The sequence below is a fragment of the Micromonospora sp. LOL_023 genome, assembly GCF_048060115.1.
Lineage (GTDB): Bacteria > Actinomycetota > Actinomycetes > Mycobacteriales > Micromonosporaceae > Micromonospora_E.
Genome location: NZ_JBHMIM010000052.1, coordinates 1 through 46,464, shown reverse-complemented (window position 1 = coordinate 46,464; position 46,464 = coordinate 1). Strand labels below are relative to the sequence as shown.

The following is a 46,464-nucleotide window of genomic DNA, read 5'->3' as shown; positions in this document are numbered from 1 at the left end:
CTCCAATCAGGCCAGTTATACCGTAAACGCTCAGGCCACAAACGCCATCAGACGACTACGCAAAGCCCCTGGGCGGTGAACCAGTCGGTGAGCCGGGTGCGGATCGAGGCCAGCAGGTGGTCACGCTGCGCGGTGCGACCGAGCTGGTCGGCGATCTCGGCCAGCCGGGCGGCCCGGCCCAGCGCCTTGCCGGTCCAGTAGGTGTCGTTGTCGAACCCGGCGAACGGGTCACCGGCCGCCGCCTGGTCCAGCTGGGCGGTGAGGGTGGCGAGGTCGGCGCCGGTGCTGGTGGCGACAGCCGGGACCTCCGGCAGTACGCCGTGGAAACGCATCGCGGTGCGGAACGACGTCGCGCCGACCAGGTTGCGCATCGGGCCCCGGGCCGACACGTAGGTCTCGGCGATCGGGCTGCCGCCGTTCAGGTGTTTCCACTGGTGGGGGTAGAGGGAGATCACCGTGCCGGTGGCGGAGCCCTCCCGGGCCGTCGTGGTGAAGCTGTAGGTGGCGTCGACCGTGCTGCTGGACTGCTGGTAGCCCCAGCTCACCCGGGTGCCGGTGACGTGCGAGTGGGCGTACTGGCCATAGCTGTCCATCAGCGCGGTCCGCCGGGCCGCGCTGGTACCGGCGCCGGTGGGCAGCAGCCCGACAGAGAGGTAGCCGCGGCCGGCGAGGTTGGAGGTGATCGTGGTCCCGGCGATGGTCCAGATCGCGCCACTCGGCGCGTACGCGACGTAGTCGTGGCCGCGCATCGAGAAGCCGATCCGGTTGCCGCTGTGGTGCCAGACGGTCGGCGTGCCGGGGAAGCTCAGCACCGCGTTGCCGCCGGTGACCTGGGCGTAGACGAACGGCAGGCCGTGGCCGATGGTGGTCCGCAGCGTGCGGGCGCCGTCGGACCAGTAGGGCGTGACCGTCCAGTCGCTCCAGCCGTCGACCTTGACGTCCGGTGAGTTCAGCCCGGCGACGCCGAGGGTGAACTCCCGGGTGTACGGGTAGTGGTACTCGCCGACGCCGGTCGGCGTGCCGGAGATGGCCGCCTGGGTGGTGTACGAGACCCCGAGTCCGCCGGAGGTCGGTTGGAAGGACATCGGGTGGGCGTGCAGCGGGTCGGAGTACGCGCAGTTGTAGCGCTTGAACAGCAGCGACGACCACCAGTCGTTGGTCGGCACCGCGCCGGTCGGGGCGTTGCCGGTGACGTACTGCCGCGGGTTGGCGGAGATGTTGCCGCAGGCGGTGGGGGCGGCGGCACCAGCCGGTCGGCTGGTGGTGTAGCTGCCGGCGCCGACGGTGGCGGCGTCGGCCGTACGCAGCATGCCGAAGATCAGTCCGCTGGCGAGGAGCGCCGTCGCGGTGGTGGCTGCCACGATCCGGCGCGGCGTCCGGCCTGGACGCCCGCCACGGATCGACAGGTTCATGGTGCCTCCGGTTCGGTCGGGCGTGCTACATGGTCGCGAAAGGTTTCACGTCCATTAATGAGCTATTGCCAGGACGTCACCAGAGATGCAGGCGTCTGTCAATATCCTGACCCGAACTTCCGTGGATTCGGAAGGTGTTGGTGGTCTTCGGTTGACAGCTGCGTTGAGCTTGCTATATATCTCTGTGAGAGCGCTCTCCTGAGCCTTGGGGCGACCACCACCCGTGGTAAGGCGGGTATCACCGACAGTCAAAAGAGCGCTTTCAGTCATCCCGTCGCGCCCTGTCATTGAGTGGCATCTGTCGGTCGCCGGTCAATCGGCGACCAGTGAAACCGTCATGTCCAAATGAGCCAGCCGAATACTTCGCCGGCTATTCGCCGGGCGGACGGTTCGACGATGGAACGAGTCGGCCCGTCTCCCGGACCCGGATGTGCGACGGCGGCGGCCACCAGAGGTGGCCGCCGCCGTCACCGGGGAGGGATCGGTTGGTCGGGTGGATCAGTAGACCGACAGGTGCACGTGGTTGGTGTGGTCGCTGGACGGGTCGCCACCGGCCCCGCTGTACGACTTCCAGCCACTGCTCGGCAACCAGATCCGCTTGTACCAGATCACGTAGAGCACGCCGAGCCGGTCGGCGTTGTTGATGTAGTAGTTCGCCAGGTTGTCGCCGTAGGTCTTGTCCCCGCCGGTGGCAACTCCGCCGAAGGTGTTGGGCTGAGCGGCGAAGTCGCAGGCCCGGCCCTTGGGATGCTCCCCGGAGCCGCCGTTGCGGAAGCAGGACACGTACCGGGTGAAACCGGCCGCCTTGGCCTGGTTGAGTGCGTGCAGCGTGCGTGGCGTGATGCAGCCCGACGTGGTCGGGTCACTGATGCTGCAGGACTCTGCCGGCCAGGAACCGTTCGCGTTGCGCGGTGCCGGGGTCGCCGACGCGCTGCCGGACCCGGATGACCCGGATGAGCCGGATGAGCCGGATGAGCCGGATGAGCCGGATGAGCCGGACGAGCCGGACGACGATCCGCTGGAGCTGGCCGCGGCTGCCCGTTCGGCCTCCTCGCGTTCCTGCTCCTCCGCGGCGACCGCCACGGCGAGCGCCCGTTCCGCCTGCTTCTTGCGCTGGTCCATGATGGTGACCTGTTTGCTCTGCTCGCGGATCTCATGCTCGATCGCGGCTTTCGACCGGGTCACCTGGTCGCGGGTCTCGTACAGCCCGCGGAGCTGCTTGTCCTCGTTGGCGGTCACCGCGCTCAGCGCCGCCGCCCGGTCCACGAAGCCCTCCGAGGTGCTGTTCAGCAGCGCGGAGACCGGACCGAGCCGGCCGTTGCGGTACGCGCGGTCGATGATGTGGCCGACGTTGCTGTTGCGGACCTCCAGCTCGGCCTCCACCTCGGTGAGCTGGTCGGTGAGCTGCCTTTGGCGCTTGCCGGAGTGCTGGAGCGCGGCCTTGGCATCGATCCAGCCCTTGGAGGCCGCGTCGAGCTCCTTGCGCAGACTGGGGGTGCCACCCTCGTCGTCGGCGCTGCCGGGTGCGCGGGCCGGTACGGCGCTGGCGGGTGCCGCGGAGCCGATCGGGGCGCCGGTGACGGCGATCAAGATTGCGGCTAATGGTGCTAACAGAGCGAATCGGGTTTTTCGCGCCGACCGAGGTCGGGCGTTCTTGTGGAGCGTCAACTTCACGGTGCAGGTTCCTTCCGTCAGCCGCCGACCGGGTTAGCTGACGGGTTCGGGACGGAAGATCCCTACCGCTGACGCGGATGCACCCCAGGTACGTGGTTCCCCGGCTCGCCGTACGGGCGATTAGGCGACGGTCCCCGCAGGCGCCGGAGGGGCGCCGCCCGAACGGAGACCGGGGCCGAGACTACCGGCTGTAGGGACTTCCGGCGCGGGATCGAGCGCTATCTTCTGTCAATAAAAATCGGAAATATGGCTACATGTTTGCTGTTTGTATCGCGGGAAGGTCACGAAACTTAAGCATCTGCTAATCACCAGTCCGCTGGTCCACAGGGGTCGGCTGGCGACAGTGGCTCGACTTGTAGCGTGGCGTGTTCTATCCCAAACTCTCCGTGCAGGAGCTGGCGGGCGTCGCGCAACGCGACGCCGACCTCTACCGACGGGTCGACGGTGAGGTGCGCCGACGCGACCTCCATGCCGGGCGTCAGTGTCCACACATGCAGATCGTGCACGTCGCAGACCCCCGCAACGGTCGCCAGCCGGCTCCTGACCCGAGGCACGTCCACGTGCTCTGGCGCCACCTGAATCAGAATCCGCAGTGCCGTGCGGGCGAGTCGCCAGGTGCGCGGCAGGATGAACACGCCGACGCCGACGGCGACCAGCGGGTCGGCGTACCACCACCCGGTCGTGGCGATGACGACGCCAGCCACGATCACGCCGACCGACCCCAGCAGGTCGGCGAGCACCTCCAGGTAGGCGCCACGGACATTGATGCTTTCCCGGGCGCCGGCACGTAGCAGCCCGAAGGCCACGATGTTGGCGACCAGTCCGGCCGCCGCCACCACCAACATCGGTTCGGCCGCTACCGGCTGCGGCGCGCCGACCCGGCGTACCGCCTCGATCAGTACGTAGAGCGCGACGCCGGCGAGCAGGACCGCGTTCGCCAGCGCGGCGAGCACCTCCAGCCGGTAGAGACCGAAGGTGCGCTGAGGATCGCCGCTACGCCGTCGGGTCGCGGCGATCGCGGCGAGAGCCATCCCGATCCCGAGTACGTCGGTGAACATGTGTCCGGCATCGGAGAGCAACGCCAGCGATCCGGTGAGCAGGGCGGCCACCGCTTCGACGACCATGAACGTCGCCAGCAGGACGAACGCGGCCCACAACCGTCCGTAGTGTCGCTGCCCGGCGGCGCTCGCGCCGTGATCATGTCCCGCACCCACACCGTCACCATCCGTCGCCTGGCATCGCCAGACCAGACTAATGCTCACATGGCAATATGTGCAATCGACTGGCGATGCGCGACCGGCCGGCGGCGCGTGATGAATCGGCGGTGCGATCAGTCGGTCACGTCGATCGTCACCAGCCGCTGGGTCGCCCGGGACAGCGCGACGTAGAGCGTCCGGACACCGGCTTCGGACTCGGTGCGGATCTCGTCCCCGGCCACAAGCACCACCCCGTCGTACTCCATGCCCTTGGCCTGCAGGCTCGACACCACCTGTAGCCGAGGATCCGCCAGGTCGGTGAGCCAGCCGGCGACATCGCCGCGACGGGCCACCGCCGCGATCACCCCGACGGTCCCCTCCACCTCGGCGAGGAGCCCGCCGACCGCGTCCCGGACCGCCACCGGCAGCGCCGAGGCGGCTACCCGTTCCCGTCGCGGCGCCACGCCGGTGGAGCGCACTGCGGTGGGCAGCAGGGCGTCCGGGGCGATCTCCCGGATCACCCCGGCCGCCAACTCGAAGATCTCGGCCGGATTGCGGTAGTTCGTGGTGAGCTGGAACTCCCGCCGGGGTCGCCGTCCCAACGCCCGGTCCCGGGCCTGGGCGAGCTCGGCCGGATCGCCTGTCCACGCGGTCTGCGCGGGGTCGCCGACCACCGTCCACGAGGCGAGCCGACCGCGTCGGCCGATCATCCGCCACTGCATCGGCGACACGTCCTGCGCCTCGTCGACCACCACGTGGGCGTACTCGCGGTAGTCGGCGGGCCGATCCCGGGCCGCCGCCCGGGCGGCACGCTCGCGGTCGGCGAACGTCGTCACCTCGCGTACCCCACCGGCGAGCTGGTACGGGTCGCTCGGGCGCCGCCGCGGCTGCGGCGGCCGGCCGAGCAGTTCGTCCAACTCGTCCAGCAGCGCCACGTCGGCGATCGTCGGCCCCTGCTCGGCCAGGTCATGGAAGGACTCGACCAACGTGGCGACCTCCGCCGGGTCGAGGATGCCCCGGGCGTAGCGACGCAGCCGTGCGGGCTGGGCCAGCCAGGCCAGCACGTGCCGGGGCAGCAACCGCGGCCACCAGGCGCGCAGGAAGTCGCGGAAATCGTCCCGATCCGACAACTCGTCTTCGAACTCGGCCTGGCCCGACAGCCGCGATGCCGCGACCAGCTGCCGGGCCTGGGCCCACAACGCGTCGAAGAGTCCGTCGATGCCGGCCCGCCGGACCTCGTTGCGGCGGGCACCCTTCGGCAACGCCCGCGCCCGGATGCCGTCCAGCTCCGCACCCTGTAGCCGTAGCAACTGCCCCCGGTAGAGCAGCCGAAGCTCGGTCGGTCCGTCCGGTACCGCGTCGCGGACCGCCCGGTCGAGCACCCGCCGCATCCGCAGGGAGCCCTTCACGACCGCTGCCGCCGCCGGATCGGTCCGGGTCGCCGACGCGGACGGGATCAGCGAACCCAACGACCGCAGCGTCGCGCTCTCCTCGCCGAGTGCGGGCAGCACCGCAGCGATGTACTCGACGAAGACCGCGGTTGGTCCGACCACCAGGATGCCGCCGCCAGCGAAGCGGCTGCGGTCGGCATAGAGCAGGTACGCCGCCCGGTGCAGGGCCACGGCGGTCTTGCCGGTACCCGGCCCGCCGGAGACGACCGTGACCCCCGACGCCGGAGACCTGATCGCCTGGTCCTGCTCCTGCTGAATCGTGGCCACGATGTCGCGCATGCCACGCCCCTTGGCCCGAGCCAGGGTGGCCAGCAGCGCGCCGTCGCCGACCACCCGCATGCCGGCCGGCGCCCGGCCGGGATCGAGCAGATCGTCGGAGACCCCGGTCACCCGTTCGCCCCGCGACTGGATGGTGCGCCGCCGTACCACGCCCCGGGGCTGGGTGGGCGTCGCCTGATAGAACGCCGCGGCGGCCGGCGCCCGCCAGTCGATCAGCAACGGCTCGGCCTGCTCGCCGCGGACCCCGAGCCGGCCCACGTGCAGCACCGAACCGTCCCGCAGATCCAGTCGGCCGAAGACCAGGCCCTCGTACTCGGCGTCCAGTCGGTGCCGTCGGCGCGCCGCATGGAACACCATCGCGTCGCGCTCCACCAAGGCACCCATGTTGCCTACTCGGGCGAGCCGGTATCCGTCACGCTCGTTGCGTACCGCATCCTGACGCAACTGTGCCAGCCGGGTGTACACCCGGTCGACGTGCCGTTGCTCGACGGCGATCTCCTGTTCCAGCGTGGTGGCGTCGGTCAACGCAGCAGCTCCTGGGCGAGGGCGGGTCGGCCGGGAGCCGGCCGAACCCGCCAGGTGGCACGGTCACGACGCCGGGTCCTGGCGTCAGCGGAGCGTGTCCCGTCCCTGACGCCCGGTTGGCCCGGCAGCCTTACGACGTTACCGTCCGGGTGCCAACCCGGTGCCGGCTCCCGGCTTCCACATTCGGGGTGGACCGCAATACGGTGCAGAGGTGACCCGGCAGTGGATGATCTACGGTGCTACTGGCTACACCGGTTCGCTGGTCGCTCGGCGAGCCGTCGCCCGCGGGCAGCGGCCGGTGCTGGCCGGCCGCGACGCGACGGCGGTCGCCGCCCTGGCCGGCGAACTCAATCTAACCTGGACGGTGCTGGATCTGGCCGAGCGCAGCGCGTTGCGGGCCGCCCTGCACGACGTCACGGTGGTGGCGCACTGCGCCGGGCCGTTTCGCCGCACCGCCGCGCCGATGCTGGACGCCTGCCTGGAGACCGGCACCCACTATCTGGACATCACCGGTGAGATTCCGGTCCTGACCGACGTCCTCGACCGGGACCGGTCCGCCGTCGAGGCCAATGTGGCGTTGGTCACCGGCGTCGGTTTCGACGTGGTCCCGACCGACTGCCTCGCCGGTATGCTCGCCGCCGCGCTGCCCGCCGCGACCACCCTCGAACTGGCGATCCTGGCCGGGGGCGGAGTGAGCGCGGGAACCGCGACGACGGCGTTGACCTCGGCCGGCGGTGGCGTGCGGCGGGTCGGCGGCAAACTGCGGCCCGCGCCGGTCGGGCGACCACGCCGGCTGGTGCCCTTCCCGTCCGGCCAACGCCAGACGGTGGCGGTGCCCTGGGGCGACCTGGTCACCGCCCACCGGTCGACCGGCATCGGCGACATCACCGTCTATCTCGCCGTGCCGGGACGTCCGGCGGTGGTCGGCGCCGCCGCCACACTGCTCCGGGTCGCAGCGCTGCGCAGGCTCGCCACCTGGGCGGTGCGCCGGGGCGCGCCCGGCCCGTCAGCGCAGACCCGGGCGGCGACCGGGTGCGAGGTCTGGGCAGAGGTACGCGACGACGCCGGTGAACGGCGTACCGCCGCACTGCGTGGACCGAACGTCTATGACCTCACCGCAGACGCCGTCGTCCGCGCCGTCGACCGGGTGCTCGACGGGGTCGGTGACGACCCCGGCCAGATCACACCCGGTGCGCACACCCCGGCCACGGCGTTCGGCCACGGGTTCGTGCGGATGCTCGACGGAGTAACTGTCACCGAGCCCTCGTAGCGGTGACGGTGCCGGGCTCGGCGCCGGCGACCCGGTCGAGGACCATACCGACGGCGCAGGTCACCTCCTCGGGACGCTCCATCATCAGCATGTGTCCCGCCCCGGGGCAGACGGTCAGTTCGGTGCCTGGCAGTGCCTGCGCGATGGAATCGGCGCAGGCCGGCGGGGTCAGCCGGTCGCGGTCTCCGACCAGGACAGCCGCCGGGAGACCGCCGAGACCGGTCAGGGTGGCGATCCGGCGTTGCGCGCCGATTGAGGACCGGTAGCCACCGATCGCGCGTAGCGTGGCCCGACCGACCGCCCGGGTGGCCAGGTCCAGGTCCACCGGGTCGTGCCGGTCGCCGAACAGCAGCCATCGCAGCGTCGGCCGTAGCGGATGCAGAAGGTTCTGGTGTGGCCGCCAGGTGCCGCACCGGGCGAGCACCCCCGCCCCCGCCACCTCACAGAGCCGGACCAGCCGGGCGACCGGCTGGGCGAGCCCGTACGCGGTGTGGGTGTGCCCTTCGGCGGTGGTGGCGACGAAGACCAGCCCGGCCACCTGGTCGGCGAAGCGGTCGGGGTGCCGGTGCGCGTACTCCATGATCGTCATGCCGCCCATCGAGTGCCCGGCCAGCACCACCGGTCCCCGCGGCGCGACCTGTCGCAGCACCTCGCCCAGATCGTCGCCAAGCTGACCCAGGGTCATCGTGGCAAGCCCGGTGGAGGTGGACCGGCCGTGACCGCGGGTGTCGTAGCTCACCACCCGGACCGGCGAGGTGGTTCGTCGCGCCAGTTCCTGGACCTGCCGGTACCAGGTGTGGTGGTCGAGAGTCCATCCGTGCAGCAGGACGAGCGTCAGGGGCGCGTCCAGCGGACCGACCGACTCCCCGTGCAGTACCGCGCCGTCCGCCAGCGCGACCGAGAACTCCTGCCGCATGTGCACCTCTGGTCACCTCCGTGGGGCCGACTGGTCGTCGCGCACCGCGTCGACCGGACCTACCCAGCTGGGCCTGCCGCCGAACCGTGACGGTGAGAAGATTCGCAACATCCTTCCCGACCGGCCGGTAGCAGACCAGGCTGCAATTATGTCGTCACCGTCGTTCCCGATGTCGGATTCCCGTGCCCCGCGACCGACCGGGCCGCCGCCGGCCGATCACCCCGGTCCGGCCGAGGCACTGGCCGAACTGCTGGCCGGCAACCATCGATTCGTCACCGGGCAGCCCCGGCACGGGCACGACGTGTCCGCCGCCGCGGCCAGTGCCGCCCTCGGTGAGCAGCATCCGATCGCCTTCGTGCTCGGCTGCATCGACTCGAGGGTCCCGCTGGAGGCCATCTTCGACCAGACCTTCGGGTCGATCTGCGTCGGCCGTTCCGGCGCACAGGTGTTGGATCAGGCGATTCTCGGGTCGATCGAGTTCGCGGTCGCCGCGCTGGGGGTGCCGCTGGTCGTCGTGCTCGGACACGAGCGGTGTGGCGCGGTGGCGTCGACGATCGCCGCCGAGCGCTCCGGCACCCGTCCGACGGGCAGTGTGGGGTACCTGGTGGAGCAGATCGCCCCCGCCGTGGCGGAGGTCGGCGTCGACCATCCGCAGGCGCAGCCCCTCGTGGTCCGCGCCCACGTACGCCGGACCGTGCACCGGCTGCGGCAGGTCGACGCGTTGGCGGCGGCGCTGGGGAAGGGCCGGATCGACGTCACCGGCGGGGTCTACGACCTCGGGAACGGTCAGGTGGAGCTGCTCGCCTGAGACCGTCGGCGGGCCAGCCGCCGACGGCAACGGCCCCACCGGTGGACCACCGGTGGGGCCGTTGCAGGTGTCGCGGTGACTCTGTGCTGGCTGCGGGCTCGGATCAGGCCTCGAAGATGCCGGCCTCGACGAGCCGCTTCTCGGTCAGCTCCCAGCCGTGCTCCGGGTACGCGCCGGCCAGCGCGTTGATCTCGGCGCGGATCTTGGTGGCGTGCCCGGCGCCGGCCAGCACGCGGATCTCCTCCACGAAGGCGTCCGAGTCGGTCCGCAGGTGAGCCGTCTTGCCGTTGGTGAGGTTCCGGACGTACGCGTGCTTGCCGCCGTTGAGCGGAATCAGGTACTTGAACTCGCCGAGGACGCTCAGGGCACCACCCTGACCGGCCTGGCCGGCGCGGACTGACGCGCGCGCGGTCTTGGAGGTGTTGCTCGCCACGGGGTGACTCCCTTGCAGAACGTACGGAAACGGACAGGTGTGAACGGGTGCGGAAGGGCTCGACAGAGGCCAGGAGCATTCTACCGGACAGCCAACCGGTCACCTGTGAGTGACCCGGTCGGTCAGCAGGCACAACGACCTGCCGGTGCCGGGCATTCCGGTGGGTGACGACCCGATCGGCGTGCTGCCCCGGAGAAACGCCGCGACGAAATTCCCGATTCGCTGGCGCACCACCCGTCACAACAGTCATCATTAGTCACACCACCCGGGTGATCGAGGTCGTAGGGGAAGACGCACCTCGCTCTCCGGGAGGTCACCGTGCCAACGCGTGGCGTCGTATACGTCCACTCGACCCCGCTCGCCGTGTGCCCACACGTCGAGTGGGCCATATCGCGTGTGCTCGTCGCGCCGGTCAACCTGCACTGGACAGCTCAGCCGCTCGATCCGAACGGCCGCCGAGCCGAGTGTGGTTGGACCGGTCGACCAGGCACCGGCGCCGAGCTGGCTGCTGCCCTACGGCAGTGGCCCATGATTCGTTTCGAGGTCACCGAGGAAGCCAGCGCCGGAGCCGACGGGGAGCGGTTCATGCACGTACCCGGGCGTGGGCTGTTCCGCGCCACGATCGGTGCGGCCGGCGACATCCAACTCGGTGAGGACCGGATCCGGGCGATCATCGCGGCGGCCCCGGCCCCGGAGGCGCTCGCACACGCCCTTGACAAGGCCATGGGTACGGCCTGGGACACCGAACTCGAGCCGTACCGGCACGCGGGTGAGGGCGCGCCGGTGACGCTGCTCACCCGGGTCGGGTAGTCCGTCGGGTGACCCTGGGTGCGGCACGGCCCGCAAGGTTGCCGCCACCGCCGTAGCCTGATGTGATGGCCGGTGTGCTCCCCTCACCCCGCGTAACGATTGCCGCCTTCCTGCTTGCTGTCCTCGGTGTCACGAGCGGCTGTGCCGGAGCTGGGTCGGCGTCCCCGAACACCACACCCAGCAGCTCAAGCGGGCCGTCGACCGACCCGACGGCAACCACGGGCCCGGCGACACCCGCCGCCCGGCTAGCCGCCACCCTCAGTGATGAAGACCTGGTGGGGCAGGTGTTGATGCCGTACGCCTACGGTGGGTCGGCGACCGAGGTCTCGGCCGGATCGGCCGCCGGCAACCAGCAGCTCGCCGGGGTGGACAGCCCTGCCGAGATGATCGAGCGGTACCGGCTCGGTGGACTGATCCTGGTCGGCTTCTCCGCCGACGACCCCACCGGCAGCAACCAGCCCACCACGAACGTCGACGACACCGCCCAGGTCCGCGCGCTGACCACCGGGCTGCAGCAGGCCGCCAGCGGCCTGCCTGCGGCGACGCTGCCCGCTGGCGCCGGTGACCTGCCGTTGTTGATCGGCACCGACCAGGAGTTCGGCATCGTCACCCGGATCGACCAGGGCGTCACGATCCTGCCCAGCGCGATGGCCGCCGGAGCGGCTGGTCGGCCGGACCTGACCGAGGCGGCCTGGCGGGCGGCGGGAACCGAACTCGCCGCACTCGGCGTCAACGTCGACTTCGCCCCCGTCGCCGACGTACTCGGGGTGAGCAGCACCGTCATCGGTTCCCGCTCCTACGGCGCGGATCCCGCACTCACGGCCCAGCAGGTCGGCGCCGCCGTACGTGGACTGCAGGGCGCCGGTGTGGCCGCCACCGTCAAACACTTCCCCGGCCACGGGCACACCGCCGTCGACTCGCACGGCGATCTGCCGGTGCTGGAGCAGGACCGCGCCGCGCTGGACACCGCCGACCTGCCGCCGTTCGCGGCCGGCATCGACGCCGGCGCCGGACTGGTGATGTCCGGCCACCTGGACGTGACCTCGGTCGACCCCGGCGTGGCGGCGACCTTCTCCCGCAAGGTGCTCACCGATCTGCTCCGCGGCGAACTCGGCTTCGAGGGTGTCGTGGTCACCGACGGGATGAACATGGCACCGGCACAGGTGATGCCACCAGGCGCGGCGGCCGTCGCGGCGGTCAACGCCGGCAACGACCTGATCCTGATGCCGCCGAACGTGACCGCCACGTACGACGGACTGCTCGGCGCGCTGCGCGACGGATCGCTGCCGCGTGAGCGGCTGGTCCAGGCAGTCACCCGGGTGTTGACCCTCAAGCAACGCCTCGCCGGGGCGGCCACGCCGCCGATGTCGGTGCTCGGGGCCGCCGGCCACTACGCCGCCGCGCGGGAGTTGGCGGCCGCCGCCATCACCCAGGTACGCGGAGCGTGCACCGTGGTCGGGCAACCCGTCACCGTCACCGCCTCGGCCGGCCGTGACCGCACCCGGACTCTGCTGATCGAGTCGCTGCGGGCCGGCGGGGTCGAGGTCGTCGACCGTGGCGGGACCACCGTGCATCTGGTCGGTTACGGCGACGGCGCGTCCGACCTGAGCGCGGCGGCGGCGGTCACCGTCGCGATGGACACCCCGTATCTGCTGGCACAGTCCCGATCACCGGTGCTGCTGGCGACGTACTCGTCGAGTGCGGCGTCGATGTCCGCGCTGGCGGACGTGCTGCGGGGTAAGACGAAGGCACCGGGCCGGTTGCCGGTGTCGGTGGGCGACCTGCCACCGACATCCTGCGGGCAGTGAGCGCGACCGGCAGACGCCCCGGCCCATGAGCTGGGCCGGGGCGTCTGCCGGTCGGTTCGGGTCGAGGGACCGGTCGGGTCTCAGACCCGGGTGAAGACGAGCGCCACGTTGTGCCCGCCGAACCCGAACGAGTTGTTCAGCGCGGCCGGGACGTCCATCGGTCGGGCCTTGTGCGCGGCCACCTCGAGGTCGAGCCGGTCGTCGGGGTCGTCCAGGTTGATCGTCGGCGGCACGACGCTTTCACAGATCGTCATGATCGTGATGATCGACTCCAACGCGCCGGCCGCGCCGAGCAGATGGCCGGACATCGACTTGGTGGCGGTGAGTACCGGGTGGTCGCCGACCGCGCGCCGCAGCGCGATCAGTTCGGCGAGGTCACCGGCCGGCGTCGAGGTGGCGTGTGCGTTGACGTGCACGATGTCGCGACCGGTGACACCGGCGTCGGCCAGCGCCAGCCGGATCGCCCGGGAGGCACCGAGCCCTTCGGGGTGCGGCTGCACCATGTCGTACCCGTCGGAGGTGAGGCCGGCTCCGGCGAGCCGGGCGTAGACCCGCGCACCGCGCGCCGCCGCGTGTTCGGCCCGCTCCAGCACGACGATGCCGGCACCCTCACCGAGCACGAATCCGTCACGGCCGTTGTCCCAGGGTCGTGACGCCCGCGCCGGGTCGTCGTTGCGGGTCGACATCGCCCGCATCGCGGCGAAGCCTGCGATCGGCAGGCCGTGTACGACGGCCTCGGTGCCACCGGCCACCACCACGTCGGCGCGACCGGCGCGGATCATGTCGAGTCCGTGCGCGATCGCCTCGGCACCGGTGGCACACGCGCTGGCCACCGAGTGCACCCCGGCCTGCGCGCCGAGTTCCAGCCCGACCCAGGCGGCTGGGCCGTTGGGCATCAGCATCGGTACGGTGTGCGGCGAGACGCGCCGGGGCCCGTCGGCTTCCAGGATGTCGTCCTGGGCCAGCAGGGTGAGCGCACCGCCGATACCGGAACCGACGCTGACGCCGAGACGTTCCCGGTCGACGCCGGCGTCGCCCAGCCCAGCGTCAGCCCATGCCTCACCGGCGGCGATCAGCGCGATCGCCTCGGATCGGTCGAGCCGGCGCAGTTTGACCCGGTCGAGCCGCTCGGCGGGGTCGACCGCCAGTTCGGCGGCGATCCGGACCGGCAGTTGCGCGGCCCAGTCGTGGGTGAGCGGCCGAGCCCCGGACTCGCCGTTGAGCATGGCATCCCAGGTGGACGCGACATCTCCGCCGAGCGGAGTCGTCGCGCCTAGCCCGGTGACGACGACGTCGACCATCGTCATGCCTGCGCTTCGATGTAGGCGACGGCGTCACCCACAGTCTTGAGGTTCTGTACCTCGTTGTCCGGGATCTTCACGCCGAACTTCTCCTCGGCGGCCACCACGACCTCGACCATGGAGAGCGAGTCGACGTCCAGGTCGTCGGTGAACGACTTCTCGCCGGCAACGTCGTCCGGGCTGACCCCGGCGACCTCTTCGAGGATTTCGGCGAGGCCGGCGGTGATCTCGTCACGGGTCATGGTTTTCTGCTTTCCTCTCGATGGATGGGCTGGTACTGCCTGCTCGACTGCGAGCAGTGCTGCTCCGCGCCGGGGCGCGGACGAACTGGCGGGTCCACATGAGCGCCGGACGGTACTCATGGACAGCGGATGACCTGCCCGGCGTAGGTGAGGCCGCCACCGAAACCGAACAACAACACCGGGGCGCCCGACGGGATCTCCCGGCGTTCGACCAGCTTCGACAGGGCCAACGGCACACTCGCCGCCGACGTGTTGCCGGACTCGACGATGTCCTTGGCGACGATCGCGTTCGGCATGCCGAGCCGCTTCGCGATCCCGTCGATGATCCGGGCGTTCGCCTGGTGCGGAACGAAGGCGGCGATGTCCGCCGGTTCGACACCGGCGCGTTCGCAGGCCTGCAGCGCGAGTGGGGCGAGCGCGGTGGTCGCCCAGCGGAACACCGACTGACCTTCCTGCTCGATGTACGGCCGCCAACCTTCGATGCGCACCGCGTCGCCACGATCCGGGGCGGAACCCCAGACCACCGGGCCGATGCCGCTCGGCTCGTTGTCACCGGTCGCGCTGACCACCGCGGCACCGGCCCCGTCACCGAAGATGATGCAGGTGGAGCGGTCGGTCCAGTTGGTGACGTCGGACAGCTTCTCCGCGCCGATGACGATGGCGTTGCGCGCGGCTCCGGCCCGGACCGCGTGATCGACGGTGCCGAGCGCGTAGCTGAAGCCCGAGCAGGCGGTGTTGATGTCGTAGGCACCGGGGGCGGCGATGCCGAGCCGCGCGGCCACCCGGCAGGCCACGTTGGGGCTGCGGTCGATCGCGGTGCAGGTGGCTACGACCACCAGGTCGATGTCGTCGGCGGTGAGCCCGGCGTTGGCCAGTGCCTTCTCCGCCGCCGCGGCAGCCATGTCGGAGACGGTCTCCGAGTCGGCGATACGCCGGGTGACGATACCGACCCGGTCGCGGATCCAGGCGTCGTTGGTGTCGACGAGCTCGGCCAGCTCGTCGTTGGTCACAACTCGGGATGGCTGGTAGTGCCCGAGGGCGACGATCCGTGATCCGGTCATCGGTGTGCTGCCTTCTCGTCGCGGTGCGTGTTCACAGTGGGGTACCGCTGATGCGGGCCAAGGGCTGGCCGGGTGCGACCGGGTCGTCGTGGTGGGCGAGCCACTCGGTGAGTACGCCGTTGTCGTGCGCGGCGACCTCGACCGGACCCTGCCTGGTCGAGACGTGTCCGATGAGCTGGTTGGCGCTCAGCAGGTCGCCTTCGGCGAGTCCGGCCGCCGGCTCGAAGGTGCCGGCGCTGACCGACACGACCACCCGGAAGGGCATGGTGGGCTCGTGGCAGGGGATCATGCCGTGCCGGGCGATCAGGTTCCGCGCGGCAGGCAGATCGTCCGGCGTCTTGAGGGTGACGATCTCCGGCCCGTCGCTGCCCTTGAACTCTCGCTTGATCAGCCCGGCCAGGGTGCCGGCGGGTGGCAGTTCCAGCACGCCGGTGACCCCGAGGTCGGCCAGGGTTCGCATGCACAGGTCCCACCGGACCGGGGCGGTGACCTGCCGGACCAGCCGCTGCAGCAGCTCACGGCCGTGGCTGACCGCAGCACCATCCAGGTTGGACAGCAAGATTCGGTTCGGGTCGGCCGGGGTGATACCGGCGGCGACCGCGGCGAGTGCCTGTTCGGCGGGGGCCATGTACGGGGTGTGGAAGGCGCCAGCGACCTGAAGGACCGCGACCCGGGCCCCGGCCGGCGGCTGCGCGGCGAACTTCTCGAGCTGGCCGGCGGCACCGGCGACCACGATCTGGCCCGCGCCGTTGTGGTTGGCCGCGTGCAGACCGTTGCTGTCGACGGCGGCGAGGACCTCGATGCGGTCGCCACCGAGGACCGCCGCCATCGCGGTGGTCTCCCGCGCGCAGGCGGCCGCCATCTCCCTGCCGCGGACCGCGGCCAGGGTGATCGCGGACTCGGCTGGCAGGGCCCCGGCCAACGACGCCGCGGCCAGTTCGCCGACGCTGTGGCCGGCTACGACGGCGACGTCGTACAGCCCGCCCCGGCGGTGGCCGGCGGGTGATCCGCCCGGCAGATGTTCGGCGGCGAGCAGTGCGGCGGCGACGAGCAGAGGTTGGGTCCGGGCGGTGTCCTTGATCTCGTCGACGCCAGCGGTCGTGCCGAGGTGCACCAGATCGACGCCGGCGAGCGCCGACCACCATCGCAGGCGGGCCGGGGCGCCGGGCAGGTCGAGCCACGGGGTGAGGAAGCCAGGCTTCTGGGAACCCTGGCCGGGGGAAAGGACGGCGAGCACGGTTATGACTCTCCCTGATACCCACGGGTCACTTGGGTGTGCTGCGGTACCAATCCGCACTACCGTCGTTGGAGGGATCCTACAAATATCAGCGATCATCGCTCGGAATTTGTCTGAATTGTCGATTACTCTGGATTCAGCCGGGCCGGGAGCGCACCGGCGGCGGTGGATCGAGCCGGCCGATCGCCAACGCCATCTGCAACGCGTACGCGTCGCGGGCGACGAACGGCGACAGTCCGGTGACCTCACCGATGCGGCGTAACCGGTAGCGCACCGTGTTCGGGTGCACGAACAGTGCCCGGGCGGCAGCCTCCAGCACCGCACCGGCGGCGAAGAACGCGTCCAAGGTCTCGAGCAACTCGCCCCCGGAGCGCACCAGCGCGGCGTACACGTCCTGGCGTAGCCGGCGCCGCGCCTCCGGGTCGCCGGCCAGGGCCCGCTCCGGCAGCAGATCGGCCGCCGCCACCGGCCGCGGTGCCGCCGGCCAGGCCGGCGCGGCCCGGTAACCGGCCAGCGCCGCCCGCGCCGATTCGGTCGCCTCGTCGAGACTCGCCACCATCGGTCCGACCACCACCGGGCCCTCGCCGAAGGCGTCCAGCAGTTTCCCGGTCGCCGCCACCGAGTCCGGCGCACCGCCGAGCACCACCACCAGCCGATCGTTGTGCACCCCGCCGATGGTCTCCACCCCGATCCGTCTGGCCGCCCGGTAGACGATCTGCAGCACCGCGGTGACCTCGCCACCGGGGGACCGGCCGACCACGACCGACACCGGCGAGGCGTCCGTCCAGCCCAACGCGGCGGCCCGGCTGGCCAGCACGTCCGAGGAGTCACCCCGTAGCAACGCGTCCACCAGTAGCGCCTGCAGTCGGGCGTCCCACGCTCCGCGTGATTCCGCCGCTCGCGCGTACACCCGGGCGGCGGCGAACGCGATCTCCCGGGAGAACAGCAGCACCGCCTCGCGGAGCAATGCCTCCTCACCGGCCGCCGCCAGATGCGGCACCTGTGCCTCGACCACGTCGATCGTGACCTTGATGAGGGCCACCGTGTGCTGCAGGCTGATCGACCTGGCCAACGCGCGTGGCGCCGTCGCGAACACCTCGTCGGAGACCGACTGCGGGCTGCCGGATGCCCCGCCGCCGCCGCGTAGCCACTCCACCAGCGAGCCCACCCCGGCCTGAGCGATCAGCATCACCCAGGCCCGCTGGTCGGCGGGCAGTCCACGGAACCACGGCAGCGTCTCGTCCATCTGGGCGACACTCGCGGTGGCGAGTGCTCCGGCCGAACGCTCGACCCGACGTAACGTCGCTGCCAGTCGGGGCTCACCGGTCTCCACCTGCTCACCCGGGGCTCCGGTGCGGTCCGGCACGGCCGGTACGGCCGCGTCGGCCTTGTCGTTGCGCTGGGTAGCCACGCCGCCAGCCTGTCATGGTCGCCGGGCGGCTCGGCGGCGACCGTGCCACCATGAGCTGGTGATCGCCCGCCCGCCGATGGCAATCCCGACACTGGCCATGATCGGCTTGGCCCTGCTCACGGCACTCCTGGTCGTCGAACCCGGGACCATCGCCCGGTTCGACGCGCCGCTCAGTGCCGGGTTGCGTGGGTTCGCGACCGACCGGCCGGGACTGGTGACGGTGCTGCGCGTTGTCACCGACCTCGCGGCGACCATTCCGTTCATCGCGGCAGGGCTGGCCGCGATCGTCCTGTTCGCGGCGCGCCAGGACCGCCCCCGGGCGTTGTTCTGCATGGCGGTCACCGTCGTCGTGCCGGCCGGTTGGGCCCTTGGACAGTGGCTGCTGCACCGGCCCCGTCCGCTCGACGGGTTCGTCACCGTCACGGCCAACGGCTTCCCCAGCGGCCACACGTCGAACGCGGCGGCCGCCGCGTTGGCGGTCGTCCTGCTGGCCTGGTCGGGCGTCGGCCGTACCGGCCGGCTGCTGCTCGGCCTGCTCGCGGCTAGCGGGGTCGGTGTCATCGCCGCGAGCAGGCTGGTGCTACTCGTGCACTGGCCGGTCGACGTGATCGGCGGCTGCCTGCTGGCGGTGGTCGTCGTCTCTTTGGCCGCCCGGTGGGTGCCACAACAACCAGGGGGGCTGGCGCTTTCCGATTCCAGACCTGGCAAGGTGTCGTCCCGGGACGGCTCGTGCGAGGTGAGGAGATCGTGATGGCGTACGTGGGAGCTGGTCACAGCAACGGTGCCGGGCATGACCAGCATGGGGGACGCGACCGCGATCAGACGCCGCCGGGACGATCGCCCGTCGGCCAGGGCGAGGATCGGGCCGAACCGGTCGACCCTCGCCCGGCACCGACCTGCCGGGTCTACCAGCAAGGGTGGGCCGGCGCGCACCGGCACCTCGGTGTCCGACCTCGCCAGCGGGCCAACCGTCGGGAACGCCCGCCGCATCGCTGGTGCTGACCATCAGGCGGACCGCGGTCGGTTCAGCGGGTACGGCGGCGGACCAGCAGGGCGATCACCGCGATGCCCAGGGTGATGCCGACCACTACGGCACCGTTGAGCAGCATCGCCTGCCGTAGGTCGGTGAACATCTTGCCGAGATCCTCGCCGGGGTTGAGCGAGTCCTCCGGGATCACTCGTTCGCCACCGCCGATGCCGCCGCTGATGCTGTCGGGTCGCGCGGGCAGTGGCGCACCTGCCGCCCGCAGGGTCTCGGACATGGTCAACCGGCCGAAGAACCAGGCATCGGTCGACTTGCTGCCGTCGGGCTGCTTGGCGGGTCGGAACGCCCGTGGGCCGCCTTTGGCCAGCGGATAGAGCTCGTAGTTGCGAGTCGGCTCATCGTCGACCAGTACCACGAGCAGATACTGGGGGCCGAGCTCGTCGGCCTCTGGTGAGCCGGTCTGCCCCGGACCGGTGAGCCAGCTGACCTGGCCGAGTACCGCGCTGAACAGTTCGCCGCTGTCGGCGTGCACCACCAGCGGTTCGGGCAGGTCGTCACCTTCGATGGTCACGGTCGTTGGAGCCGGTGGAGCGGCGTGCACAGGGGCAGCCGCCAGTCCGGTGGCGCCCAGTGCCAGGCACAGCACAGCGGCCGCGCCGAGATGCCTGGCGGATCGCTGTCTCATGGTCAACTCCCTCGCCCCGCGGAGGTCTCGTCCTTGTCGGTGTGCTCAGTACCCGATGGCGCTCCGATACAATCCGTCGACGGGTAGGTTCGACAGGGCCCTCACTTGAGAGACTCCGCGCGACCCTGGACGGTTGCATCCGCCGGTCGGAAATTTCGGGAACCATCGCGGACCGGTGGCCGACCAACTAGGGAGGTCGACCGGTTACGGCCCAACGCGTATCTGGCGGCCGATGGTAGCTGGCTATGGCAACAGATGGGGGACAGGGTGGGGCGGGCACCGGCGGTATTGCTGGCAGTGTTCATCGGGGTGCTGACTGTGCTGATCGGAGGGTCGCCGGCATACGCGCACAACGTATTGACCGGGAGCAACCCGACTGATGGCGCCGAACTCGCAGAAGCTCCCGAAACGGTTCGACTCACCTTTCTGGCCAAGCTGAACCCGGAGCAGATCGAGCTGACCGTGGCCGGTCCCGACGGTCAGCCGGCGTTCACCGGCTCCCCGGTCGTCGACGGCACCGCGGTCAGCATCGCCTTCCAGGCCGGGCCGGCAGGTGAGTACACGGTGGACTACGATGTGTTGTCGGCGGACGGGCACCAGGTGAAAGGTGCGGTGGCGTTCACGCTGACGGTCGGCGTCGAGCCGACCGAGGAGCCGACGCCGAGCGCGCAGCCCAGCCCGGCGGCGATCTCACCGACGCCGCAGGAGACAACCTCAGGGCCGGCACCGGCTTCGCCGGAGGCGACCGCCAGTCAGGAGACGACACCGTGGTGGCCCTGGCTGCTCGGTGGTGTCGTCCTGCTGGCCGCCGCCGGGGCCGGAGCCTTCTTCGTCCGGCGGCGCAGTGGCTGAGGTCCGGCGGCGCGGCGGTCAGCCGGTGATCTCGGTGCGGGCCGCGCGGAGCCGGCGCAGCGTACGGTCCGCACCGAGGACCTCCAGCGACTCGAACAGCGGCAGACCGACCGAGCGGCCGGTGACGGCGACCCGTACGGGTGCCTGGGCCTTGCCGAGTTTGAGTCCACGCGCGGTACCGACCTGCTCCAGCGCTGCCTTCAACGCGTCGGCGGACCACTCGGGCAGCGCATCGAAGGCGGCGATCGTGGCCTCCAGCAACTCCGTGGAACCCTTCTTCATCGCCTTGGTCCACGCCGCGCCGTCGATGGCCGGCATGTCGAGGAAGAGGAAGTCCACGTTCGCGACGATCTCACTCAGCACCGCGATCCGGGTCTGGGCCAGGGGAGCCACCGCGGCGAACGTGGCCGGGTCGTAGTCGACCGGACGCCAGGGCGGCACGGTGACACCGGTGCCGCTGGGCGCGCCGGGGGTCGGCGGGGTCCCGGTCAGCCACGGCTGGCAGGCGGCGATGAAATCCTCGATCGGCAATGCCCGGATGTACTCGCCGTTGAAGGCGCGTAGCTTCTTCTCGTCGAAGAACGCTGGCGACGGATTCACCGCGTCCAGCCGGAACTCCTGCTCGATCACCGACCAGGGCACGATCTCCCGGTCGTTGCTGGGTGCCCACCCGAGCAGCATCAGGTAGTTGCACATGGCGGCGGAGAGATAGCCCTCGTCGCGGTAGGCCTCCAGAGCCACCTTGTCGCGCCGCTTCGACAGTTTCTGGCGCTTCTCGTTGACCACCACCGGAACATGCGCCCAGATCGGCGGCTTGACCCCGAGCGCATCCCAGAGAAGCTGCTGCTTCGGGGTGTTCGGCAGGTGCTCCTCGGCGCGGATGACGTGGGTGATGCCCTGCGAGATGTCGTCGACGACGTTGGCGAGCAGGAACACCGGGGAGCCGTCGCCACGGGCGATGACGAAGTCCTCGATGAGCTGGTTGTCGAACGTGGGCTCGCCCCGGACCAGGTCGACCACGGTCGTGCTACCGGTGTCGGGGGTGCGGAAGCGCAGGGCGCGACCCGCGCAGGCCTGGAGACCCCGGTCGCGGCAGAACCCGTCGTATCCCCGGTGCTCGCTGCCGGTGCGGGCCTGGACGTCGGCGCGGGCGCAGTCGCAGTAGTACGCCCGCCCGCCCTGGTGCAGCCGCTCGGCGGCGGCCCGGTGCTCACCGGCGTTGGCCGACTGGAAGTACGGGCCCTCGTAGGAGCCACGGCGGATGCCGATCCAGTCCAGCGCGGTGAGGATTCCGTCGATCCACTCCGGGCGGTTGCGCGCGGCGTCGGTGTCCTCCACCCGCAGCACGAACACGCCGCCGTGCTGCTTGGCGAAAATCCAGTTCTGCAGCGCGGAGCGAGCGCCGCCGACGTGGAACATGCCAGTTGGGGAGGGGGCGAAGCGTACGCGTACCGTCACGACCTCCAGCCTACGGTCGTCGGAGCACGCCTCGGCGGTCAGGTCCGGTCCCCGACGCCGGTCGGTGCGCCGACGGGGCCACCAACGTCTGGCCGAATCGCGAAGACTGCACCTTTTGGTATACATCTGATCTACGCTGCGCCTGTCATGAAGGACCGGCAGAGGCAGGCGACACGAATGATCCTCATCGAGCGCAGTGGGCGGGTGGAGGCCCCGATCGACACCGTCTGGCAGGTGGTCGGGCAGGCCGAACTGCTGGCCGACTGGCTCGCGGGCGTCCGGCAGGCCGAAGTCATCGCCGGTGACGTCCGACGGATGCGAGTGCACACCGCCGACGGTGCGGCGGCCGACGCCGAGATCATCGACTTTCAACCGCCCAAGCTCATCGCCTGGCGGGAACGGGCCGCCGGCCCCGGCGTCCGGTCCGAAGCGCGCACCGAGGTCCAGGTCGAGCTCACCCCTGAAGGTGACGGCACCGCCGTGCGGCTGACCATCGTACGGTGGCCGGCCGGCCAGGTCAGTGCCACCTTGCTGCGTCTGGGCAAGCATCGGATCGGAGCCGATCTGGAGACCTCGCTGGGCCGGCTGTCCGAACTCGCCGCCGCCCGGCACGCGGCGGACATCTGTTGAGCGACCGCCGGACCGCAGACCACGACGGGCCCCGGCGGAACACCGCCGGGGCCCGTCGACCGAAGGTCAGGAGTCGCCGCCGGTCTCCCCGACCGGTGCGGCACTGACGTCGTCGATCGCGTACTTCTTGGCGGCTCCGGCCGGGACCTCGGCCGGCACCTCACCGCGTAGCGCCAACTGGCGCAGCGTCGCCACCGCCACCGACTCGGCGTCGACGTGGAAGTGCCGGCGCAGCGCGTGCCGGGTGTCGGACAGGCCGAACCCGTCGGTGCCCAGCGAGGTGTAGTCGCCCGGCACCCAACGGGCGATCAGGTCCGGCACCGCGCGCATCCAGTCGCTGACCGCGACCACCGACGCGGGCGCGTCGGCCAGCGCCGACCGTACGTACGGCACCCGCAGCTCGCCACCCGGGTTGAGCAGGTTGTGTTCCTCGCAGACGACCGCGTCGCGCCGCAACTCCGTCCACGACGTCACCGACCAGACGTCGGCGGCCACCCCCCAGTCCTCAGCGAGCAGCTGCTGGGCCTTGAGCGCCCACTGCATGCCGGTGCCGGAGGCGAGGATCGTCGCCCTGGGTACCGTCGACCCGTCGGTCCGGCTGACCTGCGGTGCCGGCGAGTACCGGTAGAGACCCCTGAGCAGGCCCTCCACGTCGAGCTCGTCGGGCTGCGCCGGTTGCAGAATCGGCTCGTTGTAGAGGGTCAGATAGTAAAAGATGTTTTCCTGTGACTCGCCGTACATCCGGTGCAGGCCGTTCTCCACGATGTGTGCGATCTCGAACGCGAACGCCGGGTCGTAGGCCACCACCGCCGGGTTGGTCGCGGCGATCAGATGCGAGTGCCCGTCCTCGTGCTGCAGACCCTCGCCGTTGAGCGTGGTCCGCCCGGCGGTGGCACCCAGCACGAAGCCGCGGGCCATCTGGTCGGCCGCTGCCCAGAACGCGTCACCGGTGCGCTGGAACCCGAACATCGAGTAGAAGATGTACAGCGGGATCATCGGCTCGTCGTGGGTGGCGTACGCGCTGCCGGCGGCGGTGAACGACGCCACCGAACCGGCCTCGTTGATCCCCTCGTGCAGGATCTGCCCGGCGGTCGACTCCTTGTACGAAAGGAACAGCTCCCGGTCCACCGCCGTGTACTTCTGCCCGTGCGGCGAGTAGATCTTCTGGGTCGGGAACAACGAGTCCATGCCGAAGGTCCGAGCCTCGTCCGGAATGATCGGCACCCACCGCTTGCCGAACTCGCGGTCCTTCATGATGTCCTTGAGTAGCCGGACGAAGGCCATCGTGGTGGCGATCTTCTGCTTGCCTGAGCCCCGCTTGACGTCGCCGAAGCGCTCACTGGCCGGGATGGCCAGCACGCGGGGAGTGGTCCGACGGGTCGGCACGTACCCGCCGAGGGCCTTGCGGCGCTCCTGCAGGTAGGTCATCTCCGGGGAATCGTCGGCCGGGCGCAGGTACGGCGGCAGGTACGGGTTCGCCTCCAGCTGCTCGTCCGGCACGTCCAGGTAGAGCCGGTCCCGGAAGGTCTTCAGGTCGTCCAGGGTCAGCTTCTTCATCTGGTGCGTGGCGTTGCGGCCCTCGAAGTGCTGCCCGAGCGTCCAACCCTTGATCGTCTTGGCCAGGATCACCGTCGGCTGGCCGGTGTGCTCGGTGGCCGCCTTGTAGGCCGCGTACAGCTTGCGGTAGTCGTGCCCACCGCGCTTGAGGTTCCAGATCTCGTCGTCGGTGAGACCCTCGACCATCCTGCGGGTACGCGGATCGCGGCCGAAGAAGTGCTCCCGCACGTATGCTCCGGACTCCGCCTTGTAGGTCTGGTAGTCGCCGTCCGGGGTGGTGTTCATCAGGTTGACCAGCGCGCCGTCGGTGTCGGCGGCGAGCAGCGGGTCCCACTCCCGGCCCCAGACGACCTTGATCACGTTCCAGCCGGCGCCCCGGAAGAACGACTCCAGCTCCTGCATGACCTTGCCGTTGCCGCGGACCGGGCCGTCCAGCCGCTGCAGGTTGCAGTTGATCACGAAGGTGAGGTTGTCCAGCTCCTCTCGGGCGGCCAGCCCGATCGCGCCGAGCGACTCCGGCTCGTCCATCTCACCGTCGCCGAGAAACGCCCACACGTGCTGGTCGGAGGTGTCCTTGATGCCGCGGTGCTGCAGGTAGCGGTTGAACCGGGCCTGGTAGATCGCGTTGATCGCGCCGAGGCCCATCGAGACCGTGGGGAACTCCCAGAAGTCCGGCATCAGTCGTGGGTGCGGGTACGAGGGCAGCCCGCCACCGAGCCCGGCGTGCGACAGCTCCTGCCGGAAGCCGTCGAGGCGCTGCTCCGACAGCCGGCCCTCGACGAAGGCCCGGGCGTACATGCCGGGGGAGGCGTGGCCCTGGAAGTAGATGTGGTCACCGCCGCCGGGGTGCTGCTTGCCGCGGAAGAAGTGGTTCATCCCCACCTCGTACAGCGACGCGGCGCTGGCGTAGGTCGAGATGTGGCCACCGACACCGATCTCCGGCCGCTGCGCGCGGTGCACCAGCACCGCGGCGTTCCACCGGATGTACGCGCGGATCCGCCGCTCGATCATCTCGTCGCCGGGGAACCAGGGCTCGCGCTCCGGCGGGATCGTGTTGATGTAGTCGGTGGTGGTCAGGGGCGGCACCCCGACCTGACGCTCCCGAGCCCGTTCGAGCAGGCGCAGCATGACGTACCGGGCGCGTTTGGCGCCACGTTCGTCGATCACTCCGTCGAGTGACTCGACCCATTCGCTGGTTTCTTCAGGGTCGATGTCCGGAAGCTGGCTCGGCAGGCCGTCGCTGATCACCGGGCGCTTGCGTTCCGTTGCCACAGGCGTTTCCCTCAGTCGTGTGTGGGATAGGTCTCTCGACCATCCTGCCCCCTGGGGGGTGGTTGCGTCACGCGTGGTCGCCATAGAGGCGATCTGAGACACAGATACCAGTCGGTAACTTCAGTGGTGGTCCCGCCGCCACGGCGAGCCCGGGCCGGCAGCCGGCGAGGAGCCGTCAGCCGGCGAGAAAGGAGAAGCGAACCTTCCGTTCGGTGTTGTCACCGTTGGGATCGACCAGGCAGATCGACTGCCAGGTGCCGAGGGCGAGCCGGCCGGCCAGCACCGGCAAGGTGGCGTACGGGGCCACGAACGCCGGCAGTACATGATCGCGGCCGTGCCCCGGCGACCCGTGCCGGTGCTGCCAGCGGTCGTCGGTCGGCAACACCGCGTCCAGCGCGGTCAGCAGGTCGTCGTCGGATCCGGCGCCGGTCTCGATGACCGCGACACCGGCGGTCGCGTGTGGCACGAAGACGTGCAGCAGGCCGTTCCCGCGTCCGGCGACGAAGCGTCCCGCCTCGGCGGTGATGTCCCGGACCGCTGGCCGGGAACCTGTCCGGATCGAGATCAACTCGGAGTCCATGCCGGCCAGTCTGCCAGGTGGCCGAGCGGTGGGTGGCCGCAGCGACCGCTGCGGCCACCCACCGCTCGGCACAGCTCAGACCGCGATGTCGCGCTGGGTGAACCGCCAGGTGCCGGCCGAGACCAGGACGGCCGCGAAACCCACCAGCAGTAGAACGCCGCTCATCTGCACCCCGTCGACCAGCGGATCACCGGCGAGATACCAGTGGAACGGGGAGATGTCGCGGGTCCACGCCAGCGCCTCGACCTGCGGTAGGACGGCGTTGGCCAGGTAGCCGAGGACGGCCACCACGGCACCGACGCCGAGCGCCGTCGCGCGGCTGCCAGTGGCGGCGCCCACCCCGTACGCCAGGGCGGCGAACGCCATACCGAACAGCACCAGGTGCAGACTCATCGCGGCCAGGTCGCCGACCCCGACGGCGGTGAACTCGGCCGGGCCGCGGATCGCGACCAGCGCCAGCCAGAGCAGCGCGCCGGTCAGCGCCAGCCAGACCGCCACAGCGGCGAACCGCTGCAGCGCGGCCTTCGCCCGCCCGACCGGATGAGCCAGCAGTAGGTCCAGCGAGCCGGCCTCCTCGTCACCGGCGATCGACCGCGCCCCGGCGGTGATCCCGAAGACCGCCACCAGCAGCGGGATCAGCAGGCCGAAGACGGCGCTGCCGAGATAACCGGCCGGGCTGGTGACGTCGCTGAAGTTGAACGCCTCCAGCATCCCTTCCGGGTAGGCGGCCATCGCCTCGATCATCTCCGGCGACTGCATCGTCGGCCAGAACGAGGCGTACATGGTGCCGACCGCGGTGATCGCCACCGCCCAGGTCAGCATCGACCGGCTGGTGTCGCGTAGCGCCTTGGTGAACGGGTCAGACAGCAGCATCGCCGGCCTCCTCACGACGGTAGAAGGTGAAGAACAGTTCCTCCAGGTCGGGCTCCTCCGACAGCATGCTGACAACCGTGTGCCGGCTGGCCGCCTTGATCAGCGCGTCGGCCCGGCCGTCGAGCCGGCAGCGCAGTCGTGAGCCGCTCATCACCACGTCGCTGATGCCCGGCACCGCTTCGAACTCGCCGGCCGGGACCGGAGCGTCGAAGACGATCTCGACCTGTCGTACCGCCCGTTCCCGCAGGTCCTCGACCCGCTCGACGGTCACCAACCGGCCGTCGCGGATGATCCCCACCCGGTCAGCGGTGTGTTGCACCTCGCTCATCACGTGCGAGGACATGAAGACGGTCTGCCCGGCGGCTTTCGCCTCGCGGACCATGGCGACGAACTCCTGCTGTAGGAACGGGTCGAGCCCGCTGGTCGGTTCGTCGAGGATGAGCAGTTCGGGGGAGTGCATGAACGCCTGCACCACGCCGACCTTCTGCCGGTTGCCCTTGGACAGCCCCTTGATGCGTCGGCCGAGGTCCAGGTCGAGCCGTTCGGCCAGCTCGGTGATCCGGGCCTTGGGCACCCCACCCCGCAGGTTGCCCAGATACGTCAGCAGTTCGCGGCCGGTCTGCCGTCCGTCGACGATGAAGTCGCCGGCCAGGTATCCGATCCGACGGCGCAGGGCCACTCCGTCGGCGCGGGGGTCGAGCCCCAGCACGCGGGCGCTGCCGCTGGTGGGGCGGATCAGATCCAGCAGCAGCCGGATCGTGGTGGACTTGCCGGCTCCGTTGGGACCGAGGAAGCCGTACACCTCGGCGGTTTCGACCTGCAGGTCCAGACCGGTCAGCCCGCGGTTGCGGCCGTACGTCTTGACGAGTTGCTCTGTACAGATGGCCGGGTCAGCCATCGGACCTCGCCTCCTTCATCTATCTCTGCGGTTCCGACGCTCCGCTTCGAAGCGTTCGACGATCAACGGCTTCTCGCGCTCGATGAACGCGTAGAAGTCGCGCAGGTATACGAGCCGTTCGCTGGTGCGTGCCTGCGGACCACCGGCGAATTCCACGCCCCGGTCCAGGAGCTCAGCCTTTGGACAGGTCGAGGGCTGCGGCGATGTCGCTACCGGTCTGACTCGGTGGGTCGCAGATCAGCAGCCAGCCGAGGATCTTGCCGGCGGCGGGTGGCAGGCCCATCCCGCTGAGCACGACGCCGGCTTCCTTTGCGTAGCCGCGCTCGACGGGTTGGTCATGCATCATGATCGCCTTTGTTTCCGAAGTTCAGAACTTTCCGAACTCATAGTACTCCGCGGGTGCAACCTCGCCCATCCTGGTCGCGCTGGCGGCGCGGCTCCCCTGCCGTTTGTCCGGCTGCCGCGTAGCATCGCGACCATGACCTCCCCGGCCACCTGCGGTGCTGCCGTCTGCCCCGACCCGGGCCAGCGGCCCGCCAGCCGCCCGGTGGCATCACCAGACGAGGGTCGGTAATGCTGTCCGACGTGACCACCCCGCAGGACCTCGACGAACGATTCCGCACCGCGGTCGCCGCGATGGACGAACCGGCCGACCGGCGGGCACCCGAACAGCCGGTCCGCGACGGCACCGTGCTCACCGGGCAGACAGCGCTCGCGCTGTTCGACGCCCAACTCACCAGCCGGCACCTCGACCTGGCCAAACGCTGGCTCCGCAGCTTCGGCGAGGGCTTCCACACCATCGGATCCTCCGGGCACGAAGGAAACGCCGCGCTCGCCGCCGCCGTCCGGGTGACCGATCCGGCGCTGCTGCACTACCGATCCGGTGGCTTCTACTGCGCCCGGCTCAGCCAGGCCGATCTGCCCGCCGGCCACGGCACCGGCGTCGACGACTCGGGCGTCGACGACTCCGGTGCCGACCTCACCGGGTCCGGATCCGACGCGCTGACCGATGCCGCCCGCGACGTACTACGGGGCGCGGTGGCCTCGGCGGCCGATCCCATCACCGGCGGTCGGGGCATGGTCTTCGGCAACGCCGCGATCAACGTCGTACCCACCTCCGGCATGGTCGGCGCACACCTGCCCCGAGCGGTCGGGCTGGCCCTGGGCATCGACCGGATGCGCCGGATCGTCCCGGCGATCCGGCAACGCCAACCGGGACTCACCCGGTCCGCGTCGGCCAGCCGTCCGTACCTCGAACCCCGCCTACCGTGGCCGGACGACGCAATCGTCGTCTGCACCTTCGGCGACGAGGCGATCAACCACGCCGCCGCCACCGCGGCGCTGAACACCGCCGGGTGGGCCGACCACACCGGCCTGAAGGTGCCAGCGTTGTTCGTCTGCGAGGACAACGGCCTTGGGATCAGCATGCGGTCACCGGACGGCTGGGTCGCCGCCGCGCTGCGTAGCCGGCCAGGGCTGCGCTACCTGACCGCCGACGGCTGCGACCTGGGCGAGACGTACGACGTCGCCGCCGAGGCCGCCGCCTGGGTCCGCGAGCACCGTCGGCCGGCGGTGCTGCACCTGTCCACCGTGCGGCTGATGGGACACGCCGGCGCCGATGTCGAAACGGCCTACCGCACCGCCGAGGAGATCGACCGGGACGTCGCCCGCGACCCCCTGGTCGGCACCGCCCGGCTGCTGATCGCCGCCGGACTGGCCAACCCCGACGAGATCATCTCGCGGTACGACGAGATCGGCTGGCAGGTACGCAAGGTCGCTGAGGAAGTGATCGGCGAGCCGAAACTCGACTCCGCCGCCCAGGTCGTGGCGACCACCGCACCCCGGCGCCCGATCCGGGTCGCCCGGGTCGTCACCGACACCGGCGCCCGCGCCGCCGGTGCGGCGGCCACCACCCGCGCCACCACCCTCGGCACCCGGCTGCCCGAGGAACGCGGACCGATGACGCTCGCCCAGACAATCAACGCGGCCCTCGCCGACGCGATGCTGACGTACCCGGCGATGACGGTGTTCGGGGCGGACGTCGCGGCCAAGGGCGGTCTGTACGGCGTCACCGCCGGGCTGCGGGACCGGTTCGGGACCAACCGGGTCTTCGACACCACCGGCGACGGCACCTCCATCCTCGGCCTCACCCTCGGCGCGGGGCTGGCCGGCCAACTTCCGGTCGTCGAGGTGCAGCACCTCACCTACCTGCACAGCGCCGAGGACCAGCTGCGCGGCGAAGCGGCGGCACTGCAGTTCCTCTCCAAGGGCGGCTACCGCAACCCGATGGTGCTGCGGGTGCCCGGCCTGGCCCATCAGGAGAGCCTCGGCGGCCACAGCGAGAACGACAACTCCCTCGCGGTGCTCCGCGACATCCCCGGCCTGGTGGTGGTCATACCGGCACGCGCCGAGGACGCCGCCGGGCTGCTGCGCTCCTGCCTGGCCAGCGCCGCGGTCGACGGCAGCGTCTGTGTCTTCGTCGAGCCGATCGCCGGCTACGAGACCCGGGACCTGCACACCCCGGACGACGGGCAGTGGCTCGCCCCGTACGCGCCGCCCGGCGAGTGGGGCACCGGGCACATACCCGTCGGGCGGGCCCGCAGCTACCCGATCGGCAGCGCCGAGGACCTGACCGTGATCACCTTTGGCAACGGCGTACGGATGTCGCTGCGGGTCGCCGCGCGCCTGGCAATCGAGGGGATCGGCTGCCGCGTCGTCGACCTGCGGTGGCTCGCGCCACTACCGGTCGCCGACATCATCCGGGAGGCGACCGCGACCGGCCGGGTGCTCATCGTCGACGAGACCCGACGCTCCGGCGGAGTCGGCGAAGGAGTGCTGGCGGCCTTGGTCGAAGCCGGCTACGTCGGTGCCGTCGCCCGGATCGCCGCGCTGGACTCCTACATCCCGCTGGGGCCGGCCGCATATCAGGTGCTGGTCGACGAGGATGCCATTACCCAGGGTGCCCGAGCGCTGCTGGCGCGGTAAATTCCGGTGAACTCGGTGCGCCACTTGCGCCGGCCGGCACAACTGTGTGAACTACCCGCTATCGGTGTCTGTTGGATACCGGCAGCTCAAGACGAGGAGGCAAGCAACAGTGAGCGCGACCGCTGGTCAGGCCGCCGACGGCGTACGGAGCCTGGCGGACCGGTTCGGCATCGAGCCGGGCATGGTGGTCATGGAGATCGGTTATGACGACGACGTCGACCAGGATCTCCGCGACGCCCTAGCCGACCGCTGCGGCGAGTTGGTCGACGAAGACACCGACGAGGTCGTCGACGCGGTGCTGCTGTGGTACCGCGAAGGTGACGGCGACCTGTTCGAGTTGCTCGTCGACTCGCTCGGTCCGCTGGCAGACAACGGGGTGGTGTGGCTGCTGACGCCCAAGGCCGGGCGCGAGGGCCACGTCGAGCCGAGCGACATCAGCGAGTCCGCGCCCAGCGCCGGACTGCAGCAGACGTCGACGATAAACGCTGGCAAGGACTGGAGCGCCGCCCGGCTGGTACTACGCCGCGGGGCCAAGGGCAAGAAGTGAGCGGAGGAGCGGAAATGCCCGTCGAGGTCGGCGCGCAGGCGCCGGAGTTCACCCTCAAGGACCAGAACAACCAGGAGGTCCGGCTGGCCGACTACCGTGGGCGGGCGGCAGTGCTGCTGATCTTCTACCCGCTCGCGTTCACCGGGACCTGCCAGGGCGAGCTGCAGGAGATCCGGGACAACCTCGAGGTGTACGTGAACGACGACGTCCAGACGTTGACCGTCAGCGTCGACTCGGTCTACAGCCACAAGATCTGGGCCGAGCAGGAAGGCTTCCAGTTCCCGTTGCTGGCCGACTTCTGGCCGCACGGCGCCGTCGCCCAGGCGTACGGCGTCTTCAACGAGACCGCCGGGATCGCCAACCGGGGGACCTTCGTCATCGACAAGGCAGGCGTGGTCCGGTTCGCCGAGATGAACGGGCCGGGTCAGGCGCGTGACCAGGCGGCCTGGCGTAAGGCGTTGGCCGACCTGGCTGGCTGAATCGCGCCTGACCAGCGGGAGCCCGCCACCGTAGGCGGGCCCCGCAGGTCGGTGGTCACGCTTCCCGGCCCCTGGGAACGCCGTCGCATCGGCCCGACGGCAGCAGGGTAAACTGGCCGCCGCCGGGCCGGCCAGGTTCGTCATGCCCGGGCGCGTAGCTCAGTGGGAGAGCACTCGCCTTACAAGCGAGGGGTCGCAGGTTCGAAACCTGCCGCGCCCACCCATCCCGACCAGCGACGGAGCAGGTTGAGGGTCAGCCAGCCGGCCGGCTGACAGCAACGGTGACAGCAACCGCCTTCACGACAGCCGCCCGTCGAGCTTGCCGAGCGCCTGGCGCATCACGTCGAGGTTCGCATGCGCGTAGATCTTCAACGTGATCTTCACGTCCGCGTGCCGGGCGATGGCCTGGACGACGTGCGGCGGTACGCCCAACTCCATCAGCAGCGAAACGACCGTGTGCCGGAAGTCGTGCAGCCGGACATCCGGTAGCCCTGCCTTGTCCCGCAGCGCGGCAAAGTGCCGGTTCAGGTTGCGCGGCTCCATCGGGGTTCCCCGCTCGGACGGGAAGACCAGGTCGTGATCCTCCCAGACCTCGGCGAGCCGATCCCGCTCCCGTTGCTGATCCTGTTGGTGGTCGAGTAGCACCATCCAGGTCCAATCCGGCAGCGGCAGCACGCTTTCCGAATCCTCCGTCTTGGTGTCCTGCAGATGCAGTTTGCCGCCGGCCCGCTGCACGGTCTGCGCGATGCTGACCGCGCCGTTGTCGAGGTCGAGATCCGACCAGCGGAGCCCGAGCAGCTCCCCGCGTCGGAGTCCCATCGTGGCGGCGACGACGTACAGCGCGTACAAGCGGTGTCCTTCTGCGGCGGCGAGCAACGTCCGTGCCTGTTCCACCGACAGTCCCTTGCCGACCTTGTATCGCGGCGACGGCACGCGGACCAGCTTGGCGACGTTGCGGGAGACGAGTTCTTCCCGCATCGCGTGCTGCAGCGCGTTTCGCAGTACGGCGTGCACGAACTGAATCTGACGCGCGCTCGGGTAGTGCGCGCAGCAGCGACCGGCAGAGCAGCACTGTCGATCAGCCGGCCGGTTCTTGTCGGTCCCGGCCGTGCAGCACAGGCACTTGCGCCGGAACTCGTCGAGGAACGTGCGCACGTGTTGCACCTGGAGCCCATCGACACGCTTGGTGCCGAGCGCGGGGATGAGGTGCAGCCGGACGGCGCTTTCGTAGCCTCGGGCGGTGGTCGGCTTGAGGTCGGCGACGTACCCGGCGAGCCAGTACGGCAGGTAATCGGCGAGCTTCCACGCCCGGTCCGGGATCGGGATGCCCTGGCGAGACTGAGCCTTGAGCGCTGTCAGCTTGTCGTGGGTCTCCTGCCAGGTCGCGCCGTAGACGGCTTTGCGCTTGCGGGTGCCGTCGGTGGTGAGGACGTACGCCTGACCGACCCACCGGCCATCGCTGGCCCGCTGGTAGATCGAGCCTTCACCGTTGGGGTTGCGGCGAGGGCCGTTGGATCGGTTGCTTCGGTTGCCGGTGGCCATCAGGCTGCCTCCTGGGACAGTAGGTCGATAACTTCGTCGATGGCGGCGGTCGGGATCAATCGGCGGCTTCCGACTTTGAGCGACCGAAGCCGGCCGGACCGGATCAGGTCGTAGACCAGCGATCGGCCGATGCCGAGTTCATGCGCGGCCTCCTCGACGCGCAGGACACGGGGACGGGCGGCGGGGGTGGCTTCCAACGTGTTCCTCTCCCTGCGGCTGACTGGACGGCGCTCACCCGACGGCGAGGCGGGGCCGGTACGGTGAGCGGCTTCTTCGACGGCGGGGCACATGCGATCTGCGCGGTTCACGCTTCTCCCCGGTGGCGCGTGGCGGTGGGTGTCGAGAGGTTCGGCCCGGTGCGGCGCGGCAGGGTCGCTGGCCGGTCCGGCGGGGGTGTTTGGCCGTGGACAGAACTGACAGAACTGACAGAACCTCGGTCGGCAGGGGGTTGTGTCAGTTGTGTCAGTTCTGTCCGGGGCATTAGGCGGTCCGCCGGACGCCGTCGGGTAGGGCGTGGACGGTGGCGGTTGGTTGCCCGTGTACGTCGGGATGAACCAGGTAGGACGGCGACGGGGGTCGGCCACCGGCCCGTGCGCGGGGTTGCTCAAGCTGGCGGATGTAGCCGTGCGTTTCGAGTAGGGACAGGGCGGGGTCGAGGTCGGCGACGGTGGGCAGTTGGCTGCTGCGGACCGCGCGGAACAACTCCCGTTTCGTGAAGGCGGTCGTGGTGGTGCGTTCGATCCAGGTGAGGACGTGGCGGGCGTGTCGGCTGGTCCGGTCGGCTCCCATGTCGTCGAACGCGGCCAGGGCGTGCGCGGCGTAGTAGTCGCCGATCAGTGCGGCCCGGTCGATGGTGTCGGCCTGGACGGGCTTGCCCCATCCGTCGCGCAGGTGTTCGGCGAGGTGGATCAGTCCGGCGATCCGCACGACCGCGCCGGTGTACTTGCTGCCCCAGTCGATGACGTGTGACCACGCGCCACCGGGAGCCAAACGCGGCTCTACCGCCCGTTCGATGTCCATGACGCGGTCGTTGGCGTCGGGGGTGAGCGGCAACACGGCGGGGTCGGTCCACTCGGCGAGGGACATGACCATCGTCGCGAGGTTCGCCGCGTAGGTTGCCGCGACCGGCTCAGGGACCGGGTCGGCTCCGATCCGGCGTCGTCCGACGGTGTTCTCCGGCAGGGAGAACAGGATGCGCGCCAGCAACCCCTTGCCGCGGAATCCGGGCATGTCCGCGATGTCGCGCAGGACGTCGGGTTGCACGGCCAGACCGAGTGTCAGCGCCGGGTGTTCGACGTGTTCCGGCGCACGGGACCGGCGGTTGACGCGCAGCATGTCCCCGGCGTGGCCCTTGAGGAAGACTTCGAGGTTGGGGGTTCCGGAGTAGCGGCCGGCGATGGTGGCGAAGATGCCGCCTTCCGGCGACAGCACGGCCAGGCGTCCGCCCTGCTCGGCGAGCAGGGATGCGGCTTCCTCACTGGTGACGTCGTCCGCGACCAGCTGTGGCAGCGCGGGGACGGTGATGGTGTCGGCGTTCATCGCGGCGGCGGTCGCCTCAGCCAAGAGGGTGTCACGGCCGGACGCGTCCGCGTTCGCAGCGGCGATCGCGGTCCGCTCAGCCGTCTTCCCCGCCACCCGTGCGGCCAACTCGGCTTCCACGATCGCCGGTCGGGTCCGCTCCACCAACGCCTTCTCAGCGGCCAACAACGGCCCGGTGATCGCCGCGAACACCGCCGACTTGCGGGAACCGGGCGGCAACACCACGACCGTGAACAGGTTGACCGGTTCCCGCCACGACCCGCGTACCTCCACCTCGGCCCGGCCACCGGCAGCCGTCGACAAAGCGGCCAGGGCGATGCAGCCGGGCAGGTCGACCGGGGTCTGAGTGAACTCGGCAACCCCGTAGACCATGTCGGCGACCCAGGCGGGCAGCATCTCGGCGGGGAACGCGGGCAGGTGGCGGCGGTCGCCGAGCGGAATCAACGGTGCCCAACCGCCCGCGTCGGCCTGGTCAAGCAGGGCACGGCCGGTCGCGACCACGTCGGCGACGTCCGCGCCGGATGCGGCGAGGCTGGTCAGTCGCTCGCCCAGGTCGACGACCCGGCGGCGGGCGGCATGGTCGGCGACGATCCGCGCGTAGTGTCCGGCGTTGCCGGCGGCGGGAACGCCCTGCATGAGCGTGTGCAGGTAGGGGGCACCGCCGACCTTGCCCAACTCGCCAGTCTCGGCGAGATGCGCCGTGAGGGTGATGGGGTCGGTGGCCTGGCCGGTGGCGTGCACGGCGGTCAACGCCTGCCAGATGATCCCGTGGGCCGGTCGGTGGAAGTCGTCCGGACCGAGCAGGGCGACCAGGTCGGCCATGACCGGCGGGGCGACCAGCGCCGCGCCGATCACAGCCCGTTCCGCGTTGTGGTCGTGGGTGGACTGTCGACTCATACGGCGTTCCTCCTTCTCTGGTGTCGGTGGATGGGGGTTAGGCGGCGGGACGGTGACCGCGTGGCCGGGGGCGGGGTCGGCCGGCGGCGGCGGTCCGGGTGATCAGGTCGTCCAGGTCGGCGAGCAGGACCGCCAGTTGTCGGCGGGCGGCGGGGTCGGCGTCGGCCAGGGCGACCCGTACGCGGATTTCGGCCTGGTCGTGTCCGTCGCCGGTGCGGATGCGGGTGAGGACGGCGCGGGCGTGGCCTGGCAGGTCGACGATCATCGAGGGGGAGCGGTGTCCGTCGTGTCCGCAGCGGTGGTCACGGGCGCACCAGTCGGTGTGTTCCCCGTGCGGGTGCCGGCGGCGGTTCATCGACTGGTGCCGTTGCGGTGTTCGCGGCGGATCTCGTTCCACACGTGCCGGCCGATGCGGATACGGCGTCCGGTGCCGTCGCACCGGTAGCAGAGGCGGAACGCTTTGCCGTACGGGGCGCGGCGTTTCCCGGTGCCGTGGCAGCGTCGGCAGGGTCCGAACGGCCAGATCGCGCAGGTGACCAGGTAACCGAAAGTGACCAGGGTCAGGAGGGGGCAGAGCAGGCTAGCGAGGGTGGCGTACGGGTCCACGGGGTGCCTCCACGGGCGGTTTTCGGGCGTGCGGGGGTAGGGGCGCTAGGCGGCTAGCGTCCTGGCAGGGGTTTGTTTCGGGGGCTAGCGGTGCCGCTAGGTCTAGCGGGTGTCGCCGATAGACCTAGCGGCCCGCGAGCGGCTATCCCGCCTTCCGGCGTTGATCACGCTTGGTTACGGCGGTGGTGATGTCGTCGCGGAGGATGCCCTTACGGTTGGCGCGTTCCCCGGTGACCGGGTCGGTGCCCCACACCTGCCGGCCGACCGTGACCCCGTACGGCTTGAGCGCCGGGGCGAGGTTCCCGGTCTCCCACCCGCCGTAGACGTCCGGGCGCAGCTCTGCCAGCCGGGCGACGACGGTCTCTGACCACACCTTCGCTTCGCCCTTGGGGACGACGGTGAGGATGTCGTCCAACAGGGTGTCTCCCGTCCGGGCGACGGCTTCCGGGGCGTCGCCGATGGCGTGGCCGGTCAGGGTGCCGGCCCGCTCCCGCAGCTCCCGCGCACGGGTCACCACCTTTTCGACGTCGGCCATCTCGGCGAGGTTGGTCCGCACGGTCACGGCCTCGTCGACGGAGCCGGAGTCGTCCGCGCCGAGCAGGATGCCGACGCCCTTGTGTCCGCGTTGGAACCGCGACGAGTCGTAGCCGGCGGTGTACGACCCGGCACCCAACACGGCTTCCGACGACTGCCACGTCATCGTCTTGAGGGCGAAGCGGGTGCCGATGTTGTCGCGCAGGTCGGTCGGTACCGCTTTGCCGTCGGGCTTCTGCGTGGCGAGCAGGATCATGATGCCGACCGAGGGGCCGACCTTGCACAGCTCGGTCAGCAGCGACACGATCTCGTCGCCGTGCACGGGGTGGGCGGAGTAGCGCTGAAACTCGTCCACCGCGACCAGGATCGGCCACAACTTCAACGACCGCTTCTCGGCGATGGTCCGGGTGACCTTCGATTCGGGGCACAGGTCGGCGGGCAGGGTGGCGATGGTGTCGTAGCGGCGGTTCATGTCGGCGACCAGGCCGCGTAGGTCGTCGACCAGGGCGGACACGACGTCGTCGCGGACGCCGTAGCCGGTGCGGTGGGCGATCCGTTCGAACGGTCGCCAGTCCTGCCCGCCCTTGCCGTCGTAGATGTGCAGCTCAACGATCGGATCCAACGCCGCCGCGAGCACCGGCAGGCGTGCGGCGAACGTCTTACCCATACGCGGAATCGCACCGACCAGCAGGGACGTGAACATGAGCAGCAGCGGCACCGGACGTCCGCGCTGGTCCTGCCCGAACGGGAACGGCTCGAAGATGTCCACGCCGCCCTTCGTGATGAGAGGCCACGCACCGGACCCCTTCGCGTACGGGTCCTCATCGGCCACCCACAGGGCGAGACGGCGGGCCGATCCGGCGGTGCCGCGTACCCGCTCCGGCCACACCTGCACCTCATCGAGGTCGAGACCGGCGGCAAGCTGGTCACGCTTCTTGATCGCCTTGTCAGCGTTCGTCCAGAACGGCAGATCGATCACCGCCCGCCAACCGGGTCCGTCGCGCATGATCGGGGCGGGGAAGGTGATCAGGTCGTCCGGCTTGCACAACCCAGCCGCGAGGAACGCACGGGTGACCACGTCGGCGGACAGCTTCCGCACACGCGGACTGACAGCGGCCACGTCCAACAGCGGCTTGTCCTTCGGCGTACCGGCCACACCGAACAGCGCCACGACACCGGCGAGGATCGCCCACCGCTGCCACGACCCGGCCAGGGCCATCAACGTGAGCACGGTCGGCACACCGAGCAGCAGGATCGCGGTCAGGACCAGACCGCGCCACCGGACCCGTACGTCACGCTGCCGCGACAGCTTCAAGTACAGTTCGGCGTTTTCCTGCCGGACCACGGCCAGCCGCACGGGGATACCCTCGGCGTCGGTCACCCACCGCACCGTGTGACCGAGCAGTCGGGCCACGCCGAACGGTGCACGCCATGCCAGCCGCGCGCCGTACTTCGGCGACCGGGACAGGTGATACATGCTGACGTGCGTGTAGTGCCCTGCCGTCCACCGGACCGCGTTGGCCAACTCCGAGCGGGAGCGGAGCCAGGCGGGGATGATCGGCCGACGCTCCGCACCCACCACACCAGCCAGCCGGGACCGGCCACCGTGCGGGGTAGCGGGTGAGTCGACCGGGACCGGGGCGTCGTCGTCGCGGTCGTCGCTCTCGTCGTCGATGTCGACCGCGAACGAGCCGACGGGGTTGGTCTTGCGGCGGCGGGCGGTCAGGTCGACCACATCCGCACTGCCGTCGGTGGTGAGGTCGGCTTCCGCTGCCTGCCAGTCGTAACCGTCGTCAGGGGTGGGCATGGGGGTTGCCTCCAACAGAAGAACCAGGGGGAACGTGCGAGGTTGAGGGGCCGATGGCGTGCCGGCGGGTATGTCGTCCGGCCACGCCACCGGCACACGGGCGGTCAGGCCGGACCGGGGTCGACGCCGGTCGCGTCGGCGGGGCAGGTCGGTAGGTGGTTGACCAGCGCGGCCAGGGCGGGAGCCATACCGTCGACCTGGCGGTAGAGGGTGCAGCCCTGGCAGCGGACGAACAGCCGGCCGCGCCCGTCACGCTCCACCCACGCCTTCGCCCCGGCCGGGGTGTGCTGGATACGCGACACGATTTCCGTGGACGGCAACTCGTCCGGCGAAGCCGTGGATGCCACGATGAGAGTCCTTCCCGAAGCGATTTGCTGAGGGTCGAAGGGCCGGCGGCGCGGCGAAGGTTCCTAGGCCATGGGCCGCGCCGCCGGGCAAAGTCACGGCTCCCGCTGCTGGCGGTCGGTGTGCAGCAGGTGAGCCAGAGCGGCGCCCATACCGAGCACGGCCACCGGCAGACAGGCGACAACGGTGGTGATCCACCACGGGGCGGCGGTGATGCCGGCGGACTCCATCAGGTGATACGCCACCTGACCGGCCGCACCCAGAACGAGGGAGCCGATCGCGGACCAGGCGGCGAACCGCCGTGCGCGTGGCGGAACCCCGTCGGGTGCGAGCCACGCCCGCAGCGCGTACGCGGCATACGCCTCAACGCCGATCGGCAACGTGATCGCCGTGTTCACCGCCAAGCTGTCCCAGATGCCCGGTAGCGGGTGCACCACACCGAACCCGGTCAGCTCACCCAGGCCCACCCAGCCGGACCAGATCGCCACGAACGCGGGAGCGGCCAGCAACAGCAGCACCCACGACCGCACCGGCGACCGGACCGGCCGGGGCGCGCTGGTCGTGATCTTCGGGTCCGGGTGTCCGTCCACCGCCACCGGCGAAGACACCTCGGCGTCCGTGTCGGCGACCGGCGTCGGCAGGTCCGCCCCGGACCCGGCCGACGGCTCGTCGGACGGGGCGACCGGCAACGGGTCCGCCGACGCATCCGCCGACCCTGGCGACGGCTCCGGCGACGGGTCGACCGGGGCCGGTGCGTCGACCTCGGCGGTCTGGTCGTCGGTGGTGTCGCGGACCAGGTGCAGTCCCCGGTGCCCGCCGGTGGACTCGGCGTGTCCCGCGTCCTGGGCCTGCTGTTCCTGGTTCAGGGCTTCCCGAAGGGCGGTCGCCTTGGGCGAACCCACCCGCAGTTCCCTCATGAGCAGGTTCCGCGACGGAACCTGACCGAGGCGGGCGGCGATCGCACGGGCGGCGGGCAACAGCTCCTGCACCGGGCGGGGGTACATGCTCGCGGGCGTCGTCATCAGGCCACCGCCTTGCGTACCCGCAGAGCGGTCACGGCCTGGACGTCGCCCAGGGCGGCGGCTTCCCGCATCACCCGCTGCTCAGCACGCCGCACCCGACGGCGATCAAGCAACGACGGCCCGCCCTCGGCGTACAGCGCGGTGATCTCCGCGTCCAGCAACGCCAACTCGGCCTCAATCAACGGCCACTCACGTTCGATCGCCACCAGATCGGCGGCGGTGGGACCGACCTCGGTCGGGTCCGGGACAGGTGGTGCCTGCATGTCGCGTTCCTCCACAAGACACAGCGATGACCTCTACAGACCTGTTCGGCCTGGCCGGTCGGCGTGACCAGCGACATGAAGCTAACAACTGATATGGAGCCAGGTCAACTGTTAGGGGTGCATGAAGATCAAACTTGGCCCCTGACCTGCGGCGATGGGCATACCATCTGTTAGGCAACTGGTAGGCTTCCCTGGACAGACGCGGACAGACGCCCGACGCGAGAGGACCCCATGACATCCCCTCAGCCCCGACTCAGCCGACCAGACTCCCTGCACCAACAGGTGGCCCGGAACCTGCGCAACGAGATCGAAGCGGGCGTCCTCCGTGACGGCGACACCCTGCCGTCCACCCGCGAACTCGCCGAACGCTGGGACGTCAGCGTGTTCACGATCTCCGAAGCGATGAAGATCCTCGGCGACGAAGGGCTCATCGTCAGCAAGTCCCGATCGAAGCGGATCGTGAACGCCCCCAACCAGACACGCGGCGGTGACATCCGCCTACGTACCCCACGGGTCGTGATGATCGGCGGCTACGCAGGCAGCGGGAAGACCGAACTCGGCCGCATCCTCGCCCGGGAAACCGGCTGGCCCATGCTCGACAAGGACACCATCACCCGCCCCGTCGTCGAAGCCGCGTTGGAACTCCTCGGCCTGTCACCCCACGACCGCGAGTCAGACGACTACTTCACCAAGGTCCGGCCACGCGAGTACGAATCCCTCATCGCGGTAGCCCATGAGAACGTCGCCTGCGGCAACAGCGCCATCGTCACCGCCCCGTTCATCCGCGAGTTCACCGACACCGCGTGGGTCGACCGCATCCAGGCCAGCCACACCGCCATGAACGCCCAAACCCTGTTCGTGTGGGTGTACTGCGACGCCGACACCATGCACACCTACATCCGCCACCGGGGCGCGGCCCGCGACGCCGCCAAACTCGCCAACTGGCCCGCCTACCTCGACACCGTCAACTTCGACATGCGCCCGACCGCACCCCACACGGTCATCGACAACTGCGCGTCCAGCGTCCCCCTGCAGAAGCAGGCGAAAGAGCTGCTGTCGGCGATCCTGGCCGCGCCGGCGGCAACCGCATGAGACGGGGTGTCATCCTCTACGGCCCGCCAGCGGCCGGCAAGGACACCGTCACCGCACGGCTTGCCGCCATCGACCCCGCCTACCAGCTGTTCGCCAGACTCAAAACCGGCAGGGGACGGACCAGCGGCTACCGCATGACCACCCCCGACCACCTTGACGCCCTGGACCAGGCCGGCGACATCATCTGGCGCAACCAGCGGTACGGGGCCACCTACGTCATCGACCGCCACGGCCTGGACCAGGCGCTCACCACCGGCATCCCCGTCCTGCACATGGGCCAACCCGACGGCATCACCGCCGTCACCGACGCCACCCCAACGGCCCGGTGGCTGGTCGTCTACCTGTGGTGCCCCCGCGACATCGCCGCACACCGCATCGCCGAACGCGCCACCGGCGACACCGCCGAGCGGCTCACGGCGTGGGACCAGACACCACCCGTCGACGCGGACCTGACCATCGATACCGCCATCACCGACCCGCAGGAGGCAGCCCACACCATCCATCACGCCATGAGCGCACTCACGGACACCAGAACGGGCTAGTCCTCGTCCGGCTCATCCAGATGCGGCCGGAACTTCTTGATCCACGCTTCCACGTCCGCGATACGCCACACAGAACCCATAGCCAGACGGTCATACGGCTCCGGGAAATCCGGACGTCGGATGAGCTGCTGTACCCGCTGACGGGACACCCGGAGCCGCTCTTGCAGCTCCTGTGGCCCGTACAGGTGGCGACCCATGCCCGCACACTATTCAAACGCCAACTAGTCAAACCGCCACTTGGCAAACCGCTACTGGCATATTGACAAGGGGCTAGTCACACCGACACCCTTGAAGCCGTGACGACACCACCGAACCAATCACCCGTCCACCACCGCCAACCCCCCAAAACCCACACACCACTACGCCCACTCTGGCTCTGCCGCACCTGCGCCCACCCCTGGCCCTGCGGACAAGCCCGACTCGACCTCATCAACCAATTCCGCGACAACCCCGCAGCACTCCCCACCTTCATGGGCGTCATGCTCCACCTCGCCATCCGAGACATCACCAAACTCGACCCCAACGCCGTTACCGACCCGGAAGACCTCAACCAACGCTTCGTACGCTGGACCCACCCGTAAGACGAGCGGTACTCGAACATTTCCGAGCCAGCCCGGTCAACCGGACCAACATTCGACGGTTCACCGAAGTACGTCACAGCTCCCAGCAAGGGCGACAAGAACCGCTCAATCTCTACGGAGGAATCGTGCTCGGGAAATGGTTCCAGCGTCCACACCTGGCAATCGACGTGGTGCACCCGGCGCAGGAACGGGAACACCCTGCCAGTGAAATCCCACGGGTCAACCCGCGACCGGCCAACCGGAACGAGCAGGCCGAACAGCGAAGCGGTAACACGGATCGCCAACCACTGCCGTGACAACGACCAAGCAAGGGCAGGCGGCGACGCCGATACCGGTCGGCCGTCGGGTGGCCCAATGGCGCATGCGACGCAGAATGACACAGCAAGTCTTCGCTGACCGCATCGGAAAATCAAAAAGCTGGGTCGACAAAGTCGAACGCGGCATACGGAAACTCGACAAGGTCTCCGTCATCCAGCACATCGCCGAAGTACTCCAAGTCGACCCAGCGGAATTACTCGATGGGCAGGAAACATCTCTGGCCAGCGGCAACGCGGTCGATGGCCTGGAGAAACTGAAAGCAGCATTAGCCTGCCACGCTATATTCAATGGTCAGACAGACGTCCTGCGTCTGCCGAAACTCGAAGAGATCCGGCGGCAGATAGAACACGCCTGGCTGACATATGGGCACGGTAAATACCCTCAGCTCGTGCGTGTTCTTCCAAATCTACTGAAAAATGTCCAGCAGCTACACACGCTGCGACCGGAATCGGGAACTGGGCCGGTGATCCAGGCGTACAGGCTCGCTTCAACGGTGCTGGTGAAACTCGAAGAAGCACATCTAGCATGGATCGCTGCGGACCGAGCAGTCATCGTAGCCGGGAACGATCGCCTACTCGCCGCAACCGCAGCACTGAGCCTCACGCAAGCACTGCGTGCCCTACACCAGAACAGGCTAGCGCTCGCAACCTCTCTCGCAGCCGCACACCACATCACGCAACCGCCAGAACGCACCGGAACAACCGAACAGAAGTCTGTGCACGGAGCGTTGCTGCTACAAGCAGCGTTAGCCGCAGCCAGCAACGGTGACCCTGCCACCGTGCGGGAGTTGCTGCGGCAAGCATCCGGTCTTGCCCGCCAAGTCAAGAACAACGAGACAGATCAGGGTCATAGATTCGGCCCTGCTGCCGTCGAGCTCACTCAGATCATCACACAGGCAAGCCTTGGTGATGCACGCCAGGCGCTTGCGCAACATGAGAAGGCGATACAAAGCGGGCAGTGGCTGCATCTGCCCGCCGAACACAGAGCCGCGTACCTCCTCGACATCACACGGACCTACCTACAGACCGGAAATATGATTGCGGCCGGACGCAGCCTGGCGGAGGCGCATCGGACCGCACCAGCCGAAATCTACTACACCCCATCCGCGCGCGCACTGGCTGCCGAAGTCTCCCGGGCAAGTACGGAACATGCAGGATTAAGCAATTTCACTACGACAGTCACGGCGACGTGATGAATCAGGGGATTCCGGCAGAAAAGTACTGATTCTTCCATGAGTCCACTCTTCAAGGAAGGAAATTGCGGAATCACTCTGTCCATCTTGATGTAAGCGCCCCAGAAGGTCTGATCGAGGCCTGTCGGCTCCTGTTCGTGCATCGATTAAAAGACTGAGAGTAGGGCGGCGTCCGGTTCTCGAGGAAACCGGGGCAGCGGAACCATCGAACTTTCCTTCAGCAAGAATAGCCTCCGCGATGGGTAGCATCGTAAAGATGCAGGATGCGGTGTAGACTGTCGGATTGCCGGAGTCGCGAGGACGTCGCTTCGGGCCAGATGACATAGCCGATATTAGCTGCGCTGCCCCTGGGTCATCCGCGAGTAACCAGGGTCGAGGAAGCGCAATGAGCGGGTTAATAATCTCCTCCATCAGGTTGTCGATGTGGCTGTCTCGCCAACCGTCGGTATGTCCTGTCCACCACCGGAACAAGACAGGGGCCCTATGATTTCTGCCCGCAATTTCGTGGACTACAAGAACTTTAAAGCCGAACCGGGACACTACTTCGACGGCTGGAGATGCTCCGGTTGTCGCCAGCAAGGCAGGAATCCATAGATGCATAAATTCGGCGGCTCGGAACTCAGATTGAAACCGCCCGAAGACCTCCTTGCTTTGACGATCCCAGAAATTGTCAATCGCGCTCGAATGCGGATCATCCAAGTGGCCCAAGAATGCTGCTGTCATCAGGGATACTTCGTCGCCTGGATTTCTACTAAGTCGCTCCTTTAGCGATTCCTCGATTCCTCGACTTATTGCGTCCCTATTCTCGGATGAGCTGGCCCTAAGGCCAGCCCACGGAGATACGTACAGGCGCCATGGCCTCCTCTGGCCCTTGGTGCCCTCCTTCTTTTGGAGATCTACCATCTCTTGGAGATCCACCACGGTGCTAGCAATCCGACTTGCTACTGCGGGACGGGGGACGATAAAGGCGAGTGCTCGGGTCGCAAACGACAGCATGCTGATTTTCTTCGTCTGGTTATGGGTCGATTGTAGACAGTCCATCAAGCTGTCTAGGAAGTCATCGCTACCGTCTTCGACGAATTGTCCGAGAATCTGTAAGGCTAGCTGGGCGACCATATCCCACTCTTGATTTGCAATCCTTTCTTGTAATACGCCTAAAAGACGTTCGGCTGAGGTGTTAAGTCGCACGAGTTGGTTAGCCGCGAAGAACTCAAGGAACGTCCGATGCGTGAACCCATACAGCTCTTGATGGATGTTGCTGCCAATGTCAGTAAGCACCCAGGCGCGGCCGGTACAGAATTCTATAAACTGAACTGCCGCATTCTCTGCCTCGGCTTCCTCGGCGAATCTTTTTTTGTGCAGGTATTTTGTCATAAATTCCGTCAGTGTCTCGCGTGACACCCCTTTCTCGAAGTTTGGACCTGATAGCATCCAGAGAGCGAGAGCGTCGAGCGCGCGACGTACATGCGCATCAAAAGGGAGGGGGGAGACTATTCCGCGCTGTTTATCCCAGCGTTCGAATAGCAGCTCGGCGCATTTGCGATACACCTCCGGTCGGTTGGTGGGGATGTAGTGCTCGCTCGAGTAGATCCCACACATCAACGACAGCATCAACGGGTTCGTGCGAAGATCGGCTACGTATTCGCTGTCGGCAATAAAAGCTTTGGCAAGTTCGATGCGGCGCGTTCTTTCTATTGATTCGTCAAGGGCGAACCATTTCTTGGCATACTCGGTAACTTGTTGAAAGTTCAGGGGTGCCAGGTTGTAGGACTGGAATATCCGCTCATCGAGAGGTGCTTGATCGTATCCGACCTCGCGCGTCGTCACAAGAATTGATGCGGTTGGATAAAGATTAGCAAAGTTCTCGACGCTTGTCACGAGCTGCTTGCGTACAGACAGGTCCACCAACTCGTCAAGGCCGTCAAAAATGACGTAGGCGCGACCGTTGAGTAACAGATATTCAATTGCTCCGGATGGTGGCTCGATGTTGTAAGGGGATCGACAGAGATCCTCTAGGTACGAGACGATCGTCCTTTTCTCGCTCTTGAGGGATTCGCTGTACTCTCGAAGCACTACCAACAGTGGTGTGGTTGGCAGGTTCCGGCTCGCCGTTCTCCTTGCGATGTCGTAGGTGAACTTGAGTGCTAATGTGGATTTTCCGCCACCCGGGTTTCCCAGAATCACGGTTCTTGGCTGGGAAAGCAATACATCTTCAAGCTCCCTTGGCTCTTCGTCATCATCTTCCTGCTTGGCCCGGTTCAGGAGCGGTTCGACAAATAGCTTGCGGTAGGAAACCCTTCGAGTGGTCCCGGCATGGGGCAACTTCATGCTCCCGTGCGTCGATTTGACTTGCTCGCGTAGGTTCTGTTCGAATGTGTGGATGTCACGAAGTGATCCTATGGTTCGAAGCAATTCGGTATTGCGGATCGAAGCGTTAGCTGCCGCAATTGAGGCGGCAACTGCGAGCGCCTGTAGTTCCACGGCCCCGGCGTTGTTCCGGCTTGAGAGGTTCTGTCCGTGTTGAGAACTGGACACGAGGCGAGTTGCGG

General features: G+C 69.0%; 42 protein-coding genes, 1 tRNA gene and 1 riboswitch. Of the genes, 14 read left to right on the top strand and 29 right to left on the bottom strand.

Translation table 11 applies throughout. The features are described from left to right. Positions 1-47: 47 nt before the first annotated feature. The 4 genes from ACFHVL_RS24350 to ACFHVL_RS24335 form a co-directional block, all read right to left on the bottom strand. Positions 48-1,412, bottom strand: a complete 1,365-nt coding sequence (locus tag ACFHVL_RS24350; protein WP_416630750.1) for a hypothetical protein — start codon at positions 1,410-1,412, stop codon at positions 48-50. 498 nt (positions 1,413-1,910) lie between these two features. Further along, entirely contained in the window at positions 1,911-3,002 is a 1,092-nt protein-coding gene (locus ACFHVL_RS24345) for a coiled-coil domain-containing protein (protein ID WP_416630749.1), read from the bottom strand. A gap of 90 nt (positions 3,003-3,092) precedes the next feature. Continuing rightward, positions 3,093-3,223: riboswitch (cyclic di-AMP (ydaO/yuaA leader) on the bottom strand. A 168-nt stretch (positions 3,224-3,391) separates the two neighbouring features. Further along, a complete protein-coding gene (locus tag ACFHVL_RS24340) occupies positions 3,392-4,300 on the bottom strand; it encodes a cation diffusion facilitator family transporter (protein ID WP_416630748.1) in 909 nt (302 codons plus the stop codon). A 116-nt stretch (positions 4,301-4,416) separates the two neighbouring features. Continuing rightward, a complete protein-coding gene (locus ACFHVL_RS24335; protein WP_416630747.1) occupies positions 4,417-6,537 on the bottom strand; it encodes a HelD family protein in 2,121 nt (706 codons plus the stop codon). A gap of 211 nt (positions 6,538-6,748) precedes the next feature. On the opposite strand from ACFHVL_RS24335, the gene ACFHVL_RS24330 reads away from it, so the two are divergent. After that, a complete protein-coding gene (locus ACFHVL_RS24330; RefSeq protein ID WP_416630746.1) occupies positions 6,749-7,807 on the top strand; it encodes a saccharopine dehydrogenase family protein in 1,059 nt (352 codons plus the stop codon). Here ACFHVL_RS24330 and ACFHVL_RS24325 read toward each other — a convergent pair. After that, positions 7,791-8,723, bottom strand: coding sequence for an alpha/beta fold hydrolase (locus ACFHVL_RS24325; RefSeq protein ID WP_416630752.1), 933 nt, complete (start codon positions 8,721-8,723; stop codon positions 7,791-7,793). The genes ACFHVL_RS24330 and ACFHVL_RS24325 overlap by 17 nt on opposite strands. A 169-nt stretch (positions 8,724-8,892) precedes the next feature. On the opposite strand from ACFHVL_RS24325, the gene ACFHVL_RS24320 reads away from it, so the two are divergent. Further along, a complete protein-coding gene (locus tag ACFHVL_RS24320; protein ID WP_416630745.1) occupies positions 8,893-9,531 on the top strand; it encodes a carbonic anhydrase in 639 nt (212 codons plus the stop codon). Between the two features lie 103 nt (positions 9,532-9,634). Here ACFHVL_RS24320 and ACFHVL_RS24315 read toward each other — a convergent pair whose 3' ends face one another. Then, a complete protein-coding gene (locus tag ACFHVL_RS24315) occupies positions 9,635-9,964 on the bottom strand; it encodes a hypothetical protein (RefSeq protein WP_326552562.1) in 330 nt (109 codons plus the stop codon). Positions 9,965-10,282: 318 nt separating this feature from the next. Here ACFHVL_RS24315 and ACFHVL_RS24310 point away from each other — a divergent pair, with 318 nt between their 5' ends. Both ACFHVL_RS24310 and ACFHVL_RS24305 read left to right on the top strand, forming a co-directional pair. Next, the gene (locus tag ACFHVL_RS24310) at positions 10,283-10,774 is read left to right on the top strand and encodes a DUF3145 domain-containing protein (protein ID WP_416630744.1); all 492 of its coding nucleotides are present in this window, start codon (positions 10,283-10,285) and stop codon (positions 10,772-10,774) included. Between the two features lie 65 nt (positions 10,775-10,839). Beyond that, entirely contained in the window at positions 10,840-12,582 is a 1,743-nt protein-coding gene (locus tag ACFHVL_RS24305; protein WP_416630743.1) for a glycoside hydrolase family 3 protein, read from the top strand. Between the two features lie 80 nt (positions 12,583-12,662). Here ACFHVL_RS24305 and fabF read toward each other — a convergent pair whose 3' ends face one another. From fabF to ACFHVL_RS24280, 5 genes are all read right to left on the bottom strand, one after another. Next, on the bottom strand, positions 12,663-13,889 hold the full coding sequence (gene fabF / locus ACFHVL_RS24300; protein WP_416630742.1) for a beta-ketoacyl-ACP synthase II: 1,227 nt from the start codon (positions 13,887-13,889) through the stop codon (positions 12,663-12,665). Next, the gene (locus ACFHVL_RS24295) at positions 13,886-14,125 is read right to left on the bottom strand and encodes an acyl carrier protein (RefSeq protein WP_416630741.1); all 240 of its coding nucleotides are present in this window, start codon (positions 14,123-14,125) and stop codon (positions 13,886-13,888) included. Before ACFHVL_RS24295 ends, fabF begins: the two co-directional genes overlap by 4 nt. Positions 14,126-14,241: 116 nt before the next feature. Then, on the bottom strand, positions 14,242-15,186 hold the full coding sequence (locus tag ACFHVL_RS24290) for a beta-ketoacyl-ACP synthase III (RefSeq protein WP_416630740.1): 945 nt from the start codon (positions 15,184-15,186) through the stop codon (positions 14,242-14,244). A 31-nt stretch (positions 15,187-15,217) separates the two neighbouring features. Next, positions 15,218-16,423 carry an acyltransferase domain-containing protein gene (locus tag ACFHVL_RS24285; protein WP_416630739.1) on the bottom strand — a complete coding sequence of 402 codons (1,206 nt, stop codon included), beginning with the start codon at positions 16,421-16,423 and terminating at the stop codon, positions 15,218-15,220. Between the two features lie 136 nt (positions 16,424-16,559). Beyond that, positions 16,560-17,789: a PucR family transcriptional regulator gene (locus tag ACFHVL_RS24280; RefSeq protein WP_416630751.1), complete on the bottom strand. Its 1,230-nt coding sequence runs from the start codon at positions 17,787-17,789 to the stop codon at positions 16,560-16,562. A gap of 103 nt (positions 17,790-17,892) precedes the next feature. Between ACFHVL_RS24280 and ACFHVL_RS24275 the strand changes: the two genes are divergently transcribed. Next, positions 17,893-18,585: a phosphatase PAP2 family protein gene (locus tag ACFHVL_RS24275; protein ID WP_416630738.1), complete on the top strand. Its 693-nt coding sequence runs from the start codon at positions 17,893-17,895 to the stop codon at positions 18,583-18,585. Between the two features lie 274 nt (positions 18,586-18,859). On the opposite strand, the gene ACFHVL_RS24270 is transcribed toward ACFHVL_RS24275, so the two are convergent. After that, a complete protein-coding gene (locus ACFHVL_RS24270; RefSeq protein WP_416630737.1) occupies positions 18,860-19,504 on the bottom strand; it encodes a hypothetical protein in 645 nt (214 codons plus the stop codon). A 255-nt stretch (positions 19,505-19,759) separates the two neighbouring features. On the opposite strand from ACFHVL_RS24270, the gene ACFHVL_RS24265 reads away from it, so the two are divergent. After that, positions 19,760-20,356, top strand: coding sequence for a copper resistance CopC family protein (locus ACFHVL_RS24265; RefSeq protein WP_416630736.1), 597 nt, complete (start codon positions 19,760-19,762; stop codon positions 20,354-20,356). A gap of 18 nt (positions 20,357-20,374) precedes the next feature. Here ACFHVL_RS24265 and gltX read toward each other — a convergent pair whose 3' ends face one another. Beyond that, complete coding sequence (gltX, locus tag ACFHVL_RS24260) at positions 20,375-21,814, bottom strand: glutamate--tRNA ligase (RefSeq protein WP_416630735.1); 1,440 nt, start codon at positions 21,812-21,814, stop codon at positions 20,375-20,377. Between the two features lie 177 nt (positions 21,815-21,991). On the opposite strand from gltX, the gene ACFHVL_RS24255 reads away from it, so the two are divergent. Continuing rightward, on the top strand, positions 21,992-22,444 hold the full coding sequence (locus ACFHVL_RS24255; RefSeq protein ID WP_416630734.1) for an SRPBCC family protein: 453 nt from the start codon (positions 21,992-21,994) through the stop codon (positions 22,442-22,444). Positions 22,445-22,510: 66 nt separating this feature from the next. Here the strand turns inward: ACFHVL_RS24255 and aceE are convergent, their stop codons facing one another. From aceE to ACFHVL_RS24225, 6 genes are all read right to left on the bottom strand, one after another. Beyond that, positions 22,511-25,273, bottom strand: a complete 2,763-nt coding sequence (aceE, locus tag ACFHVL_RS24250; RefSeq protein ID WP_416630733.1) for a pyruvate dehydrogenase (acetyl-transferring), homodimeric type — start codon at positions 25,271-25,273, stop codon at positions 22,511-22,513. A 175-nt stretch (positions 25,274-25,448) separates the two neighbouring features. Then, a complete protein-coding gene (locus ACFHVL_RS24245; RefSeq protein ID WP_416630732.1) occupies positions 25,449-25,853 on the bottom strand; it encodes a YjbQ family protein in 405 nt (134 codons plus the stop codon). 75 nt (positions 25,854-25,928) lie between these two features. Beyond that, positions 25,929-26,726, bottom strand: a complete 798-nt coding sequence (locus tag ACFHVL_RS24240) for an ABC transporter permease subunit (RefSeq protein ID WP_416630731.1) — start codon at positions 26,724-26,726, stop codon at positions 25,929-25,931. Next, on the bottom strand, positions 26,713-27,624 hold the full coding sequence (locus ACFHVL_RS24235) for an ABC transporter ATP-binding protein (RefSeq protein ID WP_416630730.1): 912 nt from the start codon (positions 27,622-27,624) through the stop codon (positions 26,713-26,715). The genes ACFHVL_RS24240 and ACFHVL_RS24235 overlap by 14 nt, the downstream gene beginning before the upstream one ends. A gap of 15 nt (positions 27,625-27,639) precedes the next feature. Beyond that, positions 27,640-27,780, bottom strand: a complete 141-nt coding sequence (locus ACFHVL_RS24230; RefSeq protein WP_416630729.1) for a hypothetical protein — start codon at positions 27,778-27,780, stop codon at positions 27,640-27,642. Between the two features lie 16 nt (positions 27,781-27,796). Then, complete coding sequence (locus tag ACFHVL_RS24225) at positions 27,797-27,967, bottom strand: hypothetical protein (RefSeq protein ID WP_416630728.1); 171 nt, start codon at positions 27,965-27,967, stop codon at positions 27,797-27,799. Positions 27,968-28,197: 230 nt separating this feature from the next. Between ACFHVL_RS24225 and ACFHVL_RS24220 the strand changes: the two genes are divergently transcribed. The 4 genes from ACFHVL_RS24220 to ACFHVL_RS24205 all read left to right on the top strand — a co-directional run bounded on the left by ACFHVL_RS24220 (position 28,198) and on the right by ACFHVL_RS24205 (position 31,855). Then, positions 28,198-30,609: a transketolase C-terminal domain-containing protein gene (locus ACFHVL_RS24220; RefSeq protein WP_416630727.1), complete on the top strand. Its 2,412-nt coding sequence runs from the start codon at positions 28,198-28,200 to the stop codon at positions 30,607-30,609. A 109-nt stretch (positions 30,610-30,718) separates the two neighbouring features. After that, positions 30,719-31,156, top strand: coding sequence for a DUF3052 domain-containing protein (locus tag ACFHVL_RS24215; protein ID WP_416630726.1), 438 nt, complete (start codon positions 30,719-30,721; stop codon positions 31,154-31,156). A 14-nt stretch (positions 31,157-31,170) separates the two neighbouring features. Beyond that, positions 31,171-31,635 carry a peroxiredoxin gene (locus tag ACFHVL_RS24210; RefSeq protein WP_416630725.1) on the top strand — a complete coding sequence of 155 codons (465 nt, stop codon included), beginning with the start codon at positions 31,171-31,173 and terminating at the stop codon, positions 31,633-31,635. A gap of 148 nt (positions 31,636-31,783) precedes the next feature. Next, a tRNA-Val gene (locus ACFHVL_RS24205) sits at positions 31,784-31,855 on the top strand. A gap of 77 nt (positions 31,856-31,932) precedes the next feature. Here ACFHVL_RS24205 and ACFHVL_RS24200 read toward each other — a convergent pair. The 9 genes from ACFHVL_RS24200 to ACFHVL_RS24160 all read right to left on the bottom strand — a co-directional run bounded on the left by ACFHVL_RS24200 (position 31,933) and on the right by ACFHVL_RS24160 (position 40,190). Continuing rightward, on the bottom strand, positions 31,933-33,177 hold the full coding sequence (locus tag ACFHVL_RS24200) for a tyrosine-type recombinase/integrase (protein WP_416630724.1): 1,245 nt from the start codon (positions 33,175-33,177) through the stop codon (positions 31,933-31,935). Continuing rightward, positions 33,177-33,374: an excisionase family DNA-binding protein gene (locus tag ACFHVL_RS24195; protein ID WP_416630723.1), complete on the bottom strand. Its 198-nt coding sequence runs from the start codon at positions 33,372-33,374 to the stop codon at positions 33,177-33,179. Before ACFHVL_RS24195 ends, ACFHVL_RS24200 begins: the two co-directional genes overlap by 1 nt. A gap of 283 nt (positions 33,375-33,657) precedes the next feature. Beyond that, positions 33,658-35,613, bottom strand: a complete 1,956-nt coding sequence (locus ACFHVL_RS24190) for a DUF3987 domain-containing protein (protein ID WP_416630722.1) — start codon at positions 35,611-35,613, stop codon at positions 33,658-33,660. Between the two features lie 37 nt (positions 35,614-35,650). Continuing rightward, positions 35,651-35,968, bottom strand: a complete 318-nt coding sequence (locus ACFHVL_RS24185; protein WP_416630721.1) for a hypothetical protein — start codon at positions 35,966-35,968, stop codon at positions 35,651-35,653. Beyond that, a complete protein-coding gene (locus tag ACFHVL_RS24180; protein WP_416630720.1) occupies positions 35,965-36,219 on the bottom strand; it encodes a hypothetical protein in 255 nt (84 codons plus the stop codon). The genes ACFHVL_RS24185 and ACFHVL_RS24180 overlap by 4 nt, the downstream gene beginning before the upstream one ends. A 142-nt stretch (positions 36,220-36,361) precedes the next feature. Then, complete coding sequence (locus ACFHVL_RS24175; protein ID WP_416630719.1) at positions 36,362-38,560, bottom strand: cell division protein FtsK; 2,199 nt, start codon at positions 38,558-38,560, stop codon at positions 36,362-36,364. Positions 38,561-38,664: 104 nt separating this feature from the next. Then, entirely contained in the window at positions 38,665-38,907 is a 243-nt protein-coding gene (locus tag ACFHVL_RS24170) for a hypothetical protein (RefSeq protein ID WP_416630718.1), read from the bottom strand. A 93-nt stretch (positions 38,908-39,000) separates the two neighbouring features. Continuing rightward, positions 39,001-39,927, bottom strand: coding sequence for an ABC transporter permease (locus tag ACFHVL_RS24165; protein WP_416630717.1), 927 nt, complete (start codon positions 39,925-39,927; stop codon positions 39,001-39,003). Further along, positions 39,927-40,190 carry a DUF6284 family protein gene (locus ACFHVL_RS24160; RefSeq protein ID WP_416630716.1) on the bottom strand — a complete coding sequence of 88 codons (264 nt, stop codon included), beginning with the start codon at positions 40,188-40,190 and terminating at the stop codon, positions 39,927-39,929. The genes ACFHVL_RS24165 and ACFHVL_RS24160 overlap by 1 nt, the downstream gene beginning before the upstream one ends. 231 nt (positions 40,191-40,421) lie before the next feature. On the opposite strand from ACFHVL_RS24160, the gene ACFHVL_RS24155 reads away from it, so the two are divergent. The 3 genes from ACFHVL_RS24155 to ACFHVL_RS24145 all read left to right on the top strand — a co-directional run bounded on the left by ACFHVL_RS24155 (position 40,422) and on the right by ACFHVL_RS24145 (position 43,915). Further along, entirely contained in the window at positions 40,422-41,282 is an 861-nt protein-coding gene (locus ACFHVL_RS24155) for a GntR family transcriptional regulator (RefSeq protein ID WP_416592696.1), read from the top strand. After that, entirely contained in the window at positions 41,279-41,824 is a 546-nt protein-coding gene (locus tag ACFHVL_RS24150; RefSeq protein ID WP_416630715.1) for a kinase, read from the top strand. Before ACFHVL_RS24155 ends, ACFHVL_RS24150 begins: the two co-directional genes overlap by 4 nt. 873 nt (positions 41,825-42,697) lie before the next feature. Then, positions 42,698-43,915 carry a helix-turn-helix domain-containing protein gene (locus tag ACFHVL_RS24145; RefSeq protein WP_416630714.1) on the top strand — a complete coding sequence of 406 codons (1,218 nt, stop codon included), beginning with the start codon at positions 42,698-42,700 and terminating at the stop codon, positions 43,913-43,915. Here ACFHVL_RS24145 and ACFHVL_RS24140 read toward each other — a convergent pair. Further along, a complete protein-coding gene (locus tag ACFHVL_RS24140) occupies positions 43,880-46,396 on the bottom strand; it encodes an NACHT domain-containing protein (RefSeq protein ID WP_416630713.1) in 2,517 nt (838 codons plus the stop codon). The genes ACFHVL_RS24145 and ACFHVL_RS24140 overlap by 36 nt on opposite strands. Positions 46,397-46,464: the final 68 nt, after the last annotated feature.

Coding starts and splice junctions, on each gene's coding strand:
- ACFHVL_RS24350 (WP_416630750.1), bottom strand. CDS start 1,412: ATGAACCTGTCGATCCGTGGCGGGCGTCCAGGCCGGACGCCGCGCCGG.
- ACFHVL_RS24295 (WP_416630741.1), bottom strand. CDS start 14,125: ATGACCCGTGACGAGATCACCGCCGGCCTCGCCGAAATCCTCGAAGAG.
- ACFHVL_RS24150 (WP_416630715.1), top strand. CDS start 41,279: ATGAGACGGGGTGTCATCCTCTACGGCCCGCCAGCGGCCGGCAAGGAC.
- ACFHVL_RS24190 (WP_416630722.1), bottom strand. CDS start 35,613: ATGAGTCGACAGTCCACCCACGACCACAACGCGGAACGGGCTGTGATC.
- ACFHVL_RS24325 (WP_416630752.1), bottom strand. CDS start 8,723: ATGCGGCAGGAGTTCTCGGTCGCGCTGGCGGACGGCGCGGTACTGCAC.
- ACFHVL_RS24165 (WP_416630717.1), bottom strand. CDS start 39,927: ATGACGACGCCCGCGAGCATGTACCCCCGCCCGGTGCAGGAGCTGTTG.
- ACFHVL_RS24185 (WP_416630721.1), bottom strand. CDS start 35,968: ATGAACCGCCGCCGGCACCCGCACGGGGAACACACCGACTGGTGCGCC.
- ACFHVL_RS24175 (WP_416630719.1), bottom strand. CDS start 38,560: ATGCCCACCCCTGACGACGGTTACGACTGGCAGGCAGCGGAAGCCGAC.
- ACFHVL_RS24160 (WP_416630716.1), bottom strand. CDS start 40,190: ATGCAGGCACCACCTGTCCCGGACCCGACCGAGGTCGGTCCCACCGCC.
- ACFHVL_RS24210 (WP_416630725.1), top strand. CDS start 31,171: ATGCCCGTCGAGGTCGGCGCGCAGGCGCCGGAGTTCACCCTCAAGGAC.
- ACFHVL_RS24305 (WP_416630743.1), top strand. CDS start 10,840: ATGGCCGGTGTGCTCCCCTCACCCCGCGTAACGATTGCCGCCTTCCTG.
- ACFHVL_RS24290 (WP_416630740.1), bottom strand. CDS start 15,186: ATGACCGGATCACGGATCGTCGCCCTCGGGCACTACCAGCCATCCCGA.
- ACFHVL_RS24200 (WP_416630724.1), bottom strand. CDS start 33,177: ATGGCCACCGGCAACCGAAGCAACCGATCCAACGGCCCTCGCCGCAAC.
- ACFHVL_RS24270 (WP_416630737.1), bottom strand. CDS start 19,504: ATGAGACAGCGATCCGCCAGGCATCTCGGCGCGGCCGCTGTGCTGTGC.
- fabF (WP_416630742.1), bottom strand. CDS start 13,889: ATGACGATGGTCGACGTCGTCGTCACCGGGCTAGGCGCGACGACTCCG.
- ACFHVL_RS24225 (WP_416630728.1), bottom strand. CDS start 27,967: ATGCATGACCAACCCGTCGAGCGCGGCTACGCAAAGGAAGCCGGCGTC.
- ACFHVL_RS24245 (WP_416630732.1), bottom strand. CDS start 25,853: ATGGACTCCGAGTTGATCTCGATCCGGACAGGTTCCCGGCCAGCGGTC.
- ACFHVL_RS24235 (WP_416630730.1), bottom strand. CDS start 27,624: ATGGCTGACCCGGCCATCTGTACAGAGCAACTCGTCAAGACGTACGGC.
- ACFHVL_RS24155 (WP_416592696.1), top strand. CDS start 40,422: ATGACATCCCCTCAGCCCCGACTCAGCCGACCAGACTCCCTGCACCAA.
- ACFHVL_RS24255 (WP_416630734.1), top strand. CDS start 21,992: ATGATCCTCATCGAGCGCAGTGGGCGGGTGGAGGCCCCGATCGACACC.
- ACFHVL_RS24240 (WP_416630731.1), bottom strand. CDS start 26,726: ATGCTGCTGTCTGACCCGTTCACCAAGGCGCTACGCGACACCAGCCGG.
- ACFHVL_RS24265 (WP_416630736.1), top strand. CDS start 19,760: ATGGGGGACAGGGTGGGGCGGGCACCGGCGGTATTGCTGGCAGTGTTC.
- ACFHVL_RS24220 (WP_416630727.1), top strand. CDS start 28,198: ATGCTGTCCGACGTGACCACCCCGCAGGACCTCGACGAACGATTCCGC.
- ACFHVL_RS24320 (WP_416630745.1), top strand. CDS start 8,893: ATGTCGGATTCCCGTGCCCCGCGACCGACCGGGCCGCCGCCGGCCGAT.